The organism is Salegentibacter flavus (genome assembly GCF_900115145.1).
Taxonomy (GTDB): domain Bacteria; phylum Bacteroidota; class Bacteroidia; order Flavobacteriales; family Flavobacteriaceae; genus Salegentibacter; species Salegentibacter flavus.
This window is the reverse complement of the sequence record NZ_FOVL01000008.1, coordinates 115,344-158,400: the sequence shown is the minus strand read 5'-3', so window position 1 is coordinate 158,400 and position 43,057 is coordinate 115,344. Positions and strand designations below refer to the sequence as shown.

General features: G+C 40.7%; 29 protein-coding genes (1 of these 29 running past the window's edge). 12 read left to right on the top strand and 17 right to left on the bottom strand.

Annotated features, from left to right (window positions below; genetic code table 11):
- On the bottom strand, window positions 1-257 hold a 257-nt coding region (locus BM266_RS17580), incomplete at its 3' end, for an IS110 family transposase (protein ID WP_139220611.1).
- Between the two features lie 247 nt (window positions 258-504).
- Between BM266_RS17580 and rbfA the strand changes: the two genes are divergently transcribed.
- Together rbfA and BM266_RS08405 are read left to right on the top strand one after the other, a co-directional pair.
- Complete coding sequence (rbfA, locus tag BM266_RS08410; protein ID WP_093408282.1) at window positions 505-897, top strand: 30S ribosome-binding factor RbfA; 393 nt, start codon at window positions 505-507, stop codon at window positions 895-897.
- Between the two features lies 1 nt (window position 898).
- Entirely contained in the window at window positions 899-2,107 is a 1,209-nt protein-coding gene (locus BM266_RS08405) for an ABC transporter permease (protein WP_093408279.1), read from the top strand.
- 155 nt (window positions 2,108-2,262) lie between these two features.
- Here BM266_RS08405 and dusB read toward each other — a convergent pair whose 3' ends face one another.
- The 4 genes from dusB to BM266_RS08385 form a co-directional block, all read right to left on the bottom strand.
- Entirely contained in the window at window positions 2,263-3,255 is a 993-nt protein-coding gene (gene dusB, locus BM266_RS08400; RefSeq protein ID WP_093408276.1) for a tRNA dihydrouridine synthase DusB, read from the bottom strand.
- A gap of 119 nt (window positions 3,256-3,374) precedes the next feature.
- Window positions 3,375-5,783: an outer membrane beta-barrel family protein gene (locus BM266_RS08395; protein WP_093408274.1), complete on the bottom strand. Its 2,409-nt coding sequence runs from the start codon at window positions 5,781-5,783 to the stop codon at window positions 3,375-3,377.
- Window positions 5,784-5,905: 122 nt separating this feature from the next.
- Window positions 5,906-8,845: a serine hydrolase domain-containing protein gene (locus BM266_RS08390; RefSeq protein WP_093408271.1), complete on the bottom strand. Its 2,940-nt coding sequence runs from the start codon at window positions 8,843-8,845 to the stop codon at window positions 5,906-5,908.
- Between the two features lie 62 nt (window positions 8,846-8,907).
- Window positions 8,908-10,053 carry an acyltransferase family protein gene (locus BM266_RS08385; RefSeq protein ID WP_093408269.1) on the bottom strand — a complete coding sequence of 382 codons (1,146 nt, stop codon included), beginning with the start codon at window positions 10,051-10,053 and terminating at the stop codon, window positions 8,908-8,910.
- A gap of 217 nt (window positions 10,054-10,270) precedes the next feature.
- Between BM266_RS08385 and BM266_RS08380 the strand changes: the two genes are divergently transcribed.
- From BM266_RS08380 to BM266_RS08365, 4 genes are read left to right on the top strand one after another with little or no spacing between them, the layout of a single operon-like run.
- Window positions 10,271-11,542: an ROK family transcriptional regulator gene (locus tag BM266_RS08380; protein WP_093408266.1), complete on the top strand. Its 1,272-nt coding sequence runs from the start codon at window positions 10,271-10,273 to the stop codon at window positions 11,540-11,542.
- A 25-nt stretch (window positions 11,543-11,567) separates the two neighbouring features.
- Window positions 11,568-13,487 (top strand): glucosamine-6-phosphate deaminase, encoded by a 1,920-nt coding sequence (nagB, locus tag BM266_RS08375; RefSeq protein WP_093408264.1) that lies wholly within the window; start codon window positions 11,568-11,570, stop codon window positions 13,485-13,487.
- Between the two features lie 20 nt (window positions 13,488-13,507).
- Complete coding sequence (locus BM266_RS08370; protein ID WP_093408261.1) at window positions 13,508-14,446, top strand: N-acetylmuramoyl-L-alanine amidase; 939 nt, start codon at window positions 13,508-13,510, stop codon at window positions 14,444-14,446.
- A gap of 10 nt (window positions 14,447-14,456) precedes the next feature.
- Window positions 14,457-16,220 (top strand): exo-beta-N-acetylmuramidase NamZ domain-containing protein, encoded by a 1,764-nt coding sequence (locus tag BM266_RS08365; protein WP_093408259.1) that lies wholly within the window; start codon window positions 14,457-14,459, stop codon window positions 16,218-16,220.
- Between the two features lie 59 nt (window positions 16,221-16,279).
- Here BM266_RS08365 and BM266_RS08360 read toward each other — a convergent pair whose 3' ends face one another.
- The 10 genes from BM266_RS08360 to BM266_RS08315 form a co-directional block, all read right to left on the bottom strand.
- The gene (locus BM266_RS08360) at window positions 16,280-17,512 is read right to left on the bottom strand and encodes a C40 family peptidase (protein ID WP_093408256.1); all 1,233 of its coding nucleotides are present in this window, start codon (window positions 17,510-17,512) and stop codon (window positions 16,280-16,282) included.
- An 81-nt stretch (window positions 17,513-17,593) separates the two neighbouring features.
- Window positions 17,594-18,610, bottom strand: a complete 1,017-nt coding sequence (locus BM266_RS08355; RefSeq protein ID WP_093408254.1) for a dipeptide epimerase — start codon at window positions 18,608-18,610, stop codon at window positions 17,594-17,596.
- A gap of 10 nt (window positions 18,611-18,620) precedes the next feature.
- Window positions 18,621-20,435 (bottom strand): glycoside hydrolase family 9 protein, encoded by a 1,815-nt coding sequence (locus BM266_RS08350; protein WP_217648151.1) that lies wholly within the window; start codon window positions 20,433-20,435, stop codon window positions 18,621-18,623.
- Between the two features lie 9 nt (window positions 20,436-20,444).
- A complete protein-coding gene (locus tag BM266_RS08345) occupies window positions 20,445-21,893 on the bottom strand; it encodes a sodium:solute symporter (protein ID WP_093408247.1) in 1,449 nt (482 codons plus the stop codon).
- Between the two features lie 9 nt (window positions 21,894-21,902).
- Window positions 21,903-23,504 (bottom strand): glycoside hydrolase family 10-like protein, encoded by a 1,602-nt coding sequence (locus tag BM266_RS08340; RefSeq protein WP_093408244.1) that lies wholly within the window; start codon window positions 23,502-23,504, stop codon window positions 21,903-21,905.
- Between the two features lie 219 nt (window positions 23,505-23,723).
- Window positions 23,724-25,340, bottom strand: a complete 1,617-nt coding sequence (locus BM266_RS08335; protein ID WP_093408241.1) for a beta-N-acetylhexosaminidase — start codon at window positions 25,338-25,340, stop codon at window positions 23,724-23,726.
- 145 nt (window positions 25,341-25,485) lie between these two features.
- Complete coding sequence (locus BM266_RS08330; protein ID WP_093408239.1) at window positions 25,486-26,352, bottom strand: ROK family protein; 867 nt, start codon at window positions 26,350-26,352, stop codon at window positions 25,486-25,488.
- Between the two features lie 415 nt (window positions 26,353-26,767).
- Window positions 26,768-27,601: an N-acetylmuramic acid 6-phosphate etherase gene (gene murQ / locus BM266_RS08325; RefSeq protein ID WP_262506698.1), complete on the bottom strand. Its 834-nt coding sequence runs from the start codon at window positions 27,599-27,601 to the stop codon at window positions 26,768-26,770.
- Between the two features lie 4 nt (window positions 27,602-27,605).
- On the bottom strand, window positions 27,606-29,177 hold the full coding sequence (locus BM266_RS08320) for a beta-N-acetylhexosaminidase (protein ID WP_093408234.1): 1,572 nt from the start codon (window positions 29,175-29,177) through the stop codon (window positions 27,606-27,608).
- Window positions 29,178-29,188: 11 nt separating this feature from the next.
- Complete coding sequence (locus BM266_RS08315; protein ID WP_093408231.1) at window positions 29,189-30,454, bottom strand: sugar MFS transporter; 1,266 nt, start codon at window positions 30,452-30,454, stop codon at window positions 29,189-29,191.
- A gap of 377 nt (window positions 30,455-30,831) precedes the next feature.
- Between BM266_RS08315 and lepA the strand changes: the two genes are divergently transcribed.
- Window positions 30,832-32,628, top strand: a complete 1,797-nt coding sequence (gene lepA / locus BM266_RS08310) for a translation elongation factor 4 (protein WP_093408229.1) — start codon at window positions 30,832-30,834, stop codon at window positions 32,626-32,628.
- Window positions 32,629-32,757: 129 nt separating this feature from the next.
- The gene (locus tag BM266_RS08305) at window positions 32,758-33,513 is read left to right on the top strand and encodes a YebC/PmpR family DNA-binding transcriptional regulator (protein WP_093408226.1); all 756 of its coding nucleotides are present in this window, start codon (window positions 32,758-32,760) and stop codon (window positions 33,511-33,513) included.
- A gap of 4 nt (window positions 33,514-33,517) precedes the next feature.
- Here BM266_RS08305 and BM266_RS08300 read toward each other — a convergent pair whose 3' ends face one another.
- Both BM266_RS08300 and BM266_RS08295 read right to left on the bottom strand, forming a co-directional pair.
- Complete coding sequence (locus BM266_RS08300) at window positions 33,518-35,548, bottom strand: cation:proton antiporter (RefSeq protein ID WP_093408224.1); 2,031 nt, start codon at window positions 35,546-35,548, stop codon at window positions 33,518-33,520.
- Window positions 35,549-35,647: 99 nt separating this feature from the next.
- Window positions 35,648-37,498, bottom strand: coding sequence for a cation:proton antiporter (locus BM266_RS08295; protein WP_093408222.1), 1,851 nt, complete (start codon window positions 37,496-37,498; stop codon window positions 35,648-35,650).
- Between the two features lie 187 nt (window positions 37,499-37,685).
- Between BM266_RS08295 and BM266_RS08290 the strand changes: the two genes are divergently transcribed.
- The 4 genes from BM266_RS08290 to BM266_RS08275 all read left to right on the top strand — a co-directional run.
- Window positions 37,686-39,479: a cation:proton antiporter gene (locus BM266_RS08290; RefSeq protein ID WP_093408220.1), complete on the top strand. Its 1,794-nt coding sequence runs from the start codon at window positions 37,686-37,688 to the stop codon at window positions 39,477-39,479.
- A gap of 89 nt (window positions 39,480-39,568) precedes the next feature.
- Complete coding sequence (locus BM266_RS08285; RefSeq protein ID WP_093408218.1) at window positions 39,569-40,432, top strand: MBL fold metallo-hydrolase; 864 nt, start codon at window positions 39,569-39,571, stop codon at window positions 40,430-40,432.
- A 5-nt stretch (window positions 40,433-40,437) separates the two neighbouring features.
- On the top strand, window positions 40,438-42,114 hold the full coding sequence (locus BM266_RS08280; RefSeq protein WP_093408216.1) for a S8 family peptidase: 1,677 nt from the start codon (window positions 40,438-40,440) through the stop codon (window positions 42,112-42,114).
- Between the two features lie 8 nt (window positions 42,115-42,122).
- Window positions 42,123-43,057, top strand: the 5' portion of a protein-coding gene (locus BM266_RS08275; protein ID WP_093408213.1) for a M1 family metallopeptidase. 904 nt of this gene lie beyond the right edge of the window; the window shows 935 of its 1,839 coding nt (coding positions 1-935); its start codon is at window positions 42,123-42,125; its stop codon lies beyond the right edge, outside the window.

Sequence of the window (43,057 nt, the reverse complement as noted above, 5' to 3'; positions counted from 1 at the left end):
ACAAGGATGATCGCAAAATCTTCCTCCAGGATATTAAAAACCGGCTTCCAATAGACGCCGGTGCTTTCCATAGCCACATGAGTAACCCCTTCTTCCTTACACCAATCTCGTAACTCTGTCAAAGAACTTGTATAGGCAGTAAACTGCCTGGTCTGATAATCTTTGCTATTGCTTCTAACCGTAGCAACAATAACATCCTTGTGCACATCTATTCCGCATCCCACGGAAATAACCTGCTCGTAGTCAATTGCTTTCATTCCAATAAGTTTTTACATCACTTAAATTTAAGCAAAAAACTCATCGGTGTTTGCGTGGGCTAAATCATGGGTATTTCATATGTAGATATTTATTGTTTTTTATAGGTCATATGTAATTCGCATATCTTCATTGGTGTTTGCATCGAATTGTCGTTATGCCCATTTCATATGTTTTGTTTTCAGCAAAGGAAATTGGTATTTTCATAAAACCAAAGTTCGGGAATTTTTAATTAGCTATTTTTGCAGTATGGAAACAAATAGACAAAAGAAAATAGGAGGGGTTTTACAGAAGGATCTGGCAGATATCCTTCAGAATAACCTCAGGGAAGCGGGAAGAACGGGAATTTTGATTTCGGTTTCCAAGGTAAAGGTCACTACAGACCTTTCTATTGCCAAGGCTTACATCAGTATCTTTCCGTCGAAATTCGCCGACGAGATCCTGGAGGAGATCAATGCGGTAAAGTCAAAGATAAAACACGAGATGGCACAACGCACCAAAAACCAATTGCGTAAAATGCCGGATATCTCTTATTTTGTAGACGATTCGCTTGAATATATTGAAAACATAGAAAAATATATTAAAGGAGACGAAAATCCTATCTCCAATCCTGATCTATTGGATAAAAGGAAAAAATCATAATTTGAAGTTTCCGCTCTACATCGCCAAGCGCTATCTTTTTACCAAAAGCAGCAACAACGCGATAAATATCATCACAATAATTGCGGCTATTGGGGTGTTTGCAGGAGCTTTTTCTTTATTTATAGTACTCTCCGGTTTTGCCGGATTGAAGGATTTCAGCCTTCAGTTTTCCAATGATTTTGACCCTGACCTAAAGGTGCTTCCCGAAAGCGGAAAAACATTTCATTTTGATGAAGATCAGGGAGGAAGGCTTTCAGAAATTGAAGGCATAGCCAATTTCACCAAAGTTATTGAGGAACGGGTTTTTCTGGATTATCGTGAAAAGAACGACTGGGCATATATTAAAGGAGTTGATAAAAATTACCGCCTGGTGAACCAAATAGATAGCGCGATCGTGAACGGAAGCTGGTTAACCGATAGCGAGGCACAGGTGGTGGTGGGTAATACGATTTCCAGAAAATTAGGGCTTAGCGTTTTTAATTATCAAACCCTGCTGAAACTCTGGGTCCCAAAACCCGGAAAAGGTCAGGTAAGTCTTACCAGCCCCGATGCTGCCTTTAACAGGCAACAAGTTATCACAAGCGGAATCTACAGCATTAATGAAGAATTGGATGGGAAATATGTTTTTGCCAATCTGGGTCTTGCAAAAAATCTGTTAGACCTCGATGAGGATACTTATACAGCGGTTGAAATTAAATTAAAACCCGGAATCAATCCGTCTGATATAAGCAGCGAGATTACATCGGTTTTTGAGGACGAGGTGATTCTGAAAAACAGGGCTCAACTAAACGAAACTCTCTATAAGATGCTGAATACCGAAAACCTGGCGGTTTATCTCATCTTCACCCTCGTACTTATCATTGCGCTTTTTAATGTCGTGGGGTCTATTATTATGGTGATCCTGGACAAGCGGGAAAATATCAAAACTCTTTACAGCCTTGGCGCCAGCGCATCTCAGATAAAACAGATTTTCTTTACCCAGGGAATGTTAATGACTATTCTCGGCGGGGTTTTAGGCTTACTTTTCGCAATAATTATTGTTTACCTCCAACTGCAATACGAATTGGTGATGATCACCCCCAGCCTGCCTTATCCGGTGGCTGTTAAGCTTGAAAATATTCTTATTGTCTTCTTTACAATTGGAATTTTAGGTTTTGGAGCTTCGTATATTGCCGCGGGAAGAAGTAAGAAAGCATTGCAAAGCACTTAATTCTGCAAGGGTTTGGAACCCTTGCAGAATTTAATGAAAAAGCAATCGTGAATCGTGAGATCCCGGATCACGTCCGGGATGACGGTGAATTCATCATGAGCTTGACTCAGGATCTCATTCGAGAAAGATCTTAATTTGAGATATCCCAGGGAATCTTAGACAAACTGGTACCCGGCAAATTCTTTTTCCACCTCATCAAAAGCCGCGAAAACATCGGCGGCATCATCGCTGGTCACCATTTTCATCCGGAATTCCTTGAAGTGCGGAATTCCCTTAAAGTAATTGGTATAATGCCGGCGGGTTTCAAAAACCCCAAGCTTCTCCCCTTTCCAGTCGATAGCCATTTGTAGGTGTCGTCGTGCCGCTTCCACCCGCTCTTCCAGAGTTGGAGGGGCCATATGTTCTCCAGTTTTAAAGAAGTGCTTTACTTCTCTGAAAAACCAGGGATAACCTATACTTGCACGGCCAATCATAGCGCCATCCAGTCCGAATTGATCACGCATTTCCATCGCTTTTTCCGGAGAATCAACATCGCCGTTTCCAAAAACAGGAATGTGCATTCTGGAATTGTTCTTCACCTCTGCGATAGGTTTCCAGTCGGCTTCGCCTTTGTACATCTGCACGCGGGTACGCCCGTGAATGGAAATAGCCTGGCAGCCCACATCCTGAAGCCGCTCTGCAACCTCAACGATCTTAATGGAATCGTTGTCCCAACCCAGACGGGTTTTCACGGTTACGGGCAAATGAGTGTGTTCTACCATAGCCTTGGTTAGCGAGACCATAAGGTCTATATCTTTTAGAATACCGGCACCGGCGCCTTTGGAAACCACCTTTTTCACGGGACAGCCAAAGTTAATATCTATAATATCCGGGTTGGATTTCTCTACTATTTCCACAGACCGAAGCATAGATTCCAGGTTAGCACCAAAAATCTGTATGCCCACCGGGCGTTCTTTCTCGTAGATATCGAGCTTCATCGTGCTTTTCGCCGCATCGCGAATAAGCCCTTCAGAAGAGATAAATTCAGTAAAAACCACATCGGCGCCCTGCTCTTTGCAAAGTGCCCTGAATGGCGGGTCGCTCACGTCTTCCATCGGTGCCAGCAGCAACGGGAAGTCTCCTACATCTATGTTTCCTATTTTAGCCACATTGGTTTATTTGGGCTGCAAAAATACAAAAAAAGAAGGCCCACCCCAACTCTTCTGAAGTGGGGAGTTAAGTAACATTTAGAGTGTATAGAATTCCCCCTTCGGGGTTAGGGGGCCAATTACAGCCTGTCACGTTCCGCGGCCTCAATGCTACGCTGGTTATCTTCCAGTCTGAAATTTCCGAAGTTATATTTGAAACCAAGTCTCACATAGCGCATTTCTTCTCTGGCAAAAAAGGAATTATCCTGATTGGCATAGCGGGAAGTTAGCCTGGTGTTGGTTTGATCGAAAATATCATTCACATTCAGGCTTAGCTCGGCTCGGTTATTCCAAAGCGTTTTCCGAAGACCGATGCTTAAAGTGGAAAAAGGTTCAAAATTATAAGATCCAGACATATAATCTGAAACATATAAATAAGTAAGGGTCCCTGTTAAGCTACCGTCTTTTGTAAGCGTAAAGCTGTTATAGAGTTGGGCAAGCACTCCGTCAACTTCATTGGTGTGGGTTTCTATCTCACTCTCCAGGGCGGCAAAACGGTTCTCTTCGTGAAAAATAGAAGCATATAATTGGGCATACCACCAATCGGTTAACATTCTCACATGAGTAATATCCAGCCCATAGGTTTTATCTTCCAGCAAATTCATACTCACCCTTCTTATAAATTGCCTGTCGTTATTCTGAAAAGCGAGCGTGGCAGGTGAATTGCCATAGTCACGGTAATATACATCAAAGAAGTACGAGCCTTTAAGCGTGTAATTCAGGTTAAAATTATCGCTTATCGCTGCTTTTAAATTGGGGTTCCCGGCGTTGAAATCATTTTCATTCAGGAAATACCTGAAAGGGTTTAGGCTTTCATACCTTGGTCGCTCTATTCTCCTGCTGTAATCCAGAGTAAAGCTATGATCGTCTGATGCGCGATACTGCAGGTAAGCCGTAGGAAACAATTCAAAATATTCTTGAGAATTCACTTCATCCATAGACAGGGAATGCCCTTCCAGATCGGTGTATTCTCCGCGTAAACCGGCCTGTATACTCCAGCTTTCCCAGTCTTTGGAGATATTGGCATAGGCGGCATAGACCATTTCGTCATAACGGAAATCATCTGAAAGATTTTCATAAAGATCTTCCAGGCTTTCGGCATTAGAAAAATCGATTCCGCTGCTGGAATTTATAGTCGAGAGTTTCGCTCCGGCATCAAAATTTGTACTTCCCAAAGGACTGTTGAAATCGATTTGCGCTGTCACAATATCGATCTCCTGAGCGGCATCTGTGTTAAAAGATATGGTTTGAAAAGGATCTCCGGCAGCATTAAAATAATCGGTTTCCACCATTTGCATCCGGTCCTGATCAAACCTGGTATAATGAAGGTTTGAAGAAAAACTTCCCCCATTATCCATACTATGGGTGTAGCCCAGGTTTAAGGCAATATTGCTTTCGTCATTTTCCAGTTCACTCTCCGTAAATAAGGAACTTTGAAGCCGCTGCTGAGCATTTTCTATTTCAGTGTTAACGCGGTTATCAAAAGTCTTGTTGGGAGAAACCATCAGGTTAGAGGAAAAACTCAGTCTGTTCTTTTCATCAAAATCATAATCCAACATCACATTGGCATTATGAGCCCGGGAACGGGTAACGCGTTCAAAATCGGTTTCCCAATGGGAATTTCCGGCATTCAGTGGACTTATAAAATTAATATAGCTATCATCCCTTTTAATCTCTTTTCGCGGACTAAAACTATAATTGGCAAAGAAATTAAGCTTTTCTCCTTTCCAGTAATGACTGGTTCCAATTTGATATTTAGGAACTATCCCCTGGGTGTAATTACCTTCAAGGCTTCCTTTATAACCTGGATTCAGGGCTTTGGTGGTATTAATATTAATAATTGCGCCACCTTCGGCATCGTATCTTGCCGGCGGATTAGTGATCACCTCCACCGATTTTAAATTCTCTGCGGAATAACTCTGAAGCAAAGTGGTAAGTTCATCAGCGGTGAGCTGCACCTTTCTATCGTTAATATAAACCGTAACTCCACCGTTTCTGACCTGAAGCTGGCCCTGGTTTATAATAACCCCGGGAGTTTGTTTGAGAACATCCCAGGAATTTCCGCTGGAAAGCGTAGAATTTTCCACGTCAAAGGTTATCCGGTCTATGCTGCGGGTAATTGTAGGCTTCCTGGCCTGTATGGTAACCTCATCAAGTTCAGAAGAAGAAACTCTAATTTCAATTCGGTAAAGATCAAGATCTTTAGAAACATCAATTATTTCATGGTGATCCTCAAAACCTACAAAACTGGTTTTCAGCAGGTATTTATCCTCATTGACATTCTGAAATTCAAAGGCTCCATTTTCTTCTGAAACCGTTCCTTTATAAACACTAACCGAATCCTGGGCGCTAAGCAAAATAACATTGGCGAAGGCCACAGGTTGAAGGTTTTCATCGATCAACTTTCCGCGAACGGAGTGCTGTGAAAAGGCCTGAGTGGTAATAATAAAAAGTAGGGTAAGCAGAAAATAAGCGTAGTTTTTCTTCATATAGATCAAGAGGGCTTAAGAGAAATTCATTCAAATATAATATTTCCTTGAGACCTATACCCGATTTTGGTAATCCTATTCTTAAAAAGCTAAGCATTTACGGTAAAAACCATAAAATATTATTATTCCTCTATGGCGTCATAAAGTACCTGTTGAATATTTGTTCTGGTATTTAAACTGTATAATCTCGTATTACCACGGGTAGGCAAAACGCGGTTGGAAAGAAAAAGGTAAAGCAGGTCTTCTTCAGGGTCCATCCAGGCCATTATCCCTGTGAAACCTGTGTGGCCAAAGCTGGCCTTACTGGCATCTTTTGCCGTGTTGCTGCTTTCTCCTTTATATTCAAGATATGGTTTATCAAATCCCAGGCCCCGGTGATTATCATTTTCAGGAAACTGGGTTTTGGTCCATTCCTTAAAGGTGTCTTCTTCTATATAACGCACTCCGGCGTATTCGCCCATATTCAAATACATCTGCATGAGCTTGGCAAGATCATTAGCAGTAGAGAAAAGTCCGGCGTTGGCCGATATTCCGCCCATCATCACAGCGCCTTCATCGTGAACCATTCCTTTTATAGGTTTATGCCTAAAAAAATAATCGTGCTCTGTAGGTACGATACTGGCTGAATTAAATTCTTCTGAAGGATTATAAGTCAAAGTTGTTGCTCCCAGTTTATCATAAAAATTTTCATTTATATAACTTCGAAAATCCTCTCCGGTAATTTCTTCTACTATAGTTGGCAGAAGATAAAAGGCCAGGCCCGAATATTTATATTTTGCTTCTTCTTCAAGTTCAGATTTTTTTATCGCCCTGAACATTTTCTTCTGATACCTGCGGTGCAACCATAAATTTTCACTCACTTTCACAGGATACCTGGCTGAAGAATCTTTTTTAAAAGTATTCCATCTATAGCTGCCGTTCTTGCGGAGGGTGTTTTTCCAGTAAGCGATCCAGGGTTTAAAACGAGCCTGGTGCGCCAGGATCTCCCTAAACGGAACTCCGGCCTTATTGGAGTTTCTAAAAAAAGGCAGATAAGTATCTATCCCGGCATCCAGATCAAATTTTCCTTCATCTGCAAGCTTCATAATAGCAGGCAAGGCCGAAGATATCTTGGTCACCGATGCAAGATCGTACAAATCGGTTTTCTTGACTTTTACGGTATCGCTGTAATCGTGCAGGCCATAGGCTTTATGAAATACGACTTTCCCTTTTCTGGCAACGAGGATCTGGCCGCCGGGAATAGCTTTCATATCCATGGCCTGTTGCATCAGCGAATCTATGCCTCCATTAAGAATTTCAGAATTCATCCCGGCATCTTCAGGACTGGTGTATTTTAGGCGTAACCCTCCTTCAACCTCCAGGCCTTCCCCCGATTTGAATTTTTTACCAACACTAACCGGAAGTTTTCCGTTAGCTCCAACGCCACCAAAAATAAGCTGGGCGGCAAGTTCCTGTGTAATTTTATTATCCTGATAAGTGAGAATTAGTCCAGCAGCATTTTCTACTCCCTTAAGTTTATTTAGGGAATAAGGATTTTTAAAGTAAGCAACTATGCTGTTCGGTTCTTCAAAAATTTCTCCCATAAGATTTTGAACCGAATTTGAAAACTTCATCGTATTACGGGGAAATCGGCTGTCGTCGTGAATCCCGGCAATAATTAGATCAAAGGCTTTTAGCTCTTCAAATATTTTCTTTAATTCTGAAGTTTTAGCGTCCAGCCCCACCTGGAAATGCTTTACATCTGTATAAAGGCTCAGACTTTCCTGGAAAACCGTTTCTTTTTTAGCTCCAAATGAAACCGAAGCGATCTTAACATCCTGGAGCTCTTTTACCGGCATTATATTTTGGTCATTCTTAAGGACGGTAAGCGAGGCCTCAACCAGTTTCCGGTTCAACCATTCGGCTTCAAGGGTGCTAATCTCTTCATCTATATTTTTAAGCGGAGTTGGCTCATATTGATCCAGACCAACCCATTGTTTTACTGCTAATAATTTCCTTACCCGCTTATCGATTTCAGCCTGGGTGATAAGCCCCTGATTTATGGCTTTTCTTATTTCAGCGATTGCTTTTGGTACATCTTCGGTAAATTCCAGCAAGTCATTTCCTGCCAGGATTGCATCCTTATCAACTATTCCGGGTTCATTCCCTTCAGTAACTCCTTTCATATTCATCGCATCGGTAACAATCAATCCTTCAAAACCTAATCTATCCTTGAGAATTCCGGTAATTATTGGTTTAGATAAAGTTGAAGGAACTCCTGTCGAGTCCAGGGCCGGTATATCCAGGTGCGCGACCATCACGCCGCCAATTCCGGCGTCTATAAGTTTTTTAAAAGGATGCATTTCCAGAGAATCCAGCCGGTTAAAAGCGTGATTTATCTGCGGAAGCGCATAGTGGGAATCAGTGTCGGTATCTCCGTGGCCGGGAAAGTGTTTTGCTGTGGTGAGCAAATTGGCATCCTGCATTCCCTGCATATAAGCGATCCCTTTTTGGGACACATTTTCCTTGTTTTCCCCAAAAGATCTAAAATTGATCACAGGATTATCAGGATTATTATTCACATCTACTACAGGTGCAAAATTAAGATGTAGTCCACTTCTCTTTATCTGCCGGGCCACCTCCTGCCCAAGCTCGTAAATTAAACTATCGTTTTGAATAGCACCCAGGGCCATCTGGAAAGGATAACTTATCGTGTTATCCAATCTCATTCCCAGGCCCCATTCAGCATCTATGGCTCCAAGCAGAGGCACTTCTGAAACCAACTGGTAATCATTCATCAAATTGGCCTGGGTTCTCGCATCACCCTGGAAGAAAATGAGTCCGCCGATTTTTTGTTCCCTTATTGACTTCAGAATCTCCTGTTTATGTTCAGGCCCCCGGTTGGAATAAGCTGCAACCATTATGAGCTGGGCGATGCGCTCATTCGGAGTAAGATTTTCCATAATGGAATCTACCCATTGGCTGTTTTGATATTTAAGAAATGGTGGTTTTTGTTCTTGGGCATGGAGATTTGCCCCTATCAAGAGAGCAGCAATTATTAATAAAGAGGTTTTAATTTTCATTTTCGGAGATCTTTTTAAATATAAGCAGTTTCAATTTTGTATTGGGTTTCAGGTTTAAGGCATCATACCTTTATATATATTTTGCGCTTATCCAGCCAGTATCCCAACAGCCACATCAGCACCATATAACTAATGGCAAATAACAGGGAGGCATTATAATCGTTAAGCCAGCTAAGGTAAAATTTTTCATATAACAAAGGCTTCAACGCACGGCCGTTAATGTAAATTATGTTCATTAGCATGACCACCAATCCCGACATTACAAATATAAAAAGAGGGTTTTTTCCGAAGGCTTCAAAGAAATAGGTCCATTTTTTAAATCCGGCGACTTCGATAATTCCAATTAATGCTGAAAGCAGGAGTAAAGTCCATCCCGTGCTGTACATCACGAAACTACTCGTCCATATCCCTTTATTTATAGGGAAATAAATATCCCAAAGCAGTGCGATACCTATAAAAACTACCGCGGCGATTGCAAGTTTCCAAACGGTCTTTAAATTATTTCCTGATTTTTGAATAAAAATACCTGCAGCATAACCAAAAATCACATTTACGATAGCCGGAAGGGTGCTTAATAAACCTTCGGGATCAAAGGGGAAACCAAAACCCTTATAGAGATTTTCTTCTGCAAAGATCATCCGGTCAAATTTAAGGGCTGCATTCGTCTTAAGTCCATAAGGATCGGGGGCATCGCCAAAAAACCACATAATCGCCCAATAACCCAGGAGGATTATCGCACCTATGATCAGAGATTTTTTCAGCTTAAAATAATGAATAATAAGTGAGGCGGATAAGTAACAAAGAGCAATGCGTTGAAGCACCCCCATAATACGCATATTGCTAAGGTCTTTTAGGGCCAACTCCCCTCCCGTACGATACACAAACGGAAAGGCACTCAGGAATAATCCAATTGCAAAAATAAGAAGGGAGCGTTTTAACACTTTTTTGAGAAAATGTTGTTCTGATTTTGCCTCATACTTTTTAAGGCTGAAGCTCATCGCATTACCAAGGACGAATAGGAAAGCAGGAAAAACCAGATCGGTTGGGGTAAAACCGTGCCAGGCAGCGTGCCTGAATGGTGCATAAATATGAGACCAACTACCCGGGGTATTCACAAGAATCATAAGGGCTATAGTCATTCCCCGTAAAATATCCAGTGCAAAATAACGCTGGGATTTTAAGGTAGTTACAGCAGAATTTGGAGACATAGATCGATATTTTTTTTGTTGGCAAAAGACTTAATACGGCTTAAAAATTTGAATATTTAAAAATATAAATTTCATTTAAATAAATGATCTTTTATAAAAAAATTGAAAAAGTATTTCTCAGAATAATTTTTTTATCTATTTTTAATTCTGAATTAGGAGCTTCTTTTCAAAAAGAATTTAAATTTAGCGACAATTAATTCAAACAAAAAAACCACACATGCCAAAAAAACTACAGGATTTTCTCGTAGATGAAGAAAAACTTGCTCATATCAGCAATGTAGAGCGTAAGAAGTATTTGCAAAAGCTAAAAATCGTAAAACATCTATTTTTAAACGGAAATACCTCCAATGCTGAGATATGCAGTAGGTTTAATGTGAGTTTACCAACATCAATGTCTCTTTTAAATCAGATGATAGAGGATGGAATTGTTTCCAAAACCGGCAGAGGAAAATCTGAAGGCGGGCGCAAACCCGATCTTTATGGTATGCAGGAGCATTCCTTTTTTGTGCTAAGCATCCACATTGAGCGCTTCAGAATAAAACTGACAATAATAGACAATAATCACGGCATTGTTAAGGAAAGTATCTTAACCAGCGAAATTTCTCCAGACTCCAATATCGTGGATTTACTATTTGAGCAGGCTGAGAAACTACTTAAATCAGCTAAAATAAAAATGAGTGACCTAATGGGTGTAGGTATTAGTATGCCTGGGCTTGTTTCTGCCGAGGCAGGTAAGAACTTTACCTATTATTTAAGCGAACAGGAACCCGAGTCATTAAAAGTTAGATTCGAAAAGAAATTCAAAAAACCTGTTGTCATCCTAAACGATGCTAAAAGTGCCTGTTTAGCTGAATTCCGTTTTGGGCTGGCTCGTGATAAAAGCAACGTGCTTGTAATCTCTATGGATTGGGGAATTGGATTGGGAATTATTATGGGCGGAAGAATGCACTCGGGAGAATCTGGCTTTGCCGGGGAATTCGGGCATATTCCAATGACCGAAGATGGCTTGCTTTGCCACTGTGGAAAAAGAGGTTGCCTGGAGACAGAAGCCTCGGGGCTCGCACTGGTCAGAAAGACCAAAGAAGGGCTTAAGGCAGGACAAACTTCCGTATTAAATAATTTAAGCCAGGAAGAGATGGACAAATTAGAGCCCGAAGTGATTATAGATGCCGCCAACAAAGGCGACCAATTTGCCATTAATGTACTTTCAGAAATTGGCATTAAGCTTGGGAAAGGAATAGCCATTCTCATCCAGATATTTAATCCTGAACTGGTTATTCTGGAAGGCAAGATCGCTGAAGCCAAACAATTTATCACTACCCCAATTCACCAGTCTATGAACACCTATTGCATGATGCAACTCAAGGATCGCACAAGGATCGAACTATCAGAGTTAGGTCCTAATTCCAGTTTATTTGGGGGTACCATCGCAGTAATGGACAATATATTTAAAGACCAGGTAGCCCTGGTTAAATCTTACATTAATTAAAAATTTCTTGAAATAGCACTAATTTATGGCCAGATTAAACCTTTTAGAAGAAACGCGTTTCGAAAAACTGCCGGTTAGCGTTTATCCCGATGAGCACATAGCTTCAAAAACGGTGGCAGCGAGAATAGCCACACTTATTAAGAAAAAACAGGAAAAGGGAGAAAGCGCAGTTCTTGGCCTTGCAACAGGAGCGACTCCTGTTGAGATATATGAAGAACTGGTGCGCCTGCACAAAGAGGAAGGCCTGAGTTTTCAGAATGTGATCACCTTCAACCTGGATGAATATTATCCAATGCAACCCGATGCCAAGCAGAGTTATGTTCGTTTTATGGATGAAAACCTCTTCAACCACATCGATATAAAGCGGGAAAATATTCACATTCCTGATGGAACTTTGGCCAAAGAGGATGTTGCAAATTACTGTATTGAATACGAGAATAAAATCGGAGAACTTGGTGGTTTAGACCTTCAGGTGTTAGGGATTGGTAGAACCGGTCACATTGGTTTCAACGAACCGGGATCGGCCCCAAACTCTGGAACCCGCCTGGTAACCCTGGACGATCTTACCCGCCGCGATGCCTCCCGTGATTTTGGAGGAAAAGAAAATGTGCCCACCAAGGCTATAACCATGGGGATTGGTACAATCTTCAAGGCCCGTGAGATTATCCTTATGGCCTGGAGCCGTAAAAAAGCACCGATTATCAGAAAAGCGGTTGAAGGAGAAATATCAGGAAACGTTCCTGCTACCTATCTTCAGCTTTCAGAAAATGTAGAATTCATTTTAGATGAAGATGCCGCTTCAGAACTCACCCGCTTTAATACGCCGTGGTTAGTAAAAGATTGCGTTTGGGATAAACAGCTTATCAAAAAGGCGGTTATCTGGCTTTCTTCGGAAGTTAAAAAGCCAATTCTTAAACTTACTGATGAAGATTACAATAATAACGGGATGGCCCAACTCGCTACTGATTTTGGACCCGCCTACAATATTAATATAGATGTATTCAACCAGCTGCAACACAGTATTACCGGTTGGCCGGGAGGAAAGCCTAATGCCGATGATTCCCAAAGACCGGAAAGAAAAGATCCACCGCAAAAGCGCTCGCTAATATTTTCCCCGCACCCAGATGATGATGTGATCTCTATGGGAGGGACTTTTATCCGTCTGGTAGACCAGGGTCATGAGGTACACGTAGCTTATCAAACCTCAGGGAATACCGCGGTTTGGGATACCGATGTGCTTCGTTACGTAGAATTCGCCATAGATTTTAACCGAAGTCTCGGCGAAGATGTTGCAAAACTTGAAGCTACATATGAGAAAATGCGCCGTTCTCTTGAAGACAAACAACCCAACGATATAGACCTTCAGGAAATTCAGGATGTAAAAGCTTTCATTAGAAAATCTGAAGCCTTCGCTGGAGCAAGATTTGCCGGACTCAAGGACAAGAATATTCATTTTATGGCACTACCGTTCTATGAAACCGGAAAAAGAAAAAAGAACCCTGTTACCGAGGAGGATGTAAAGCTCACTATGGAGTTGCTTCAGCAAATAAAACCGCACCAGGTTTTTGCAGCTGGTGATTTCGCCGATCCCCACGGAACCCATATAGTTTGTTTCCGAATAATCCTGGAGGCACTTACCAGACTCCGGGAGACCGAAGAATGGACAAAAGACTGCTGGCTATGGATGTACCGGGGCGCCTGGCAGGAATTCGCGATCCACGAGATCGAAATGTCTGTCCCGCTTTCTCCCCAGGAAGTACAACGAAAAAGAAAAGCAATATTTCAGCATCAATCTCAAAAAGATCGTCCTGTTTTTCCAGGTGATGATGAAAGAGAATTCTGGGTACGCGCAGAAGAGCGAAACCGTGAAACCGCTGAAGCTTATGATAAGCTCGGGCTGGCAAATTACGAAGCGATGGAAGCCTTTGTACGCTGGAAATTTTAACAATACATGCGTTTATTGCTATGAGAAGAGGTTTTACCCTACTTAATACGTTCCTGGTTTTACTGGTTTTGGCTAGCTGTACCTCCAATCCATATTCCAAAACCAACCGGGTCTATAAAAAGCAGGCAAAAGTCTACACAAAGCAATTAAGCAAGTTCCCACTCCCGGAAAAGTCTGATGGATCCGCACTCGATTATGGCGAGTACCGGGCGGGAACTACTAATTTTAACCTGCGCCAACCCAATTATGTGGTGATCCATCACACCGCGCAGGATTCTGTAGAACAAACCCTGAAAACCTTTACGCTTACCCGCACGCAGGTGAGTTCACATTATGTTATCGGTCGTGATGGGGATGTGTATCATATGCTGAACGATTATTTTCGGGGATGGCATGGCGGGGTAGGAAAATGGGGGAATAATTCAGACCTTAACTCCTCTTCCATTGGGATCGAACTGGACAACAACGGGTTTGAAGAATTTTCTGAAGTTCAGATCCAGAGTCTGCTGGCGGTATTAAATAAATTAAAAGAAGATTACAAAATCCCTGCTGAAAATTTCATTGGCCATTCAGATATCGCTCCGGGTCGCAAGGTAGATCCTAATGCCACTTTCCCGTGGAAGAGCCTTGCAGAAGAAGGTTACGGCCTTTGGTATGACGAAGAAGAGGTGAAAAACCTAAAAACCCAAGCCGAATTCTTTAAACCAAACCCTATGGCCATAGCGAACAATTCTATTTTCACTCAACGAATTCCGGTATTGGATAAAATCCTATTCCCTGAAGTGGTTCCGGCAACTTTCGATGTAGAAATGGCTCTAAGAATAATTGGTTTTGACACCAGTAATATGGATGCAGCCCTTCAATCATTTAAATTACATTTTATTCAAGAAGATATACAATCTCCTCTTAATGGAAACGATCTAAAAACACTTTACAATTTGTATCAGAAATATTTATAACTGCGGCTTTATGTTTAGAATCGGTTTTATCAAATTCATCTTCGCGTTTTTCTGCGTTTTTTCCTCTTCAGCACAAATTATTGAAGAAAGTGAGTTAGCTGTTATTACCAGGGAAGACTGGAAAGCAAATCCACCGGTGATGGAAATAATCCCTCATAAGCCGCAGTTTATTACCATACATCACACGGGGATGCCTCAAAAACCCGATCTCTCTATTGAAAAGAAACTTCAGGCCTTACAGCAATTTTCTCAGAAGGATTCCCCAATGGCAGATGGCAGTATTAAAAAAGCCTGGCCCGATGTGCCCTATCATTTTTATATCGCCACCAGCGGGAAGATCGCCGAAGGTCGGGATATTAATTTCCAGGGTGATTCAAATACCGATTATGACTTAAACGGCCACGTTCTGATTGTGGTTGAAGGTGATTTCAATAAAGAGAAACTGTTACCTGAGCAATGGGAAAGCCTTAAAAGACTGGTAAGTTTCATTTCTTCGGAATATGATATTTCAAGAGAGACCATCAGTGGGCATAAAGATCAGGCAGAAACAACCTGTCCGGGAAGCGATTTATATTCCAAATTACCTTTACTGAAGGTCGAACACCCGGTGAAGATAGGTGCTGAAAGGCTTTTTGAAAATGAATATTTTGATTTGATCAGAAATAAGAAGATAGGTGTAGTTACCAATCATACTGGCTTACTGCCCAATGGAGAACACATAGTTGACCTTCTTCATCAAAATCCGGATACCAAACTCACTATGCTTTTCGGTCCGGAACATGGAATTCGCGGAGAAGAAGACACTCACGTAACTGATTCAAAAGACGAGAAAACTGGTCTTCCTGTGATCTCCCTCTACGGAAAGACCCGAAAACCTACAACTGAAATGCTGAAAGAGGTTGATGTTTTAATTTTTGACATTCAGGATATTGGCGCCCGCTACTACACTTACATAAAAACCATGCTCCTGGTACAGGAAGCAGCTGCGGAGAATGACATTCCGTTTATCGTGCTGGATCGTCCCAACGCGATTGGAGGCATTTATGTAGATGGCCCTGTTGGAAAACCGGGGGAGCCGGTTACAGATATCGATATGTTGCCTATTACCCACGGGATGACAGTGGGAGAGCTCGCTACTATGTTCAATCAGGAAAGAGAAAAATCCGGATTACCATCGGCAGATTTACAGGTTATTCCTATGGAAAATTATGAACGAGAACACTGGTATGATCAAACCGGATTGCCCTGGATAAAGCCTTCACCAAATATGCTTACTCTTACTACTGCCGCATTTTATCCGGCTACTTGCTTGCTGGAAGGCACCAATCTTTCTGAAGGTCGTGGTACCCTGCAACCTTTTGAGTTCATCGCAGCTCCCTGGATAAAGCCTGAAGAACTTATAACTCAGCTCCAATCTTACGATTTGGATGGTATTTCATACGAAACCACCAGAATTACCCCACAACAAATGGTAGATGGGATCGAGATATATCCGCCAAAATTTATGGACGAGGAAATTCCCGCAGTGGAAATGAGCTTAACTGACAGGAAGAACTTTAAATCTGTAGAGGCAGGAATTTATATTCTTCATGCTTTGAAGAAACTTTATCCAGAGGAATTGGAATGGCGTAAACCAAGGCTGGATGGTTTATTAAAAACCGATAAGGTTCGAATAGCCCTTGATGCCGGGAAACAGCCTCAGGAAATTATTCAGACCTGGCAGGAAGATCTCAAGTCATTTAAAAAGATTAGGGCTCAGTATTTACTTTATTAAAAACGAAAAGCCTCCCGATTTAAACCGGGAGGCTTGTATTTTAAGGAGAATTTTCATTCTTACATCTTCACTTCTTCGGCTTCAGGGAGAGTGAAAAGATCTGATTGTTTCAGGTAGATCAAGCCTTCATCTTCCTTATTTAAAACCCTTTTTGTTCGTAAATAGCGATTATAGTTGTACTCGTCAAAATCATCAGCATCCTGGTCGAAATTACTAATGTGAACTTCCCCCATCGAATGGATGAATTTGTTATCGCCAATCCACATTCCTACGTGAATCACCCTTTCAGCAGTTGAATCGGTGGCGGGTTTTCCGAAGAAAAGGAGGTCTCCTTTCTCAAGATTTTCAAAATTTCTTTCAGTATCAACTTCTTCCCCGGTATGGATCTGCTGGGAAGCGTCCCGCGGAATCACGACCCCATTCATAAAAAATACCGTTTTTGTAAAGCCACTGCAATCCATCCCTTTTGGTGATGTCCCACCCCATAGGTATGGCGTGCCCATCAGGTCTTTTCCGGTCGCTATAAGATCTTCTTCAGTGGCTTCCAAATTTTCCAACCATTCCAAATAAGGTTGCGCATAAGCGGTTTCTACGAAGGCTTTCTTCCCGCTTGGATACCTAACCTCATAAAATTTCCCCTGACGTTCTACAAGCTCTAAAATATCCCCTGAAACCAAATCTGAAACCCTCTGAGAATCGGAGTCGGGTTCTTCATAGGAAAATCCTGCTGTTTCAAGATAAATGAGTTTATCGGTTTTTTTCCAGGATCTGAGCTCTTCTTCCTCCATATTTTGAATTCCGCCGTAATCCACCCATCCCAGGTAGCCTTCGGGAGTTTGCACATAATACCAACCGCCTTTTTTCTTGAATACCTTTAACGGCATCCCCAAAGTAGCCTGGGTTACCAGCTGAGCAGAATGCTTGGGCTCATCCCGAATATTAGCTACCGAGATCTTAACCACTCCCCTGGTTTTATTTTCCAGTTCTTCGGCATCAGGAAGCAAACGGATACTATCTTTAAATTTAATATTTTCGGCTTCCAGTTTCTGTTTCAGGCTTTCAACTGCTTCGGTCTCGTTGGATTCTCCTTTAAGAACATAGGAGTCTCCCTGTTTTTCAGATTTCACATCAAAAAGGGCCACTCTTCCGTCAGGAGCATATTCTCTCTTTACTTCAGCTATATACTCATCGGTTGGATTCTTTTCTTCCTTTACGGTTTTATCTTCGCAAGAAGTAGCGCTAAGTACGATTCCAAGGACAAGTGGGAGATAAAATTTTCTAAGTAATTTCATTATTTTTATTTTTTAAATCTAATATTCTCATTTTTTTAATCTGAATCAAGTTCAGAATAAAAACTAATTTCAGCCTTGCTTTTATTTTTCATACAATTCAGCGCCGGTACCGTTCCTATCGGGGAAATGGACTTTTTCATCGTAGACCTTAACGCCGTCGGCAATATCGTTTTTGATTAGCAATCCGCCGTCCATATCTACATAGTCCAATAACGGCAATAATTGTGCAATAGCTGAAATTCCCACGGTAGATTCGGTCATGCAGCCTACCATTACTTTCAGGCCGAGTTTTTTACCCGCTTCGATCATTCGTTTTCCCGGAGTTAGCCCGCCGCATTTAGTGAGTTTGATGTTTATTCCGTGAAAGTGTCCGGCACATTTCTGTACATCGCTTTCCTCAATACAGCTTTCATCAGCGATCAAGGGCAATACTGATTCTTTATAGAGCTTTTTCATCCCTTCCCAGTCATCGGCTTTTAGTGGTTGCTCCAGAAATTCCACATTTAAGTCCTTCAATGCTTTTGCATTTTCGATGGCCTGCTCTGCCGTCCAGGCAGCATTAGCATCAACCCGAAAAACCGAGTCGGTGTGTTTCCTAAGTTCCCGAACAATGGCTACATCGTCTTCAGTGCCGAGTTTAATCTTATAAAGCGGCCAGGGGAAATCCTCGATCTTCTGAACCATTTTTTCAACCGTATCGATGCCAATGGTATAATTGGTAAGCGGAATATTGCTGATATCGAGTCCCCACATTTTATAGAGCGGCTGCCCGTTTCTTTTTCCGTGGAGATCATGCAGGGCGATATCCAGAGCACATTGTGCAAAAGGATTCTGTTTTAACTTAGGCCAGGTAAGCTCCCAGATCTCTTCCGGAGTTTTATGAATATTTTTAGCGAGCAAGGGCTCCAGTTTTTTAATATCCTCCTGCATCTTTTCTATACTGACTCCGTAATAGGAAGTTGCGGTAGCTTCTCCGTAGCCGGTAGAACCACCATCACTTACCGCCACAATTAATGTAGGTTGAAAATCACGGGAACCGTGACTAATGGTGAAGGTGTTTTTTAGTTCAAGCTTATATGGATGGAATTCGAGCTTCATAATTCAGGTTTCAGTCATTTTTATTTTCAGCATCCATAGCAAACCAAGCCATGAAGAAGATCGCATCGGCGGTGCCGTCCATAGTTGGTTCGTTGGTAGAATAATCTCCAAAATCGTCATGGTAAACTACAAAATCAGTTTGAAATTGAGCAAATTCATCTTCCTCTTTCAGGCTTAGGCCTTTCAAATTTTCATAAACGCTTTTATAAACCGGACCATCCACCAATCCACCCGGAACTTCTTCTCCGGTAAGATACCAGATACTGGTATGTACATCTTCTGGATATTCTCCCTTTTCCGGAATATTCATAAACATTGAAGTTCCCCAGGGATTATTTCCAAAAAGCCAGTCCCGTTGAGCAAGCATGAAATCGTGATATTGAGCATCGCCGGTCATCTCTTCATAGAGAATTATCTGGGTGATAAGATTAGTAGCTAAGTTATTGGAGCACCAGATAAAGGGCACGCCTATTTGAAAGGGATTTCCCTGCCCCCGATTAAGGGTCGCATCAATTCCATCGCGATAATACTGCGCCAGTTTTTGTTGAAAATCTTTATCTACATGTTCGTAAAGCACAAAATGCCCGATATTGAAAAACGGATAAAACCGATAATGTTCCGCATCTTCCTTATCCATCCATGAAACCGAATTGGCCATTTGGGCATAGCGTTTAGCATCGTTTAAGAAGTTTTCATCACCGGTGTTTATGAATAATTCGGCGGCGGCCCATTCCATATCATCGGCCCAGGTATCTTCGTTATAACGATATGGAGCACCATAGGAATTTCCCTGCTGAAATCCTTCCTGTTCTTTTCCCATTTCATACAGCTCTATCGCTGCAATCCGGCATTTTTCAGCAAAAACCGGATCGAAGTCTTCCCAGATCCGTGCACCCAGGGCCATTGCAGCAGCCGATCTTCCGGCGAGGTTTGCAATTCCTGTTGCTTTACTTTTATATTCCCTGAGACCCTGGGGTTCTCCGGTGGCAAAATAAGCCACACGATAGGAATTTGGTCCCCACCCGTAATCTGATGAATCTTTGTCGGGCCATTTCATTCCTAAATGATCCCTGTCATCGGCTACCTGGTGAAAAAGTTCCCCGGGGCTACTGTGCATTTTATGGATCCAGTCTAAGCCCCATTTGGCCTCGTCTAAAACATCCGGTATGCCATTGCTTCCCTCCTGCCCTAAAGCATTTACCTTATCTGCGAACTTTTCGGGAATGAGTTCGTAGGCTTTCAACATTTTTGCGGTTGCGTTACTGGAAGTGATTAAATATTTCAATTGATCTCCCGCATCATGCCAGCCCCCGCTAAGATCTACGAAAGTAGAATCTGGCATGGGTCCAAACATACTGCGCCCATCGCGCTGGTGGCAAACCATATCCAAAAAAGGATTATACCCGCATCGCTGCTGGCGCATAAATCCGATCAAATCTTCGTGATGATTCTTATAGGAAAAGTCTCTGCCTATCCCAAATTCAGCCGATTTCACACCTGGATTTTCCAGTAGGAGATAATAGTTACCCGACGTGACAACTTCAGAAAAATCAGCTTTAAAATAATGTTTGAAATTACCCCAACCTCGCTTTTTCTGGGTTTGAAGTTTTCCATTATATATTTCTTCTCCTGTTTCCGCATTAATTATGCTGAATCTCCTATCAGGCCTTTTATTTGAAAAAACCACGGCCACTTTAGAGTCTTCCTCTAAATAACCTGCCTGATTTAACCTGATAAAAACATCATCCCCGTTATTTTGCGCCGCCGCTGAAATAGGGATCGCAAGAAATAACATTAAAATTATGAGGCTCGAAAATGCTTTCATTTGTTTGAATTAAATATTTATTGGCCTTGCTCTATAGAGAGCAAAAAGCCCTATCATGGTAATGCCGGCATTCACCAAAAGGATCTCAAATCCGAACTGATAGCCGTTAAACCATTGTGCCGAGTTCCAATCTAAAATTACCGAAATAAATGGAGAGATAATGCATACCAGGGGCACCCATTTATCTTTTACCGGATTACTGGTTAGCAAGCCATACGCAAACAGCCCCAATAACGGGCCATAGGTGAAGCCTGCAACTTTAAACACCGCGCTAACTACACTACTATCGTTAACTGCGTTAAAGATCACGATAACGAAAAACATTAAAATGGTAAATCCTATGTGAACCAGCATCCGGGTTCTTTTCTGGTTGCCTTTTCGTTTTTCGATATCCAGAATATCCACACAAAATGAAGTGGTTAAGGCCGTTAGAGCTGAATCGGCGCTGGAAAATGCCGCCGCGATAATTCCGAGGAGAAATACGATTCCGGCAAGAATTCCGAATTCATTAAGTGCCAGTAGCGGATAAAGATCATCTGAGCGTTCCGGGATTGCAATCCCCTGGTCCATGGCGTATTTATACAACAAAACGCCCAAAGCAAGGAATAACACCGTAGAAATAAAGAAAGTTATTGAAAACCAGAAAATATTCTTTTGGGCATCTTTCTGGTTTTTACAAGTGAGGTTTTTCTGCATCACATTCTGGTCCAGGCCATTCATTGCGATGGTTATAAAAATACCGGCCAGAAAACTCTTGAAAAAATTGCTGTTGGAGCGCCAGTCCCAGTCAAAAACATCAGACATGCTGCTTTCAGAAACTACAGAAAACACCTGGGTAGCCTCAAGTTCCATATGATCAACAATTACAAAAATACTTATGAGCACTGCCAGCAATAAAAATGTTGTCTGCAGGGTATCTGTCCATACAATCGTTTTTATTCCTCCGCGAAAGGTATATAACCAAATCAAACCGATTGTTATTAAAACCGTTACCCAAAAAGGAATTCCGAAAGCATCGAAAAAAGCAATCTGCAACACTAAAGCGGCAAGAAAAAGCCTGAAAGAGGCACCAATGGTTTGCGAAATAAGGAAAAATGAAGCCCCCGCATAGTAGGACTTCTGGCCAAAACGGTCTTTTAAATATTCATAAATTGAAATAAGACGTAGCTTATAGAATAACGGAATTAACACCAGTGCAATTACCGCATAACCCACAAGGTTTCCCATCACAAACTGCAAATAGGTCCAGTTTGAATTTCCAACCTCCCCAGGTACCGAGATAAAAGTTACCCCAGATAAAGTAGCGCCTACCATTCCATAAGCCACCAGAAACCAGGGTGACTGACGGTTTGCGGTGAAATAGGTCGCGTTATCGGCTTTTCGTGAAGTGAAATAGCTTATGGCCATCAACATAGCAAAATAACCGGCGATGATGCTAAAGACTAAAATGGGGGACATACTGGGGTATTATTTTATTAAAATCTCTTTGAATTCACTTTGGTTTCCGCTTCGATCTACCGCGGTGATTCCAATTTTCTCCAGTTTGCGTTCCTGATCACCAACAATCCTTTGTAAGTTCTGAGTGCGCGCATCACTGCTTAGAATCTTATAATCCCAGTTTCCTTCTTCGTACTGAAAATATACAACCCAGCGAAAAACATCATCTGCTTGCTCGTGCTCCCAGGAAATGACTAGCCTGTCATTTTCAGCACGGGTGGTCACCTTTGGGATTTTTGGAGGTTTATTGTCCAGCCAGGGGCTTGGTGGCACCAGGCTCTTTTTAAAGTAAGGTCCTTCCTTAATAGCTTTTGAAAGTTCTTTATGTTTTACTAAAGGACCAATACTCCAGTGTACCGCTCCTTTGCTTTCGGGAAGCATCCCACGGGTGATCATGATCTGGTTTATGGTTTCATCTATATTTTTTTCGTCACCACCCAGGCCTACATTCATTCCCGGCCACAAGTGACGCTGTTTGGTGTTTTCGCTTTTCCACCATCCTAAAAGCTCAGGAAAACTCTGTCCAGGGCTATTAATTTGCCAATACAGCTGCGGAGTATAATAATCGATCCAGCCTTCATTCAGCCAAAGCCTGGCATCGGCATAAAGTTTTTCATACTGATCATATCCGGTTACAGATTCAGGATAACCGGGACGCCAGATCCCAAAGGGACTTAATCCGAATTTAACATGAGGTTTCTCGGCTTTTATTTCGTTGTAAACTCTTTTAATGAATGTGTTCACGCTTTCCCGGCGCCAATCGCCACGGGAAAGTTCCCCACCGGCAGCCTGATAGGCCCTCCAGCTCCTATCATCTGGGAAATCGTCTCCGTTATTATAAGAATCATAAGGATAGAAATAATCATCAAAATGAACCCCATCTAAGTCATATCTTTTTACCAGGTCCATTACCACTGCTGATGAACGGTCCTGGGTACCTTTTTGGGCGGGATCCATCCACCACATTCCATTTTCCAATTCAACCACCAGATCAGGATCGGTCTTTATAACAGATTTTTCACTGATTTCTTTTCCCGCGGTATGATGCGCCCGATATGGATTTAGCCAAACGTGAAGTTCCAGACCACGTTTATGGGCGGCATTTATCCAGAATTTAAGCGGATCGTAATAAGGTTCCGGGGCTTTTCCCTGTTGCCCTGTAAGATAGTAAGACCAGGGTTCCAACTCGCTTTTATATAGCGCATCGGCCTGTGGCCGAACCTGAAAAACCACCGCATTGAAATTATGCTCTTCTAAAAAATCAAGTAATTCTAAAGCCTCTCTTTGCTGCTCTGAAGTGGAAAGGCCCGGTTTGCTGGGCCAGTTAATATTAGCAACCGTGGCTACCCAGGCAGCGCGGAACTCCTCAATATTTTTTGGGGTTTTAGGATCCCAAGGGGTGATTCCGGCAACTTTTTCTTTTACCTGGGAAGGAACCTTCGGTTTATGAACAGCCAGGGTATCTCTTGGCTCGATCTCTTCAGCCGGCATCTCGGGGGCCGGTTGAGTAGATTTACAGGAAACAAGAATTATGCTTAATACAAGAAAGTAGAATATGGATTTAAAACTCATAATTTTCGGAATAAGGTGAACAGCTATTAAGCAAAAAAAAGAAAAGAGAAAGGGCACTAAAAATGTGCCGCTTTCTCTTTTCTTGAATGATTTATAATCATTAGTATTCTCTCCAGTAATCCATATTTGAAGATGTAGGAGTTTCAGAATAGGTTATCATATGCATCTATAAAAATAATAATAAAGATATAATAATTAATAAAAGGATGGTCTTCAAGTTTATTTTATTTTTTCTTTCGATGCCATGAATTCGTGAAAGACACTTTCGGGTCTTTCAGCTATATTTCTCTGGTTCCATTGTACATTTGGTGTATCGAAATAGTGAATACCCAAGTTATTCAAGCGCTCACCTTGTCCTGCTACCCTAACAAGAAATTCCTTAAAGTCTCTTTTTGATTCTAATGTCCACCCAACTTCAGCTACAGCTAAGGTACGCGGCCAAAAACGATCATCTAGCATTTCATCACTAAGAACATGTTCCGTCCAAACCGGGGCCTCAACCCCAATTACATTGGGATCATTTGAACTGAAACTGTATACGTCTTCTATGGAAACCCCTGTCTCTTTACACCAATTAAGGGTGTTCTCTTGCCCGGGTACATTGGCATGGTCTAAGTAAAAATTCGAACAAAAAGATTGAATCTCCTTAACATTAACAACACTTTCCCCATGACCGGCCCACCATTTTTGGCTAATAGCATTAGGACTCACAGGAGCCTGGGTTATTTCCTGCCAGCCTATGGTCAACTTACCGTGCTGCTGTACAATAGAATCAGCCTTTACTACAAATTCTTCATAACGCGGATCTTCTATCTCATCCCCCCCGATATGGATCCAGGGTCCTTTAGTTATATTTGATAATTCCCTAATAACATCAGAAACAAAATCATAAATTTCTGGTTTTTCAAGACAAAATTTACTCCATCCCACTTCATATCCAGTATATAGCTCAGGTGGGGTGACCCCTTTAGGTCCAATATTAGAATTTCCAGGGCAATTTAACTCTGGATAAGCTAACAATGCAGAATAAATGTGTCCCGGCATATCAACTTCGGGAATAATCACAATATTCCTTTCTAGCGCGTAATCCTGGAGTTCTTTATATTCTTCTTGTGTAAGATATCCCGAGCGTCCTCCCTCAACGGATCCTTTTGATCCAATTTCCGTTAATAAAGGTTTGCCTTTAATTTCTATTCGCCAGCCTTGATCATCGGTTAAATGTAGGTGAAGACGATTTAGCTTGTACAAGGCCATCCTATCAACATGTTGCTTCAGGTAATCGATACCAAAAAAACTACGAGCAACATCCACCATTGTTCCCCGCCAACTATATTCTGGTTTATCCTGAATAAAAGTCTGCCTCAACAATACATCATCCTTCACAAAATTACCCTGCTCGATTTCGGCAGGAAAAAATTGCCGAAGGCTTTGAATTGCATAAAATGAACCTGCCTCAGTTGCACTATTAATAGTCACTCCTGAATCATTGATTTCAAGGGTATACCCTTCTTCACCCAACTCTTCTTGCAAGGCGGAATCAATACTAATATTCCAATTACCGCAAGATTCCCCTGAATTAATTTCCGACTCGATATTTGCTACTTTCAATAGCTGTTGGAGCCATTCTGCCGTCTTTTCCCCACCATTATTATAGCAAATATGATTCACTTCCGGTATCAAATACATATTATCCTTCCATTCCACAGACTGGGGTAAGGGAATAACACTAGGTGGTGGTCCTTCAGCTTTTATAACTTCTGGAGATCCTGAACAGGAAGAAAGAAGGACCGTAATAAGTAAAAAAAGAATAGTTTTTTTTAAAAGGTGTGATTTCATAACTTCTGTGTATTAAAATAAAAGTTGCTATCCAAAGTAACTTTATGGGTTTTAAGTTGATTTATTCTAAAGGACTGGTCATATTAGATTTTTTTGCCTTTGCTATGGTTAACATATATATTACGTGGTATTGAATTAAAATTGTCTAGGATGATGAATCAGCCTGATATTGCTCAGCTAAAATCAAAGCAGCTGACCCTAACAATGCTGTGTTAGATGTGGTGGAAGGTTCAACAACCAACTGGTCCCTTACTTTTTTAAAAGGGAATGTATTAATAGTCTCAAGTAGAGATTCCTCAAAAAATACATACGATTTACTAATAGAACCTCCTAGAAAAATTGCTTCAGGAGAAAGAATATTTAGAATTAATTTTAGACTATTGCCCAAGTGATGTCCAAATTCCTTAAATATCTTTAAAGCTTCAAGGTTTCCTTTCTCGGCCAATTTTGCAACTTCGTCACCTTTCAAGCCGTGTTCATTAAAAAAGAATTTTCCACTACAATAATCCTCAATAGTCTTGTCCAAATATGGCAGATTTGCCATCTCACCTGCACTTGAGTATGAGCCTGAATATAATTTGTGATCAATAATAATTCCCGTGCCAAATCCACTTCCCAAGGTTACACCTACTAAATTTTTATATGGACCTCCCTTTCCAAACATCTTTTCTCCTAAGGCAAAAACATTGGCATCATTTGTTATTCGAACAGGTTTATGAAAATGATCCTCCAATTGGCTTTTGAGATGCACTTCTTTCCAAGAGGGAATATTCCAAAGGTTATAGATTATCCCTTTTTCTTCATCAATTAACCCTGGAACCCCTATTCCAATTCCTAAAATATTTTGATTAGATATCTTTTCTATTCCATTTATCAATTCACCAATTATCTGTTCTTTGGAACCTTGCGAAGAGGTAGGAAACTCAATCTCATCAATAACGACAGAGTTTTGAACTACTCCCACTTTCGTTTTGGTAGCACCCAAATCTACCCCTATAGTAATTTGATTCATTAGTTTTAAGTTATTAGGTATAAACTATTCATAAAAATATCTTTAACATCTCGATAAAATTTTACTTGTAGTCTACACAAATAAGGTATTTATTTTTGTTATTTCCAAATACTTATTATAATTTTTTATAAAAGAAATAATTTTATTCTTATTAGCGAAGAAAAATTAATGAGTTTAATAAGTATGTTTATAAAGAAAAGAACACTTTTAGAACAAGATCTTAACGGTAAGTTTCATAGAGTGGTCATTTAACCGAAGACATTTGGAAATAAGAATTAGATTTTTTAGAATAAAAGTCCTTGACTTAAGTTGAACACTATTTCGGGTTCCCATTGGGATAAAAACATAATCATAACGACAAGTAAGAAGAATACCTTCTATCTATATAAATATCGAATTAACTTTTATAAAACTTCTATTTAAGTTTATTTTTAGAATTGCTAACCGCCTTCCTCACACTGCCATACTTTTTTAAGAGGTCAGCCGCCTTAGCTTCATCAACATCAAGTTCTTCCATGATCATTCTGGTTCCCCGGCCAACGAGCTTCTTATTGGAGAGTTGCATATCTACCATTTTGTTGCCTTTCACCCGGCCTAATTTGATCATTACCGAAGTAGAAATCATATTTAACACCAGCTTTTGAGCGGTACCGGCTTTCATTCTGGTACTTCCGGTGACGAACTCAGGACCTGTTATCACTTCAATTGGATATTCTGAAGCTTCAGCAAGTGGGCTGCCTGAGCTACAGGTTATACAGCCGGTAACTATGCCTTTCTCACGCGCATCTTTAATTCCTCCTATTACATATGGAGTGGTTCCTGAGGCGGCAATGCCCACCAGGACATCTTCTTCTGAAATTTTATATCCCTGAAGGTCTTTCCAGGCTTGTGCGGTATCGTCTTCAGCATTTTCAACCGCTTTTCTTAAGGCAACATCTCCCCCGGCAATAAGGCCAATAACCAAATCATCGGTTACACCGAAAGTTGGCGGACATTCAGAAGCATCTAAAACTCCGAGTCTGCCGCTAGTTCCGGCTCCTATATAAAAAAGACGTCCCCCGTTTTCCATTTTGGAAAGGATTATATCGACCAGTGTCTGGATGGCCGGAATTTGTTCCTCCACGCTTTCGGGAACACTTTTATCCTCCTTATTAATATTGGTGAGCAACTCAGTGGTGCTCATCTTTTCTAAATCGTTATACTTGGAGGTTCTTTCAGTATCAGGATTTTTCTTCATTTTAACAGCAATTTTTTTATTTTGAAGAAGGTGTAAATCCAGAGAAAACTCCGTCACTTCTTTCTGAATTCCAATTCACTTCAGGGGTACGGTAATAATTAACCTTCATTCTATCCAGTCTTTCCCCGTGTTTTCCAAGTCGGTTTAAAAAATCCTTATATTCCCGGTTTTCAGTTTTACTCCAACCCACTTCAGCCATAGCAATACTTCTGGGCCAGAACCTATCGTCAAGCGCTGAATCGCTTAAGACCATTTCTGTCCACACCGGTGCTTCCACCCCAAGTACATTGGGGTTATCAGATTTAAAATCATATACATTCTTTAAAGTAACTCCATCTTCCTTGCACCAGTTATTGGTAGACTCCTGACCTTCAACATTGGCGTGATCAAAATAGAAACTTGAGCAAATAGATTCAATAACCTTAACGTCTACTACACTTTCAACCTCCCCATGCCAGCGCTGACTGATAAAACTTGAATCAACCTCTGCCTTGGTAGCTTCTTCCCATCCTATGGTCGTTTTACCCAAGCCTCTCACGATGGAATCGGCTTTTACCATAAATTCTTCATATAACGGATCTTCGATCTCATCTCCTCCAATATGAAGCCAGGGTCCTTCGGTTATTTCAGCCATTTCTCCTAAAACGGTGGCTACGAAATCGTAAGTTTCTGGATTCTCAAGACAAAACTTGCTCCAACCAACATTGTATTCGTGGTATAATTCAGGAGGAGTAGCCCGGGCCGGAGTTAAATTGGCGAATTCATCGCAATTGAGTTCAGGGTAGGCCATTAGAGCAGAGTAATTATGACCCGGCATGTCTATTTCTGGAATAATTATAATATTCCTGGCAGCAGCATATTCCTGGATCTCTTTATATTCATCCTGGGTTAAAAATCCGGATCTCCCGCCTTTTACGGCTCCTTTACTACCAACTTCAGTAAGTTTAGGCAATTGTTTGATCTCAATTCTCCACCCCTGATCGTCGGTGAGATGAAGATGAAGACGGTTAAGCTTATAAAAAGCCATTCGGTCTATGTGTTTTTTAATGTATTCGGGACCAAAGAAACTTCTTGAGATATCGATCATTGAGCCGCGCCATTCATACTTTGGCACATCGGTGATGGCTACCTGTTTTAATTTAATCTCTTCAGAAATTTTTCCGGTTTCTATTTCTGCAGGAAACATTTGTCTTAATGTTTGGATCGCGTAGAACATCCCGTTTTCAGTTGCTGCTTCAAGTTCAACTTTATCGTTAGAAACATTGAGTTTGTAGCCTTCTTTCCCCAGACTTTCCTCGAGGGATTCGTCGATAACCAAAGAAAATCCGAGACAGTCTTCTCCCTCCATCGAGAAGCTTTCGCTATTGGTGTTTTTCAGCAATTGTTGCAGCCAGGCAGCCGATGCTTTCGCTTCGGAATTGTAACAAACCACTGTTTTTTCTGGAAGAGTAAAAACACCCTCTTTCCATTCAATTTCTGCCGGCTGCGGTATAATTGCCGGATTTTCTGCAGTAACTTCCTGAGCTATGCCACCAAATGGAAGCGATAACATCAGAATAAAAAATAAGTTTGATATCGTTTTTTTCATAACAAAAAGCTTTATTTAATTTTATGTCCTTTGGCTGCGAAGAACCAAATATAAAGGTAACTAGGTATTACAATCCAATAAGCCGATTGTGTATCAAAAGTATCAGCTAAATAACCATAAATAAGCGGTAGTATAGCTCCGCCGGCGAGCGCCATAATTAGAAATGAAGAGCCCATTTTAGTAAATCTTCCTAATCCGTTCAATGCCAGAGGCCAGATAGCAGGGAACACTAAAGCGTTGGCTAAACCTAATAACGAAATAAAAAGCACTGAAATATAACCATCAGTAAAAATCGCGCTCAGTCCAAGGATAATTCCAAGAATACCTGATATCTGCAGTGCTTTTTGCTGGCTGATATATTTAGGAATAGTGACCGTCCCAATTAAGTAACCCACAATCATTGCGATTAATGTATAAGTGGTAAAATATTTAGCAATATCTGTAGGAATACCCTGCCCATCACGGGCGTAACTAATTACGGTATCACCGGCAATTACTTCTACCCCAACATATAGGAACATTGCGAGGGTTCCCAATAATAAATTAGGAAACTGAAGAACGCTGGTTTTGCTTTTATTGGTAGCAGCAAGGGTTTCATCTTCCCTATCGGTTTCAATTTCAGGCAATGCCGAATAATAAATTAGAACTGAAAGACCAACTAAAATAACAGCCATAACGGCATAGGGCGTAATTACAAGAGAGGCAAGTTCATTTAATTCAGCTGTTTTTGCTGCCGCTCCCATTCCTTCCAGTCTTGCTTCTATAGCATCCATATTTTTTAATAGAATCGCACCAAAAATAATTGGAGCTAAAGCCCCGGCTACTTTATTGGCAATTCCCATTATACTGATTCGCTTGGCAGCACTTTCTATCGGGCCAAGAATGGTGATATAAGGATTTGCTGCAGATTGCAGTAAAGCAAGTCCCGTCCCCTGAACGAACAATCCAAAAAGAAACATTACATAAGTTCTGGACATAGCCGCAGGAATAAAAATCAAAGCACCAATTGCCATAACCACAAGACCAAGTGACATTCCGTTTTTAAAACCTGTTTTCTTTAAAACCCATGCAGAAGGGATTGCCATTACAAAATAGGAGATATAAGAAGCAAAAGCAACGAGGTAAGATTCAAAATTGTTTAATTGGCTGGCTGTTTTTAAAAAGGGAATTAGCACAGAATTTAGCCAGGTAACAAATCCGAAAATAAAAAATAACGCCCCTATAATGATTATTGATCTGTTGGTGTTTTGACTGCCAGATTGATCCTGTACTCCCATATTTTAATTTTATTAGTTAATTGTGATTTTAGAAAGCTTATTAATTGTTAATAAACTTAAAACAAAAATCCTACTTACAAAAAAAAGAAACTTTTTTAGAACGAATAGACACTTATCTAAGTTTTTTAATAAATATTAATAGATTTTCTATTTTTTTATTTATAAAAGAAGTCATAAAGTTTTTACTGCAAATCGAAACTTGTTTTCTATCTATATTGGAAACGGCTTAAATAAACTATATTTGTAGCCTTAAATTCGGGGCTGTCAAAAAGTGCTAGAAAACGTTAAATTGAATCTTATTGTATTGTTTTTTAGGTATATAAGAGAATTTGACTGACGAAACAAATCTTTTTGAACAGGCTCACTCAATATTTTTTATGAAGCATATTAGAAACTTCTGCATAATTGCACACATTGATCACGGAAAAAGTACACTGGCCGACAGGTTACTGGATTTTACGGGTTCGGTTACTGAACGCGAAAAACAGGAACAATTGCTGGACAGTATGGATTTGGAACGCGAGCGTGGTATCACCATAAAAAGTCATGCTATCCAGATGGATTATGTTCATGAAGGTGAAAATTATGTTCTGAACCTTATCGATACTCCGGGTCACGTAGATTTTTCCTATGAAGTTTCCCGGTCTATTGCCGCCTGTGAAGGAGCCCTTCTAATAGTTGATGCTGCCCAAAGTATCCAGGCGCAAACAATCTCTAACCTTTATCTTGCATTAGAAAATGACCTGGAAATCATTCCTGTACTAAATAAAATAGATCTTCCCAGTGCTAATCCTGAAGAAGTTACCGATGATATTGTTGACCTACTTGGCTGTGATGCTTCTGATGTTATTCCCGCCAGTGCCAAAACCGGCCTGGGAATAGAGGAGATCCTTCACGCCATCATCACCCGCATACCCGCACCTAGCGGAAAAGTGGATGCGCCTTTAAGAGCACTTGTTTTCGATTCTGTTTATAATCCCTTCCGTGGAGTGGAGACTTTGTTCAGGGTGATTAACGGAAGTATAAAAAAAGGTCAGCATATAAAATTTGTGGCCACAGGGAAAGATTATTACGCCGATGAAGTAGGAACCCTGAAACTGAAACAACATCCTAAAAATGAAATTAAAACCGGAGATGTAGGTTACCTCATCACTGGAATTAAAGATGCCCGCGAGGTAAAAGTGGGTGATACTATTACAGATGCAAAACATCCAACCACCGAAGCTGTTGCTGGTTTTGAGGATGTGAAACCCATGGTTTTCGCGGGAATTTATCCGGTAGATACCGAAGAATACGAAGAGTTAAGAGCTTCAATGGAAAAACTTCAGCTTAATGATGCTTCGCTGGTTTTTACTCCTGAAAGTTCTGCCGCACTTGGCTTTGGTTTCCGTTGTGGTTTCCTCGGAATGTTACACCTTGAGATTATCCAGGAGCGCCTTGAGCGTGAATTTGATATGACCGTTATTACCACGGTACCCAACGTATCCTACCACGCCTATACCAATAAGAATCCAGATGAGGTTATTCTGGTGAATAACCCTTCAGATCTTCCCGAACCTTCCTCCCTTAACCGTGTAGAAGAACCTTATATTAAGGCAAGTATCATCACCAAAGCCGACTATGTTGGACCAGTGATGAATTTGTGTATCGAGAAACGGGGAGAGATCACCAATCAAACCTATTTAACTCCCGAAAGAGTTGAACTAAGTTTTGATATGCCCCTGGCAGAAATAGTTTTCGATTTTTACGACAGGTTAAAAACCGTGTCCCGGGGATATGCTTCTTTTGACTATTCTCCTATTGGGTTACGAGAGTCTAAGCTTGTAAAAGTGGATATCCTGCTTAATGCCAATAAGGTAGATGCGCTCTCAGCATTACTACACGTTGATAATGCTTATGATATTGGGAAGAAAATGTGTGAAAAGCTGAAGGAACTTATTCCGCGACAACAGTTTGATATTCCAATTCAGGCCGCAATTGGCGCTAAGATTATCGCCCGTGAAACGGTAAAAGCACTTAGAAAAGATGTAACCGCCAAATGTTATGGTGGGGATATCTCCCGAAAAAGAAAACTTCTTGAAAAGCAGAAAAAAGGTAAGAAACGGATGCGACAGGTGGGGAATGTAGAAATTCCGCAGGAAGCATTTATGGCGGTTTTGAAACTTAACGATTAGTTTAAAAAAAAATTAAAATAGATCCGAACCTCACATTTCACTGTGGGGTTTTTTATGCCTTAAAATCTTCCGGTTTTTTCTCTTTCCTCATTTTTTTATTTTTGTAATTCTTCAAAATAATACTTAAAAATGGCAGGACATAGTAAATGGGCGAATATTAAGCATCGTAAGGGTGCTCAGGACAAGAAAAGGGCAAAGGAGTTTACACGGGCAATAAAAGAGATTAGTGTTGCTGTAAAAGACGGAGGTGGCCCCGATCCCGAAGCTAATCCGGCGCTGAGGAATGCTATTTCCAATGCCAAAGGGGTAAATATGCCCAAAGATACCATTGAACGCGCCATAAAAAAAGCCAGCGGTGCCGATGCCGATAATTATGAACTTGTCACTTTTGAAGGCTATGGTCCAAACGGAATTGCCTTTTTTATTGAGTGTACCACAGATAATACCAACCGCACCGTAGCATCTGTCAGGTCGATTTTCTCTAAAAACGGTGGAAGCCTGGGCACTAATGGTTCTCTTGAATTCCTTTTTGATAAAAAAGGAGTTTTCGTTATTGAACGGAATCAGATTGAAATGGATTTTGAGGAATTTGAACTGGAACTCATCGAAGGTGGTGCCACCAAAATTGAAAAAGAAGAAGATCTTCTCAGTGTTTATACTGATTTTACCGATTTCGGGTTAATGTCTTCCAAGCTGGAAGAACTGAACATAGAACCAAAAGCTTCAGAAATTCACCGCATTCCTATGAATACTTTGAAGTTACCAATTGAGGATGCTAAAAAGATCCTGAATCTGGTTGAAAAATTTGAGGACGATGAAGATGTTCAAAATGTCTATCATAACCTGGAGATCACCGATGAACTGGTAAGCGCTATGGAGGAATAATCCATTACTGTGGATACACAATTATCTTGGTGTTCTCTGCAAAATATTTTTCCAGTTTTTGAGGAATATTTTCAAGTATTGGCTGATGAACTATGGTTTCTTTGCGGCCCATTACCAGCATAATGATATCTTCAGATTGCACATTTTGAGAAATTATCAGGAAATCCTCCCAATTATCAAATTCTGTAAAAGTAAAGGGTGCCTGTAAGTTGAGATCATCTACCACTTTTTCGATTGCGTGCCAGGTCACTTTGCTGGAATATAGTTTTATAGGAATGCTCAGCTCTTCAGCAATAATTATCATTTTTTTTATCCATAATTCAAAACCTTCAAGGGTTTCGGTATAGGGTGGAACTGTGACCACCAATCCCTCATTTGTGGCCCAGGGCCTCTTCACATCGCATAGGAATAATGTTTTTTTCGTGTGATTAATTATGCCTTGCATTTTCTCTCCAATCACTATCCCGGGCCGGGAGCTTGTTGGCCATCCCATTACTATAATGTCTGAAATAAGTTCGCGGGATTTTCTTGCTATTCCTTCGGCCACATTCTGGTCTATGGTAGCGGTTATATCGACATCGGTTTCAGAAGCTGAGGCTTGTTTAACAAAATCTTCGAGCTTATTTTTTGCCTGGGCAATATTGAGTTCGGCCTGCTCATCGTTTGGAACAACTGAAACAATAGAAATAGGATTCAGCGAACTTTTATCTTTTATCAAGGTTGCAAATTCCAGCAACTTATCAAAATTAACGATATTGGCCAGTGGAAGAAGAATGCTTTCCATCTTGTAACTTTCAGATTTTTTTATCTCTTCAGGGTTTAACTCCTTCCCTTCTTCGGCTAGTTTTACCGCGGCCTTTTCCGTAGCGAAAGTGGCAACGATAGAAGTTAATAGAATAAGAATAATCGTTCCGTTAAGGATGTTGATATCTATGATCTCAGCATTATATCCCACAATTATTACCGCCAGGGTTGCAGCAGCGTGACCACTACTTAGACCGAAGATTACCTTTCGCTGAGCACTGGAGTATTTAAACGCCAACTGGGTGAAAAAAGCTGCCAGCCATTTTCCAGCGAGAGCAACGACAGAGAGGGTTACAGCCACTAAAATAGCCATATACCCGCTTAGAATCACGCTTATATCCACCAGCATCCCAACACTAATAAGGAAAAACGGAATAAAAAGGGAATTCCCCATAAATTCTATACGGTTCATAAGTGCGGAGGAGTGTGGTATTAACCGGTTAAGTGCAAGTCCGGCAAGGAAGGCTCCAATAATGTCTTCTACCCCCGCAAGTTCGGCCAGAAAAGCAGCAAGGAACACAACGGCGAGCACAAAAATATAATGGGCGTGTTTTTCTTTCTCCATGTGTGTAAAAAACCATTTGGCCAGCCGGGGGACCGCAAAGAACATTATGGAAATAAAAATACTCAGGGAAATCACTAATCTAATCCAAAAATCGGCGGTGAGTCCACCTTCCTGGGCATTGCCCATAATAACCGCTAGAATAATAAGTACTGCGGTATCGGTTAAAATAGTTCCTCCCACCGTAATAGCAATAGCCTCATTTTTTGCTACACCCATCTTACTCACTATGGGATAAGAAATTAACGTATGAGTAGCAAACATACTCGCCGTAAGAAAGCTCGCATTGAAGTCGTAACCTAAGAAGTAATAACATACAGGAAAGCCAATAGCCAGTGGCAGAATGAAAGTGAAAAATCCGAAGAGAAAACTTTTGTTCCTGTTCACCTTAAACTGGTTCATATCAAGTTCAAGCCCTGCAATAAACATGATATAAAGAAGACCGATCTTGGAAAAAAGATCTATCGCAGCATTCTGCTCCAGGAGGCCGAAGCCATAGGGTCCTATGATGATACCAGAAATAATCAGCACTATAATTCCTGGAATATTAATTCTCCTGAAAATAATTGGGGAGACCAGGATAATAACAAGAATTAGAGAAAAAACTAAAACGGGATTGCTGAAGGGCAATTCAAATTCGTGCTGCAAAATATCTAAAAACTCGTTCATCTAATTCCTTGTTGGTTGCTATAAAAATAGGAAAAACAATAGTTTCTAGTCAGGTAATTATCCAGTAAAATAAAAGTTGATTGTCAGAATAATTAATTCTTATGTGGTTGCAGGCTCCTCAGCATTTTGTTCATTTTCCAACACTTTTCCAAGATATACCAGTTTGAAACCTTCTTCGATTTCCACTTGTGAACTATTAGAAGGAATAATAGTGAATTTACCCTGCTTGTTCTTCACAAATAGGGGAAGTATATCAGGGCTGCTTTTGGTGATTTCGATCAGGCCTTCATAATGCTCTTTGCTATTTAGCTCTTTTTCGTGAATTTCGGGATATTTTCTGGCTAATTCCGTAAGCTTAATATAATCATCGGTATGAGAAAACAGTCCTTCTTCGGGATTGAGTTCAGGGTTAGTCATTTCATCAGAAGTGATCACTCTAAAGGAACCATTTTCCCCGAACTGTTTTTGGAATTTATTAATAGCGGTCTTGTTGATATCGCTATTCCCGGTCATAGCCATTAAATACCCAATATCGTTTAATTCGATGTTGTTAAAGAGATTATCTTCATAAACACTACCTTCAATGGCTTCTATTTCCATTTCTTTGGCTTTTTTAACATTATCCCTGTTACTATCCAGCAAGACTACATGTCTATTGTTTTCTTGTAAATATTTTCCTATTAATCTTGCTATAGAAGATGCCCCGATAATTAAAATCCCTTCGGATTCCTTAATAAATACCCCTACTATTTTAGCAAAAAACCTGGCGGTAGTCGCATTCAGAAGAACGGAGAACAGTACAACCATAAATACCAGGGGAGTGATATATTCGGCATCTTCTACCCCTTCGCGCACCAGGCGGAGTCCAAAGAGTGAAGCGATACCTGCTGCCACAATACCTCGTGGACCAACCCAACTAATAAAGGAAACCTCGTTTACTTTAAGACCAGAGCCCAAAGAGCTCAAAATTACTCCTATAGGTCTAACCAGTAAAACCACTATCCCAAAGAGAATAAGGGATTGCCAGTTATAAACCAGAAGCATTTCCTCAACTTCTATATTGGCGGCAAGAAGTATAAAAAGAATAGAAATAAGTAATACACTTAAAGATTCTTTAAAATAAAGAAGCTCCTTGATATTTGGAAGCTTTTTGTTTCCCATCACCATTCCCATAATAACCACAGCCAGTAAGCCGCTTTCATGTGCGAAAATATCTGCCAGGACAAAAACTCCCAGCACCGTTGCCAGGATAAACACGTTCAAAAGGTAATGCGGAATTATATTTTTCTTAATAAGAAAAGCCAGAATATTGGCGAATGTGAATCCGAAAGTGAATCCAAAGAGCAAGATCTTACCAAATTCAGTTAAGGCGGTTATCGTAAAATCCTGCCCACCTTCTACCCTGATAAATTCAAACATCAATACTGAAATAAGGGCACCGATGGGATCTATGAGAATTCCTTCCCATTTGAGAATGGAGGAAACATGTTTTTTAAGCGGAATATTCCTTAGAATAGGCGATATTACCGTTGGCCCGGTAACAATTATCAATGCTGAAAAAAGGAAGGAGATCTGCCAGGTCAAGCCAAAGATAAAATGTGCTGCAAGACCGGCTCCTACAAAGGTAACCAGGGTTCCTACGCTAATTAACTTTACAATTACGGGACCTATATTCCCTATTTCGCTTTTGCGTAAGGTTAATCCGCCTTCAAAGAGTATAATTGAAATAGCCAGGGAAACAAAATAAAACAAGCTTTCTCCCGGAAACACACCTTCACTTCCATTCCAAATGGGTTCCAGCCACTTAGTGCCATCTTCGGTAAAAAAAGTAGAAACAGGTCCTACCAAAAGTCCTATAAGAATTAAGGGGAGAATTGCGGGGGTTTTTATTTTCCAGGCCAACCATTGGGCCAAAATTCCAAGTATAACAAGACTTGCAAGTTCTAACATTCTTTTTTTATTTAAGCGGAATATTGCTATTTACAAAAATAACCTGATTTAAGAATGTTTTTGAAGAATTTTCTCATTTATTAAATGAAAAACTGCTTTTAATCACTATCAAGTTGAATTAATGAATTTTAGTTCGAAAAATATTAATATTTTGTAAGCCCTTTACACGACAAACCAGCTAAAACCTATGGAAGAATTAAATATCCTCAACCTGTTAATCATTCTTTCGAGCGCATGGATTGGCGGTTCAGTAGCTAAGAAAATTGGTTATCCAGCTATTCTCGGTGAACTTTTAATAGGTATTCTTCTTGGCCCCGCACTTTTTGGTCTTCTGGAAACTTCAGAGATGATCAATGTTTTAGCCGAGGTGGGAATTATTCTTCTTATGGTTTATATCGGGATGGAAATCAACTTCAGAGACCTGGGAAAAGCCTCCTGGGCGGGATTACTGGCGGCAGTTGGCGGGTTTATTGTCCCCTTTGCGTTAGGTTACTATACCATCCTTTACTTCGATGGAACACAAATGGCAGCGATTTTTGTAGCGATCGCAGTTGGGGTTACCTCGCTCGCTACAAAAAGCCGGATTCTTGTCGATCTTAAATTGCTCAACACCCGGATAGCCTATGTATTGATGGCCGGAGCTCTAATTTCAGATACTCTTGCCCTGGTGATCTTTGCCGGAATAATTAGTTATGTAGATGCCGGAAGCATAGACAGTTTAGGACTAATCTGGGTGGCTGCGAAGGCTATCTTATTCTTCATTTTTACCGCTCTTGCGGGGATTTACCTCTTGCCATTATTGGGAAAATATCTCTATAAAGCCAATATCACCAGCCGTACCCTGCATTTTACCCTTATTTTGATAATAGTTTTAGGTTTTTCTGAACTTGCAGAAGTTGCCGGGCTTCATAGTATCCTGGGTGCTTTTATGGCAGGTTTGTTCATAAGAGATGGGGTTTTTCAACGCCAGATCTCAAAAGATATCAATCATATTTTCCACGATGTTTCAGTGGGATTCCTTGCTCCCATTTTCTTTGTTTCTGCAGGATTTAATGTGACTTTAGATGTATTCCAGACCGATCTCTGGATGCTTGTAGTGGTTACTGCCGTAGCGATGATAGGTAAAATCGTGGGAACCGCTGTATTTTATCTTCCAAGCGGAAATGGCTGGCGCGAGGGAATTACAGTTGGAACCGGAATGAATGGGCGAGGAGCCGTAGAGATCATTATCGCAGGAATAGGTTTACAAATGGGGATTATAACTTCAGAGATCTTTTCTATTCTTGTTTTCATGGCGATATTCACTACTTTAAGTGTGCCGGTTATGTTAACCTGGACCACAAAATGGCTAAGAAGTCGGGGAGAGCTTATCACCCAGGAATCCCGATCGGGATATATTATTCTGGGAGCAAATCCGCTTGGTCTTTTTATCGCCAAACAGCTAAAAGGAGTACAGGAAATAGTAATCATAGATGGAAACCGGGAACTTGTTGCCGAAGCTAAACAGCAAGGTTATAAAACTGTTCATGGGAATATTCTTAAAGAAGAAACAATGGAAGATGCCGGGGCGATAGAAAAAGGAACTTTTATAGCTCTTACCGGAAACAGTGAAATAAATCTTCTCGCCGCTCAACTCGCCGATGATGCGTTTTTCATTCCCAACAAGATTGTGCTGGTTTCTCCAAATGAAAATGGCGTCGATGTAGACTTGCTGGATAAGGTTAATGCTACCTCGATGTTCGCCGACAAGACCGAGCTCGAACCCTGGTCAAACCGAATATCCACGGGCAACTTTCAGGAGAATAAACAGAAAATTGAAGAAGAAATAACTACCCGGGAATGGGTTAAGGAACATCAAAATAAAAATGCTGATTTTCTTCCTGTAATTATTATTAATCCTGAAGGTCAGAAGCGGCCATTTCATTACAATGATGATATTCTGCCAGGAGAACAAGTTTTATATATCTCTCCTGATTTCTGAATTTCCTGTTAAATATATTCCATCCTTGACCGAATGTTTAAACATGTATTATGCTTTTAGTAATTTGCGGGGGAAAAAAATCAGCATTTATGAAATTATATCCTATAGAAGCCGGGAATTTTAAACTGGATGGAGGGGCCATGTTTGGGGTTGTTCCAAAAACCCTCTGGAATCGTACAAATCCCGCCGATGAAAACAATATGATAGATATCGCTGCACGTTGCCTCTTAATTGAAGATGGTGACAAACTTATACTTATCGATACCGGTATGGGGGATAAGCAAAGCGAAAAATTCTTTAGCTATTATTACCGTTGGGGAGATCATTCTATAGATAAATCTCTTGAAAAGCACGGTTTTCACCGCGATGATATCACCGATGTTTTTATGACCCACCTTCATTTTGACCATTGTGGTGGAAGTATCCAATGGAATAAAAACCGTACCGGTTACGAACCGGCCTTCAAAAACGCCCGTTTCTGGAGTAATAAAGAACATTGGTTATGGGCAACCCAACCAAATGAGCGAGAGAAAGCTTCATTTTTAAAGGAAAATATTATTCCTATGGAACAAAGCGGGCAGCTTCATTTCGTAGAAAGAAAAGATACTGAAACTTTTAAACAATCAGAAAACCTGCCTTTTGGCGTATTGTTTGTAGATGGTCATACCGATAAACAGATGATTCCTCATATTACTTATAAAGATAAAACCCTGGTTTTCATGGCAGATCTTCTCCCCACAGCGGGGCATATACCGCTGCCATACGTGATGGGTTATGATACCCGCCCGTTACTCACCCTGCCCGAAAAAGATAAATTTCTAAAACAGGCTGCCGATGAAAATTTCTATCTTTTCCTGGAACACGATGCCCACAACGAAATCATAAGTCTTAAACACACTGAAAAAGGAGTAAGACTGGATCAATCTTTTAGCTTTAACGAACTTTTTAATTAAAAAATATGAAAATACCTTTTTTAAAACAGGTACTTGTAATAGCAGGCGCTGTAATTATCACAAGTTGCAGCAGTACGGCACCAAAAATAATCTCTACGCCAATCGCGGATATTGATTCTATTCCATTAAAAATTACAGATCTTTCTGAAACCGAATTAAAAGGCTGGGGCGGCGCAGATCTTTTAGCCGATACCATCCCTGGGATGAGCGTAAACCGCGCTTACCAGGAAATAATTAAAAACAATAAGGGTAAAAAAGTTATCGTAGCGGTTTTGGATAGTGGGGTTGATATACATCACGAAGACTTGCGAAGTGTAATTTGGGTAAATCGTGATGAAATTCCCAACAATGGAAAAGATGATGATAAAAATGGCTATGTAGACGATATTCACGGTTGGAACTTCCTGGGTGATGCCGTTGAAGAGAACATGGAATATACCCGTATTATGAAAAGGCTTCAGCCTAAATATGAAGGAAAACCGGCAAGTTCTATAAGTACCGCAGATCGCGCGGAATATATCTACTACCAGGAAGCAAAGGCCGAATACGAAAAGGAATACAACGAAACCCTTCAGAATAAAAATCAGTATGAAGCGATTAAAAAACAATTGTTAGCAGCCCACGCTGCTGTATCTTCTCAATTAGGAAAAGAAGATTATACCAATGAGGAGTTGAGGGCGCTGGAAACCACAGATCAGCAATTAGCACAGTATAAAGCAATGTTGCTTCAAATACAGGATAATGTTAATGAAAACATTCCAGAAGCTTTAGAAGAGCTCGATGAGGCCATTGAATATTATGCCGGAAGAATTGATACCCACTTTAATCTTGATCTGGACGGAAGAGCACCGGTAGGTGATGATCCCTACGATATCACTGATACTGATTATGGAAATAATAAAGTTGCGGGTCCCGATCCTAAAAAAGAGGACGTAAAACACGGAACTCATGTGGCCGGGATTATTGCTGCAAACCGGGAAAATAATCTTGGAATTAAAGGTGTTGCCAATAATGTGGAAATTATGGTAGTAAGAGCTGTGCCTGATGGCGATGAATATGATAAGGACATTGCCCTTGGGATTCGTTACGCCGTAGATAACGGGGCTAAAATTATTAATACCAGTTTTGGTAAATACTTTTCTCCAAATCCCGAATGGGTGGAGGAGGCGATAAAATATGCTGCAGAAAACGATGTGCTTATCGTTAATGCCGCAGGGAATGAAGGAATAAATCTTGATCAAAAAAGGATTTATCCAAATGACCAGACACCCGAAAATCCACAAGAGTTTTCCAATAATGTCTTAAGTGTGGGAGCTCTTAATTTCGATTATGGTTCCAGATTGGTAGCCGGTTTTTCCAACTATGGTAAGCTTAATGTTGACGTTTTTGCGCCGGGCACAAAGATTTGGTCCACCACGCCCAATAATGAATATGAATATATGCAGGGTACATCTATGGCAGCTCCTGCGGTTTCAGGAATAGCGGCATTAATACGATCTTTTTATCCTAAACTTTCCGCACCACAGGTAAAACAGATCATTATGGATAGTGGGATAAGCACCAAGACTTCAGTTTTAGTAGGAGAAGAGGGCAAAAACACACAAAAATTCGATGAACTCTCTGTTTCAGGAAAAATGGTAAACCTTTATAACGCCTTAATATTAGCATCACAAACCAAATAATCAATTTTATGAAGAAAATATTTCTAAGTTTAACTGTACTGGCAACCTCATTAATGGTAGCCCAAAACAGTACCAGTTACTGGCAACAGCACGCAGACTACAAGATGGAAGTAGATATGAATGTAGAAAACTTCCAGTATACAGGAACCCAGGAACTAGAGTATACCAACAATTCTCCCGATACCTTAAACAAGGTGTTTTATCATCTATTTTTCAATGCTTTCCAACCAGGGAGCGAAATGGACGTGCGTTCCAGAACCATCCAGGATCCGGACAGAAGGGTAGGAGACCGAATTTCGAAATTAACTCCTGAACAACAGGGATTTTTAAGAGTTTCCAGCCTAACACAAGATGGAACAAATCTTAATTACGAAGAAGTAGGAACCGTCCTGGAGGTGGAACTTCAGAAGCCTATTCTCCCTGGAGAAAAAACCGTTTTTAAAATGGAATTTAACGGGCAGGTCCCTGAACAGATCAGGAGATCGGGAAGAAACAGCTCAGAAGGAATAGCTCTTTCCATGTCCCAATGGTATCCTAAACTGGCCGAATACGATTTTCAGGGCTGGCATGCTGATCCTTATATTGCCAGGGAATTTCACGGCGTTTGGGGTGATTTTGACGTCGAACTAACCATAGATAAAAATTACACCGTAGCTGCCACTGGATATCTTCAGAATGCCGATGAAATTGGTCACGGATACAGTGAAGAAGAAATTGATGCCCAGGGCGATACGCATACCTGGCATTTTGTGGCTCCTAAAGTTCACGATTTTACCTGGGCTGCAGATCCTGAATATATTCACGATGTAAGAATTGCCGAAGACGGAACCGAACTTCACTTTTTCTATAAAGACAACGAAGAAATCAAGGAAAACTGGAAAAGGCTTCAGTCTAAAACAGAAGAGTTATTACTGTTTTTTAACGAAAAAATCGGTCCATACCC

Coding starts and splice junctions, on each gene's coding strand:
- rbfA (WP_093408282.1), top strand. CDS start 505: ATGGAAACAAATAGACAAAAGAAAATAGGAGGGGTTTTACAGAAGGAT.
- BM266_RS08395 (WP_093408274.1), bottom strand. CDS start 5,783: ATGAAGAAAAACTACGCTTATTTTCTGCTTACCCTACTTTTTATTATT.
- BM266_RS08390 (WP_093408271.1), bottom strand. CDS start 8,845: ATGAAAATTAAAACCTCTTTATTAATAATTGCTGCTCTCTTGATAGGG.
- BM266_RS08385 (WP_093408269.1), bottom strand. CDS start 10,053: ATGTCTCCAAATTCTGCTGTAACTACCTTAAAATCCCAGCGTTATTTT.
- BM266_RS08380 (WP_093408266.1), top strand. CDS start 10,271: ATGCCAAAAAAACTACAGGATTTTCTCGTAGATGAAGAAAAACTTGCT.
- nagB (WP_093408264.1), top strand. CDS start 11,568: ATGGCCAGATTAAACCTTTTAGAAGAAACGCGTTTCGAAAAACTGCCG.
- BM266_RS08370 (WP_093408261.1), top strand. CDS start 13,508: ATGAGAAGAGGTTTTACCCTACTTAATACGTTCCTGGTTTTACTGGTT.
- BM266_RS08365 (WP_093408259.1), top strand. CDS start 14,457: ATGTTTAGAATCGGTTTTATCAAATTCATCTTCGCGTTTTTCTGCGTT.
- BM266_RS08360 (WP_093408256.1), bottom strand. CDS start 17,512: ATGAAATTACTTAGAAAATTTTATCTCCCACTTGTCCTTGGAATCGTA.
- BM266_RS08355 (WP_093408254.1), bottom strand. CDS start 18,610: ATGAAGCTCGAATTCCATCCATATAAGCTTGAACTAAAAAACACCTTC.
- BM266_RS08350 (WP_217648151.1), bottom strand. CDS start 20,435: ATGAAAGCATTTTCGAGCCTCATAATTTTAATGTTATTTCTTGCGATC.
- BM266_RS08345 (WP_093408247.1), bottom strand. CDS start 21,893: ATGTCCCCCATTTTAGTCTTTAGCATCATCGCCGGTTATTTTGCTATG.
- BM266_RS08340 (WP_093408244.1), bottom strand. CDS start 23,504: ATGAGTTTTAAATCCATATTCTACTTTCTTGTATTAAGCATAATTCTT.
- BM266_RS08335 (WP_093408241.1), bottom strand. CDS start 25,340: ATGAAATCACACCTTTTAAAAAAAACTATTCTTTTTTTACTTATTACG.
- BM266_RS08330 (WP_093408239.1), bottom strand. CDS start 26,352: ATGAATCAAATTACTATAGGGGTAGATTTGGGTGCTACCAAAACGAAA.
- BM266_RS08320 (WP_093408234.1), bottom strand. CDS start 29,177: ATGAAAAAAACGATATCAAACTTATTTTTTATTCTGATGTTATCGCTT.
- BM266_RS08315 (WP_093408231.1), bottom strand. CDS start 30,454: ATGGGAGTACAGGATCAATCTGGCAGTCAAAACACCAACAGATCAATA.
- lepA (WP_093408229.1), top strand. CDS start 30,832: ATGAAGCATATTAGAAACTTCTGCATAATTGCACACATTGATCACGGA.
- BM266_RS08305 (WP_093408226.1), top strand. CDS start 32,758: ATGGCAGGACATAGTAAATGGGCGAATATTAAGCATCGTAAGGGTGCT.
- BM266_RS08300 (WP_093408224.1), bottom strand. CDS start 35,548: ATGAACGAGTTTTTAGATATTTTGCAGCACGAATTTGAATTGCCCTTC.
- BM266_RS08295 (WP_093408222.1), bottom strand. CDS start 37,498: ATGTTAGAACTTGCAAGTCTTGTTATACTTGGAATTTTGGCCCAATGG.
- BM266_RS08290 (WP_093408220.1), top strand. CDS start 37,686: ATGGAAGAATTAAATATCCTCAACCTGTTAATCATTCTTTCGAGCGCA.
- BM266_RS08285 (WP_093408218.1), top strand. CDS start 39,569: ATGAAATTATATCCTATAGAAGCCGGGAATTTTAAACTGGATGGAGGG.
- BM266_RS08280 (WP_093408216.1), top strand. CDS start 40,438: ATGAAAATACCTTTTTTAAAACAGGTACTTGTAATAGCAGGCGCTGTA.